This is a genomic window from Frigoribacterium sp. Leaf263 (assembly GCF_001422285.1).
Classification (GTDB): domain Bacteria; phylum Actinomycetota; class Actinomycetes; order Actinomycetales; family Microbacteriaceae; genus Frigoribacterium.
Map to the genome: position 1 here is coordinate 725,353 of NZ_LMMO01000004.1, position 55,247 is coordinate 780,599.

General features: G+C 73.1%; 59 protein-coding genes, 1 tRNA gene and 1 pseudogene (1 of these 61 running past the window's edge). 35 read left to right on the forward strand and 26 right to left on the reverse strand.

Features of this window, described 5'->3' with window-relative positions; genetic code table 11:
* Positions 1–101 precede the first annotated feature (101 nt).
* Together ASF17_RS12720 and ASF17_RS12725 are read left to right on the forward strand one after the other, a co-directional pair.
* Positions 102–596, forward strand: a complete 495-nt coding sequence (locus tag ASF17_RS12720) for an HNH endonuclease (protein ID WP_055800417.1) — start codon at positions 102–104, stop codon at positions 594–596.
* 69 nt (positions 597–665) lie between these two features.
* Positions 666–737: transfer RNA gene (locus tag ASF17_RS12725), tRNA-Arg, on the forward strand.
* Between the two features lie 177 nt (positions 738–914).
* Here the strand turns inward: ASF17_RS12725 and ASF17_RS12730 are convergent.
* On the reverse strand, positions 915–2,258 hold the full coding sequence (locus ASF17_RS12730) for an APC family permease (protein WP_055800421.1): 1,344 nt from the start codon (positions 2,256–2,258) through the stop codon (positions 915–917).
* A gap of 216 nt (positions 2,259–2,474) precedes the next feature.
* On the opposite strand from ASF17_RS12730, the gene ASF17_RS12735 reads away from it, so the two are divergent.
* Positions 2,475–2,984 (forward strand): fluoride efflux transporter FluC, encoded by a 510-nt coding sequence (locus ASF17_RS12735; RefSeq protein WP_268761077.1) that lies wholly within the window; start codon positions 2,475–2,477, stop codon positions 2,982–2,984.
* A complete protein-coding gene (locus tag ASF17_RS12740) occupies positions 2,981–3,382 on the forward strand; it encodes a fluoride efflux transporter FluC (RefSeq protein WP_055800423.1) in 402 nt (133 codons plus the stop codon). Before ASF17_RS12735 ends, ASF17_RS12740 begins: the two co-directional genes overlap by 4 nt.
* Before the next feature lie 18 nt (positions 3,383–3,400).
* On the opposite strand, the gene ASF17_RS16035 is transcribed toward ASF17_RS12740, so the two are convergent.
* From ASF17_RS16035 to ASF17_RS12770, 7 genes and pseudogenes are all read right to left on the reverse strand, one after another.
* Positions 3,401–4,636, reverse strand: a complete 1,236-nt coding sequence (locus ASF17_RS16035; protein ID WP_235476625.1) for a sulfate/molybdate ABC transporter ATP-binding protein — start codon at positions 4,634–4,636, stop codon at positions 3,401–3,403.
* Positions 4,616–5,383, reverse strand: a pseudogene (locus ASF17_RS16040) (ABC transporter permease); the annotation flags it as partial. The pseudogene ASF17_RS16040 and the gene ASF17_RS16035, both read right to left, overlap by 21 nt.
* A gap of 103 nt (positions 5,384–5,486) precedes the next feature.
* Entirely contained in the window at positions 5,487–6,365 is an 879-nt protein-coding gene (gene modA / locus ASF17_RS12750) for a molybdate ABC transporter substrate-binding protein (RefSeq protein ID WP_082475339.1), read from the reverse strand.
* Positions 6,362–6,772: a TOBE domain-containing protein gene (locus tag ASF17_RS12755; RefSeq protein WP_055800430.1), complete on the reverse strand. Its 411-nt coding sequence runs from the start codon at positions 6,770–6,772 to the stop codon at positions 6,362–6,364. The genes modA and ASF17_RS12755 overlap by 4 nt, the downstream gene beginning before the upstream one ends.
* Before the next feature lie 297 nt (positions 6,773–7,069).
* Positions 7,070–7,690, reverse strand: a complete 621-nt coding sequence (locus ASF17_RS12760) for a class F sortase (RefSeq protein WP_235476600.1) — start codon at positions 7,688–7,690, stop codon at positions 7,070–7,072.
* A gap of 86 nt (positions 7,691–7,776) precedes the next feature.
* On the reverse strand, positions 7,777–8,502 hold the full coding sequence (locus ASF17_RS12765) for a CHRD domain-containing protein (protein ID WP_055800435.1): 726 nt from the start codon (positions 8,500–8,502) through the stop codon (positions 7,777–7,779).
* Complete coding sequence (locus tag ASF17_RS12770) at positions 8,490–9,503, reverse strand: DMT family transporter (RefSeq protein ID WP_082475340.1); 1,014 nt, start codon at positions 9,501–9,503, stop codon at positions 8,490–8,492. Before ASF17_RS12770 ends, ASF17_RS12765 begins: the two co-directional genes overlap by 13 nt.
* A gap of 33 nt (positions 9,504–9,536) precedes the next feature.
* Here ASF17_RS12770 and ASF17_RS12775 point away from each other — a divergent pair, with 33 nt between their 5' ends.
* The gene (locus ASF17_RS12775) at positions 9,537–10,184 is read left to right on the forward strand and encodes a TetR/AcrR family transcriptional regulator (RefSeq protein ID WP_235476601.1); all 648 of its coding nucleotides are present in this window, start codon (positions 9,537–9,539) and stop codon (positions 10,182–10,184) included.
* Between the two features lie 101 nt (positions 10,185–10,285).
* Complete coding sequence (locus ASF17_RS12780) at positions 10,286–11,017, forward strand: alpha/beta fold hydrolase (RefSeq protein ID WP_055800438.1); 732 nt, start codon at positions 10,286–10,288, stop codon at positions 11,015–11,017.
* A gap of 70 nt (positions 11,018–11,087) precedes the next feature.
* Here ASF17_RS12780 and ASF17_RS12785 read toward each other — a convergent pair whose 3' ends face one another.
* The 4 genes from ASF17_RS12785 to ASF17_RS12800 all read right to left on the reverse strand — a co-directional run bounded on the left by ASF17_RS12785 (position 11,088) and on the right by ASF17_RS12800 (position 13,734).
* Entirely contained in the window at positions 11,088–12,173 is a 1,086-nt protein-coding gene (locus ASF17_RS12785; protein WP_055800441.1) for an NAD-dependent epimerase/dehydratase family protein, read from the reverse strand.
* Positions 12,174–12,262: 89 nt separating this feature from the next.
* A complete protein-coding gene (locus tag ASF17_RS12790) occupies positions 12,263–12,781 on the reverse strand; it encodes a hypothetical protein (RefSeq protein WP_055800445.1) in 519 nt (172 codons plus the stop codon).
* 105 nt (positions 12,782–12,886) lie between these two features.
* Entirely contained in the window at positions 12,887–13,318 is a 432-nt protein-coding gene (locus ASF17_RS12795; RefSeq protein WP_156357424.1) for a hypothetical protein, read from the reverse strand.
* A 218-nt stretch (positions 13,319–13,536) separates the two neighbouring features.
* Positions 13,537–13,734 (reverse strand): hypothetical protein, encoded by a 198-nt coding sequence (locus ASF17_RS12800; RefSeq protein WP_055800452.1) that lies wholly within the window; start codon positions 13,732–13,734, stop codon positions 13,537–13,539.
* 212 nt (positions 13,735–13,946) lie between these two features.
* Between ASF17_RS12800 and ASF17_RS12805 the strand changes: the two genes are divergently transcribed.
* On the forward strand, positions 13,947–15,332 hold the full coding sequence (locus tag ASF17_RS12805) for a hemolysin family protein (protein ID WP_082475341.1): 1,386 nt from the start codon (positions 13,947–13,949) through the stop codon (positions 15,330–15,332).
* Positions 15,333–15,336: 4 nt separating this feature from the next.
* On the opposite strand, the gene ASF17_RS12810 is transcribed toward ASF17_RS12805, so the two are convergent.
* Positions 15,337–16,731, reverse strand: a complete 1,395-nt coding sequence (locus ASF17_RS12810; RefSeq protein ID WP_082475342.1) for an MFS transporter — start codon at positions 16,729–16,731, stop codon at positions 15,337–15,339.
* Between the two features lie 10 nt (positions 16,732–16,741).
* Positions 16,742–17,326: a helix-turn-helix domain-containing protein gene (locus ASF17_RS12815; protein WP_055800455.1), complete on the reverse strand. Its 585-nt coding sequence runs from the start codon at positions 17,324–17,326 to the stop codon at positions 16,742–16,744.
* Between the two features lie 173 nt (positions 17,327–17,499).
* On the opposite strand from ASF17_RS12815, the gene ASF17_RS12820 reads away from it, so the two are divergent.
* Complete coding sequence (locus ASF17_RS12820) at positions 17,500–17,967, forward strand: hypothetical protein (protein ID WP_055800460.1); 468 nt, start codon at positions 17,500–17,502, stop codon at positions 17,965–17,967.
* Positions 17,964–19,133 (forward strand): zinc-dependent alcohol dehydrogenase, encoded by a 1,170-nt coding sequence (locus ASF17_RS12825; protein ID WP_055800463.1) that lies wholly within the window; start codon positions 17,964–17,966, stop codon positions 19,131–19,133. Before ASF17_RS12820 ends, ASF17_RS12825 begins: the two co-directional genes overlap by 4 nt.
* An 85-nt stretch (positions 19,134–19,218) precedes the next feature.
* Here the strand turns inward: ASF17_RS12825 and ASF17_RS12830 are convergent, their stop codons facing one another.
* Positions 19,219–19,698: a nucleoside deaminase gene (locus ASF17_RS12830; protein ID WP_055800466.1), complete on the reverse strand. Its 480-nt coding sequence runs from the start codon at positions 19,696–19,698 to the stop codon at positions 19,219–19,221.
* Positions 19,699–19,944: 246 nt separating this feature from the next.
* On the opposite strand from ASF17_RS12830, the gene ASF17_RS12835 reads away from it, so the two are divergent.
* Positions 19,945–20,427: an FBP domain-containing protein gene (locus tag ASF17_RS12835; RefSeq protein ID WP_055800469.1), complete on the forward strand. Its 483-nt coding sequence runs from the start codon at positions 19,945–19,947 to the stop codon at positions 20,425–20,427.
* Positions 20,428–20,432: 5 nt separating this feature from the next.
* On the opposite strand, the gene ASF17_RS12840 is transcribed toward ASF17_RS12835, so the two are convergent.
* The gene (locus ASF17_RS12840) at positions 20,433–21,086 is read right to left on the reverse strand and encodes a GNAT family N-acetyltransferase (protein ID WP_235476602.1); all 654 of its coding nucleotides are present in this window, start codon (positions 21,084–21,086) and stop codon (positions 20,433–20,435) included.
* Between the two features lie 123 nt (positions 21,087–21,209).
* On the opposite strand from ASF17_RS12840, the gene ASF17_RS12845 reads away from it, so the two are divergent.
* The 4 genes from ASF17_RS12845 to ASF17_RS12860 are packed head-to-tail and all read left to right on the forward strand — an operon-like array spanning position 21,210 to position 23,386.
* Entirely contained in the window at positions 21,210–21,824 is a 615-nt protein-coding gene (locus ASF17_RS12845) for a TetR/AcrR family transcriptional regulator (RefSeq protein WP_055800472.1), read from the forward strand.
* Positions 21,821–22,234, forward strand: a complete 414-nt coding sequence (locus ASF17_RS12850; RefSeq protein ID WP_055800476.1) for a DMT family transporter — start codon at positions 21,821–21,823, stop codon at positions 22,232–22,234. The genes ASF17_RS12845 and ASF17_RS12850 overlap by 4 nt, the downstream gene beginning before the upstream one ends.
* Positions 22,234–22,548 carry a DMT family transporter gene (locus ASF17_RS12855; protein WP_055800478.1) on the forward strand — a complete coding sequence of 105 codons (315 nt, stop codon included), beginning with the start codon at positions 22,234–22,236 and terminating at the stop codon, positions 22,546–22,548. The genes ASF17_RS12850 and ASF17_RS12855 overlap by 1 nt, the downstream gene beginning before the upstream one ends.
* A 46-nt stretch (positions 22,549–22,594) precedes the next feature.
* Complete coding sequence (locus tag ASF17_RS12860) at positions 22,595–23,386, forward strand: NAD-dependent epimerase/dehydratase family protein (RefSeq protein ID WP_055800480.1); 792 nt, start codon at positions 22,595–22,597, stop codon at positions 23,384–23,386.
* On the opposite strand, the gene ASF17_RS12865 is transcribed toward ASF17_RS12860, so the two are convergent.
* From ASF17_RS12865 to ASF17_RS12875, 3 genes are all read right to left on the reverse strand, one after another.
* Positions 23,383–23,658, reverse strand: coding sequence for a hypothetical protein (locus ASF17_RS12865; protein ID WP_055800482.1), 276 nt, complete (start codon positions 23,656–23,658; stop codon positions 23,383–23,385). The genes ASF17_RS12860 and ASF17_RS12865 overlap by 4 nt on opposite strands.
* A gap of 70 nt (positions 23,659–23,728) precedes the next feature.
* The gene (locus ASF17_RS12870) at positions 23,729–25,150 is read right to left on the reverse strand and encodes an MFS transporter (protein ID WP_055800483.1); all 1,422 of its coding nucleotides are present in this window, start codon (positions 25,148–25,150) and stop codon (positions 23,729–23,731) included.
* Positions 25,151–25,274: 124 nt separating this feature from the next.
* Positions 25,275–26,195: a PhzF family phenazine biosynthesis protein gene (locus ASF17_RS12875; protein ID WP_055800486.1), complete on the reverse strand. Its 921-nt coding sequence runs from the start codon at positions 26,193–26,195 to the stop codon at positions 25,275–25,277.
* A gap of 63 nt (positions 26,196–26,258) precedes the next feature.
* Between ASF17_RS12875 and ASF17_RS12880 the strand changes: the two genes are divergently transcribed.
* The 8 genes from ASF17_RS12880 (at position 26,259) to ASF17_RS12915 (ending at position 33,844) form a co-directional block, all read left to right on the forward strand.
* The gene (locus ASF17_RS12880; RefSeq protein ID WP_055800489.1) at positions 26,259–26,570 is read left to right on the forward strand and encodes a hypothetical protein; all 312 of its coding nucleotides are present in this window, start codon (positions 26,259–26,261) and stop codon (positions 26,568–26,570) included.
* A gap of 74 nt (positions 26,571–26,644) precedes the next feature.
* Positions 26,645–26,971: a hypothetical protein gene (locus tag ASF17_RS12885; RefSeq protein ID WP_055800492.1), complete on the forward strand. Its 327-nt coding sequence runs from the start codon at positions 26,645–26,647 to the stop codon at positions 26,969–26,971.
* Between the two features lie 21 nt (positions 26,972–26,992).
* A complete protein-coding gene (locus ASF17_RS12890) occupies positions 26,993–28,114 on the forward strand; it encodes a hypothetical protein (protein WP_055800495.1) in 1,122 nt (373 codons plus the stop codon).
* Positions 28,115–28,294: 180 nt separating this feature from the next.
* Positions 28,295–30,070: a hypothetical protein gene (locus ASF17_RS15885; RefSeq protein ID WP_055800498.1), complete on the forward strand. Its 1,776-nt coding sequence runs from the start codon at positions 28,295–28,297 to the stop codon at positions 30,068–30,070.
* Between the two features lie 210 nt (positions 30,071–30,280).
* The gene (locus ASF17_RS12900) at positions 30,281–30,841 is read left to right on the forward strand and encodes a sigma-70 family RNA polymerase sigma factor (protein WP_235476604.1); all 561 of its coding nucleotides are present in this window, start codon (positions 30,281–30,283) and stop codon (positions 30,839–30,841) included.
* Positions 30,834–31,673, forward strand: coding sequence for a hypothetical protein (locus ASF17_RS12905; RefSeq protein ID WP_055800501.1), 840 nt, complete (start codon positions 30,834–30,836; stop codon positions 31,671–31,673). Before ASF17_RS12900 ends, ASF17_RS12905 begins: the two co-directional genes overlap by 8 nt.
* 192 nt (positions 31,674–31,865) lie before the next feature.
* Complete coding sequence (locus tag ASF17_RS12910) at positions 31,866–32,465, forward strand: hypothetical protein (protein WP_055800504.1); 600 nt, start codon at positions 31,866–31,868, stop codon at positions 32,463–32,465.
* 38 nt (positions 32,466–32,503) lie between these two features.
* On the forward strand, positions 32,504–33,844 hold the full coding sequence (locus tag ASF17_RS12915; protein WP_055800508.1) for a signal peptidase I: 1,341 nt from the start codon (positions 32,504–32,506) through the stop codon (positions 33,842–33,844).
* Between the two features lie 4 nt (positions 33,845–33,848).
* On the opposite strand, the gene ctlX is transcribed toward ASF17_RS12915, so the two are convergent.
* Together ctlX and ASF17_RS12925 are read right to left on the reverse strand one after the other, a co-directional pair.
* Positions 33,849–34,898, reverse strand: coding sequence for a citrulline utilization hydrolase CtlX (gene ctlX / locus ASF17_RS12920; RefSeq protein WP_200913483.1), 1,050 nt, complete (start codon positions 34,896–34,898; stop codon positions 33,849–33,851).
* 7 nt (positions 34,899–34,905) lie between these two features.
* Positions 34,906–35,934, reverse strand: coding sequence for an ornithine cyclodeaminase (locus tag ASF17_RS12925; RefSeq protein ID WP_055800860.1), 1,029 nt, complete (start codon positions 35,932–35,934; stop codon positions 34,906–34,908).
* A gap of 180 nt (positions 35,935–36,114) precedes the next feature.
* Here ASF17_RS12925 and ASF17_RS12930 point away from each other — a divergent pair, with 180 nt between their 5' ends.
* Both ASF17_RS12930 and ASF17_RS12935 read left to right on the forward strand, forming a co-directional pair.
* Positions 36,115–36,546, forward strand: coding sequence for an Lrp/AsnC family transcriptional regulator (locus tag ASF17_RS12930; protein WP_055800511.1), 432 nt, complete (start codon positions 36,115–36,117; stop codon positions 36,544–36,546).
* A 64-nt stretch (positions 36,547–36,610) separates the two neighbouring features.
* Positions 36,611–37,177, forward strand: coding sequence for a TetR/AcrR family transcriptional regulator (locus ASF17_RS12935; protein WP_055800514.1), 567 nt, complete (start codon positions 36,611–36,613; stop codon positions 37,175–37,177).
* Positions 37,178–37,197: 20 nt separating this feature from the next.
* On the opposite strand, the gene ASF17_RS12940 is transcribed toward ASF17_RS12935, so the two are convergent.
* Complete coding sequence (locus ASF17_RS12940; RefSeq protein WP_055800517.1) at positions 37,198–38,067, reverse strand: MurR/RpiR family transcriptional regulator; 870 nt, start codon at positions 38,065–38,067, stop codon at positions 37,198–37,200.
* Between the two features lie 165 nt (positions 38,068–38,232).
* Here ASF17_RS12940 and ASF17_RS12945 point away from each other — a divergent pair, with 165 nt between their 5' ends.
* Together ASF17_RS12945 and ASF17_RS12950 are read left to right on the forward strand one after the other, a co-directional pair.
* Positions 38,233–39,255 carry an ornithine cyclodeaminase family protein gene (locus ASF17_RS12945; protein ID WP_235476607.1) on the forward strand — a complete coding sequence of 341 codons (1,023 nt, stop codon included), beginning with the start codon at positions 38,233–38,235 and terminating at the stop codon, positions 39,253–39,255.
* A gap of 1 nt (position 39,256) precedes the next feature.
* Positions 39,257–40,804 (forward strand): aromatic amino acid lyase, encoded by a 1,548-nt coding sequence (locus tag ASF17_RS12950; protein ID WP_055800519.1) that lies wholly within the window; start codon positions 39,257–39,259, stop codon positions 40,802–40,804.
* A gap of 175 nt (positions 40,805–40,979) precedes the next feature.
* Here ASF17_RS12950 and ASF17_RS12955 read toward each other — a convergent pair whose 3' ends face one another.
* The 3 genes from ASF17_RS12955 to ASF17_RS12965 all read right to left on the reverse strand — a co-directional run bounded on the left by ASF17_RS12955 (position 40,980) and on the right by ASF17_RS12965 (position 44,126).
* On the reverse strand, positions 40,980–42,176 hold the full coding sequence (locus ASF17_RS12955) for a multidrug effflux MFS transporter (RefSeq protein ID WP_235476609.1): 1,197 nt from the start codon (positions 42,174–42,176) through the stop codon (positions 40,980–40,982).
* Between the two features lie 339 nt (positions 42,177–42,515).
* Complete coding sequence (locus ASF17_RS12960; protein WP_055800522.1) at positions 42,516–42,866, reverse strand: histone-like nucleoid-structuring protein Lsr2; 351 nt, start codon at positions 42,864–42,866, stop codon at positions 42,516–42,518.
* Between the two features lie 255 nt (positions 42,867–43,121).
* Positions 43,122–44,126, reverse strand: coding sequence for a LacI family DNA-binding transcriptional regulator (locus ASF17_RS12965; RefSeq protein WP_055800525.1), 1,005 nt, complete (start codon positions 44,124–44,126; stop codon positions 43,122–43,124).
* Between the two features lie 105 nt (positions 44,127–44,231).
* Here ASF17_RS12965 and ASF17_RS12970 point away from each other — a divergent pair, with 105 nt between their 5' ends.
* Both ASF17_RS12970 and ASF17_RS12975 read left to right on the forward strand, forming a co-directional pair.
* Positions 44,232–45,254: an amidohydrolase gene (locus ASF17_RS12970; protein WP_235476611.1), complete on the forward strand. Its 1,023-nt coding sequence runs from the start codon at positions 44,232–44,234 to the stop codon at positions 45,252–45,254.
* Positions 45,251–45,880 carry a cysteine dioxygenase gene (locus ASF17_RS12975; protein ID WP_055800528.1) on the forward strand — a complete coding sequence of 210 codons (630 nt, stop codon included), beginning with the start codon at positions 45,251–45,253 and terminating at the stop codon, positions 45,878–45,880. The genes ASF17_RS12970 and ASF17_RS12975 overlap by 4 nt, the downstream gene beginning before the upstream one ends.
* 132 nt (positions 45,881–46,012) lie before the next feature.
* Here ASF17_RS12975 and ASF17_RS12980 read toward each other — a convergent pair whose 3' ends face one another.
* Positions 46,013–47,527, reverse strand: a complete 1,515-nt coding sequence (locus tag ASF17_RS12980; RefSeq protein ID WP_055800869.1) for an aromatic amino acid ammonia-lyase — start codon at positions 47,525–47,527, stop codon at positions 46,013–46,015.
* Between the two features lie 156 nt (positions 47,528–47,683).
* Here ASF17_RS12980 and ASF17_RS12985 point away from each other — a divergent pair, with 156 nt between their 5' ends.
* The 7 genes from ASF17_RS12985 to ASF17_RS13015 form a co-directional block, all read left to right on the forward strand.
* Positions 47,684–48,742, forward strand: a complete 1,059-nt coding sequence (locus ASF17_RS12985) for an ABC transporter ATP-binding protein (RefSeq protein WP_055800531.1) — start codon at positions 47,684–47,686, stop codon at positions 48,740–48,742.
* Complete coding sequence (locus ASF17_RS12990) at positions 48,739–49,392, forward strand: ABC transporter permease (protein WP_055800535.1); 654 nt, start codon at positions 48,739–48,741, stop codon at positions 49,390–49,392. The genes ASF17_RS12985 and ASF17_RS12990 overlap by 4 nt, the downstream gene beginning before the upstream one ends.
* A complete protein-coding gene (locus ASF17_RS12995) occupies positions 49,389–50,156 on the forward strand; it encodes an ABC transporter permease (RefSeq protein WP_055800538.1) in 768 nt (255 codons plus the stop codon). The genes ASF17_RS12990 and ASF17_RS12995 overlap by 4 nt, the downstream gene beginning before the upstream one ends.
* A complete protein-coding gene (locus ASF17_RS13000; protein WP_055800542.1) occupies positions 50,153–51,079 on the forward strand; it encodes an ABC transporter substrate-binding protein in 927 nt (308 codons plus the stop codon). The genes ASF17_RS12995 and ASF17_RS13000 overlap by 4 nt, the downstream gene beginning before the upstream one ends.
* 287 nt (positions 51,080–51,366) lie before the next feature.
* Positions 51,367–53,112, forward strand: a complete 1,746-nt coding sequence (gene hutU / locus ASF17_RS13005; protein WP_082475375.1) for a urocanate hydratase — start codon at positions 51,367–51,369, stop codon at positions 53,110–53,112.
* Entirely contained in the window at positions 53,096–54,451 is a 1,356-nt protein-coding gene (locus ASF17_RS13010; protein ID WP_082475347.1) for an allantoate amidohydrolase, read from the forward strand. The genes hutU and ASF17_RS13010 overlap by 17 nt, the downstream gene beginning before the upstream one ends.
* A protein-coding gene (locus tag ASF17_RS13015) for an amidohydrolase family protein (protein ID WP_082475348.1) crosses the window boundary here: on the forward strand, positions 54,448–55,247 show its 5' portion. 712 nt of this gene lie beyond the right edge of the window; the window shows 800 of its 1,512 coding nt (coding positions 1–800); its start codon is at positions 54,448–54,450; its stop codon lies beyond the right edge, outside the window. The genes ASF17_RS13010 and ASF17_RS13015 overlap by 4 nt, the downstream gene beginning before the upstream one ends.

Below are 55,247 nucleotides of genomic sequence, written 5' to 3' on the forward strand. Positions count from 1 at the left end.
TGCTTTTTTCGTGCGGCGAGTCCCTCCTCCCGGCCCGCGCCGGTGGCTGCGAGACGCATCGAATCCCTGGAAGCCGTCCAGGGTGCTTCGAAAGGGACAGCATGCGCACTCTCGTTCTCAACGCCGGCTTCGAACCGCTGGCCGTGGTGTCCGATCGGCGGGCCCTCGTGCTCGTCATGACCCAGAAGGCGACCATCGTGTCGGCCGACGCCCGGCATCCGGTGCTCGCGGCCCGCGCCTCGTACGACCGGCCGTCGGTGATCGTGCTGACCCGGTACGTGAGGATCCCGCACGGGCGGACGATCCCCGTCTCGCGCCGAGGGGTGCTGCGGCGCGACGCCCACCACTGCGCCTACTGCGGACGCGGCGCGACCACGATCGACCACGTGCAGCCGCGGTCGCGCGGCGGCGCCGACAGCTGGGAGAACCTCGTCGCCTGCTGCCTCAAGTGCAACAACCTCAAGAGCGACCGGACGCCCGCCGAGATGGGATGGTCGCTGCGGTGGACGCCCAAGGCGCCGCACGGGGTCGGCTGGGTCGTCCGCGGGGTCGAGCGGCCGCAGGCGGAATGGGACGAGTTCCTGGCCGCCGCCTAGGGTGCGGCCACGGGCACCTCGATCGCACCGGACGGGGGGAGGCGCGGGTTCGGTAGACTCGGCGGGTCAGCCTCTGTAGCTCAATGGAAGAGCAGTTCCGTCCTAAGGAAAGGGTTGGGGGTTCGAGTCCCTCCAGGGGCACCCCGACGACGCTTCGCGTCGACCTGCCCCTGAAGGGACTCGAACCCCCGCGGCCCCGCGCTTCTCGTGCCCGTCCAGGGGCACCCCGACGACGCTTCGCGTCGACCTGCCCCTGAAGGGACCCGAACCCCCGCGGCCACGCGCTTCGCGCGCTCGACTCGGGCGTGGGGCGGCGGGTCAGCCGGCGGCGGGTGCCTTCGAGCGGAGGCGCGCCACGAAGAACAGCACGGCGCCCGCGGCGAGCAGGATGCCTCCGAAGAGCCAGACCTGGCCGCTCTGCTGCGTCAACAGCAGCACGCACGAGGCCACACCGAGCACCGGCACGGCCGTCCACACCCGGAAGTGCTCGTGCTCCACCTTGTCGCGACGCAGCACGAGCACCGCCACGTTCGTGCTGATGAACACGAAGAGCAGCAGCAGCACGACGGTCTCGGCGAGCGTGCCGATGTCGCCGATCAACGTCAGCCCCATCGCGACGGCCGTCGTCACGAGGATCGCCGCCCACGGAGTCTTGCGGCGAGGCAGCACGGCCCCGAGCGCGCGGGGCAGCAGCCCCTGCTCGGCCATGCCGAACGTGACGCGGCTCGCCATGATCATCGTCAGCAGGGCGCCGTTCGCGACCGCGACCAGGGCGATCAGGCTGAAGACCCACTCGGGGATCCCGACACCCGAGGCCGAGACGACGGCGAGCAGCGGTCCGGTCGAGTCGGACAGCTCCGACGCGGGGAGGGCGATCGAGCTCGCGAGCCCCACGAGCACGTAGACGACACCGGCCGTGATCAGCGAGGCGAAGAGGGCGCGAGGGTAGACGCGCGACGGATCACGCACCTCCTCGGCGATGTTGGCGCTCGTCTCGAAGCCGACGAACGAGTAGTACGCGATGATCGCTGCACCCAGCGTCGCGATCGCGGGGTTCACGTCGACGGGGAACTCGCCGATCCGGCTGACGTCGCCGCCCCCGCCGCCGAGCATCATCGCCACGACGGCGATCACGACGACGAGGCCCGAGACCTCGATCACCGTCATGACGACGTTGCCCTTGAGCGACTCGCTGATGCCCCGCGCGTTCAGGCAGGCCACCAGGGCGAGGAACGCGATCGCCGTCGGCACCGGCGGCAGGTCGATGAACGTGCCGAGGTAGTCGCCCGCGAAGGCCAGCGAGAGACCGGCTGCGCTCGTCACCCCGGCGGCGAGCATGCTGAACCCGACCAGGAACGAGATGATCGGCTGACGGAAGGCGCGCTCGGCGAAGATCGCCGCGCCTCCTGCCTTCGGGTACTTCGTGACCAGCTCGGCGTACGAACCGGCCGTCAGCAGCGCCAGCAGCAGCGCGAGCAGCAACGGCGCCCAGAGCGCCCCGCCGACCTCGGCCGACAGCGTGCCCATCAGCGCGTAGATCCCCGCACCGAGCACGTCGCCGAGGATGAACAGGTACAGCAGCGGCCCGGTGATCGCCTGCTTCAGCTTCGACGGCGAGCGGTCGGACGGCGCGGGGGCGCTGGTGGGGGCGGGCGTGCTCATGGGTCTCCTCGAGGTCTGGTGCATCGGTCAGTCAATGCGGAAACGGCCGCGGAGGCGCGGGTCCGCTCCCTGAGGCCGCAAGGGGTTGACAACGGGGGTGCGCTTCTGGTGAGGGGTCGGCACGGTTTCGGAGCCGGAGGCGGAGCCCGGGCCGGACGCGGGTACCCTCGGCGAGGCGCGTATCGGCGCGCGATCGACGGAGGACGAGGAGGCGCGGTGACCGACGACCCGGCATCCCACCCTCGCGAAGGCCACCGCTCACGGCCCTCCGCCACCCGGCCCCTGCACCTGCGATGGAGCTCGCTCGGGCTCGTCGCGCTCGGCGGCATGGTGGGGACCGCGCTGCGCGAGGGGCTGGCGCTGACGTTCGCCGCGCCTCCCGGGGGGTTCCCCGTCGCGATCCTGGTCATCAACCTCGTCGGGTCGTTCGCGTTGGGTCTGCTGCTCGAGTCGCTGGTGCGCCGGGGCTCGGACGAGGGGCGGCGGCGGATGGCGCGGCTGCTCGTCGGCACGGGGCTGATCGGCGGTTTCACCACGTACAGCGCCTTCGCGGTCGACGTGGGGCTGCTCGGATCGGGCGGCGGCCTCGTGATCGCATTCGCCTACGCCGTGTCGTCGGTGGTGCTCGGGACCCTCGCCGCCGGGGCCGGCATCGCCCTGGCCGGACGCATGCGCCGACGCGTCGACCGCCGCCCGCCTCGACACGGGCGGGGAGGCGCGGCATGACCGGCCCGCTCGTCTTCGTCGCCATCGCGCTCGCGGGCGGGGTGGGCGCGGCGCTGCGCCTCGTCGTCGACGGGATGGTGCGGTCGGCGATCGCGGCGCGGACGCGGGCCGACTCGACGGCGCGACGCCTGCCGGTCGGCACCGCGCTCATCAACGTGACGGGGTCGTTCGCCCTCGGGCTGCTGGCCGGGCTGGCGTCGACGAGCGGGGTCTCGCACGAGGTGCTGCTCGTCGCGGGCGGAGGACTGATCGGCGGGTACACGACGTTCAGCACGGCGAGCGTCGAGACCGCCCGACTGCTGGCGGAGGGGCGCCGCGGCGCCGGCGTGCTGAACGTCGTCGGCGTGCTGGTGCTGTCGGTCGGGGCCGCCGTGCTCGGGGTGGCGCTCGGCGGCTGAGCCCGTGGGGGCGGGCGCTCAGCGGCGCTCGGCGGGGTAGACCTCGGCGGCGGCGCGGTCGAACGAGAACCAGACGGGGCGCCCGACGTGGTCGTCGAGCTCCGCGGCCCGCCTCGGACCGAGGTCGGCCGACAGCAGCGCGCCCCGCACCCGGACGACGTCGCCGCGCGGTTCGAGGTCGAGCAGCTCGCCGCGGACGCATTCTCGCGAGGGGTCGTCGGGCCGATCGAACGACACGGTGACCAGCGCAGGAGGCACGGCGAACGACACGGCGCCTCCTTCCGTCATGAGGAGGTCGGCTCCTGGGCCGGTGCCGACGCCGAGGCGGGTGTCGGCGTCGACGCGCACCGCGCCCCGGTCGACGACCCCGGTGACGAGGTTGACGCCGGCGAGACGCGCGGCGAAGCGCGTGCGCGGACGGTCGAAGACCTCGGTCGGCGTCCCCTCGTCGACGACGCGACCGCCTTCGACGAGGACGACGCGATCCGCGAGCGTGTACGCGTCGAGCGCGTCGTGCGTGACGATCATCACGGTGCGGTCGGCGAGCACGCGCCGCAGGGTCCGCCGCAGAGCGGGCGTCACGACCACGTCGAGCGCCGCCAGGGGCTCGTCGAGCAGCAGGACCCCCGGCTCCGACGCGAGCGCCCGCGCGACGGCGACCCGCTGAGCCTGGCCGCCCGAGAGCTCGCCCGGGTGCCTGCCCGCGAGATCGAGGACCCCCACCTCGTCGAGCCGGCGCCGGGCCGTCCGGCGCGCCTCGTCGGCGGGGCGGCCTGCGCTGCGGGGGCCGAACGCCACGTTCTCGAGCACGGTCAGGTGCGGGAAGAGCAGCGGCTCCTGCGCCAGGAGCGAGACGCCGCGGAGGTGCGGTGCGAGCCACGACGACGCGTCGCCCCGGTCGCGACCCGCCTCGGAGAGCACGGTGCCGTCGAGGGCGATCCGACCCGCGTCGGGTCGGACGAGCCCGGCGACGGCGCCGAGCAGCGTCGACTTGCCCGCGCCGTTCGGGCCGAGCACGGCCACCGTCTCGCCCGGCTCGACGACGAGGCGGAGGTCGACGTCGCGCTCGTCGACCCGGAGGGTCACCTCGAGACGACGCGCAGGCGCGGCGGGCGGGGCGGTGCCCGCCGGAGCGTCATCCGCTCGCGGGCCGTCGTCGGCGCGGCCGGGCGCCTCCGCCGACGGGCGGTCCGTGGGCGCCGCCCCGCGGGTGGGCGCGAACCCGCCGACCCGATGCGCGACCGCGACGATCACGACGGCGACGACGACCAGCACGAGCGAGAGGGCCACGGCGGTGTCGGGGTCGGTCTCGCGCTGCAGGTAGATCTCGAGGGGGAGCGTGCGGGTCGTGCCCTGCAGGCTGCCGGCGAAGGTCAGCGTCGCTCCGAACTCGCCGAGGGCCCGGGCGAACGACAGCACGGCGCCCGAGATGACCGCGGGCAGCACGAGGGGCAGCGTGACGCGGCGCAGCGCGGTCGTCGGTCGAGCGCCGAGGGTCGCGGCCACGACCTCGTACCGCGTGCCGACGGTGCGCAGGGCGCCCTCGAGGCTGAGCACGAGGAACGGCAGGGCGACGAAGGTCTGCGCCAGGACGACCGCCGTCGTCGAGAACGCGATCTCGACGCCGAGCACGTCGAGCACCCCGCCGAGCAGACCCCGCCGGCCGAACGTGTAGAGCAGTGCGATGCCCCCGACGACGGGTGGGAGGACGAGCGGCAGCAGGACGAGTGCCCGCAGCAGCTGCTGCCCGCGGAATCGCGCTCGTGCCAGCACGACGGCCATCGGGACGCCGAAGACGACGCAGAGGACGGTCGCGGCGACGGAGGTGCGGAGGCTGAGGAGGAGGGCCGAGAGCGACGACTCCGACGTGACGAGGGGGATGAAGCGGTGCCAGTCCACCCGCAGCACCATCGCGGCCAGGGGCAGCACCACGAACGCGGCGCCCACGGCGGCCACGATCAGCACACCCGCCGGGATCCCGGTGGCGGGTACGCGGCTCATGGGCGCGCGGCGGACACGACCACGGCTCACCGGGTCGGCTCCCACCCAGCGGCGGCAGGAGACCGGGGGAGGCGACGAGCGGCTGTCGCCGCCTGACGCCTCGTCACGGCGACCCGAAGCCGGCGGCCGAGAGCACCGCCTGGCCGTCGGGACCGGCCACGTAGTCGACGAACGCCTGTGCCGCATCCGAGTCTCGGGAGTCGGTGAGCGCCGCGATCGGGTACGTGTTGACGGCCTCGGCGGACTCGTCGAACGGGACGCCCTCGACGGCGTCACCGGCGGCGGCGATGTCGGTCACGTAGACGAGCCCCGCATCGGCCTGGCCCGAGGTGACCTTGCCGAGCACGTCGGTGACGGAGGACTCCTCGCTGACCGGGGTCAGCGTGACCCCCGCCGCCTTCGTGACGGCGACCGTCGCGGCGCCGCAGGGCACGGCGGGGGCGCAGACGACGATGTTCAGATCGTGGTCGGCGAGATCGGCGAGGTCGCGCACGCCGGCGGGATCGCCCGGAGGCACGGCGATCTCGAGCACGTTCGTCGCGAAGTCGACCGGGTCGCCGTCCGTGAGGCCCGCGTCGACCACCGTGCTCATGTTCTTCGCGTCGGCCGACGCGAAGACGTCGGCGGGCGCACCCTCGACGATCTGCGTGGCGAGATCGGACGAGCCCGCGAGGTTGAGGTCGACCGACACCCCCGGATGCGCCGCCTCGAAGTCGGCGGCCAGGTCGGTGAACGAGCCGGTGAGTGACGCGGCGGCGAAGACCGTGATGCTGCCCGACAGGTCGTCACCGCCCGGTGAGCCCGACGCCGAGGTGGCGCCGTCGTCGGATGCCCCGCACCCGGTCAGCGCGACGACCGTCAGCCCGACGATGCCGAGCACTGCGGCGCGGCGGGTGCGGAGGGAGCGGTGGGTGCGGCGGGTGCGGCGGGGGCGCCCCGAGGGAGCGATATCGCCGCTCGCGTGGGCCGCGGGGAGTCTCATGCGCCCACCGGTCGCTGAGGCGTCTCGACGATCACGGTCGTGGCCTTCACCACGGCCACCGCGACGGAGCCGAGCTCGAGCCCGAGCTCGCGGACGGCCTCGCTGCTCATCAGCGACACGACGCGATGCGGCCCGCACTGGATCTCGACCTGCGCCATGACGGTGTCCATCACGATGTCGGTGACGAGCCCGACGAACCGGTTGCGAGCCGAACGGCCGATGCCCGACGGGTCGTCGGGCAGCACGGCGTTCTCGCGAGCCAGTCGAGCCAGGGCGAGCCCGTCGACGACGGTGCGCGACGAGGCGTCGCGCTCGCCGACGAGGGTGCCGTCGGCGACCCACCGGCGGACGGTGTCGTCGCTGACGCCGAGGAAGGACGCTGCGTCGCGGATCCGTATCTGAGCCATGGAAGCCAGTATAAGTCCGCATCTGCGCTGTGAAGGAGCTCGCCGACCCGCGGAAGGGCGCCGGAGGCGCCTCGAGTCGGTGGTCGGAAGAGGCCCTCGTGGGCGGCGCGAAGGGCGGGAAGCGACCACCGTGCCCCGCAACGCGGTTCGGCCAGGAGTCGAGTGGTCGGAAGATGTCGTCCGTGAGCGGGGGGGGGAAGAGCATCTTCTGACCACTCGAGCGGCGGCGGCGGCAGCGGGGGAGTTGGGCGAAGTGGGGAGGCGGAGGCGCCCGGCCCGACTCCGCCCGGCCCCGGCCTACCGGACGCGCTCGGCGAAGACGACGCGGTTGTCGTCGTAGTGCCCGACGCTCCGGTCGAAGAACCCGCCGCAGGTGATGAGGCGCAGCGAGTCGTCGGCCGTCGCGCCGAAGACCCTGGCCGTGGGGAAGTCCGCCTTGGCGAAGTCCTCGACCTCGGTCACGGCGTAGCGGGCGGGCGCGCCGTCGGCGTCGAGCACCTCGACCTCGTCGCCCACCGCGACCTCCGAGAGTCGCGCGAACACGGCCGGCCCCGTGGTCGAGTCGACGTGCGCCGCGATGACGGTCGGTCCCCTCCCACCGGGGCGACCGCCTCCGGTGAACCAGCCCACGTCGTCGAAGTCCGTCGGGACCTCCATGCGTCCGTCGGCGGCGATGCCGAGGTCGATGAGGGGCTCGTCGAGCTCGATCGACGGAACCGACACCCTGATCGGGGCGACCCCGTCGGCGATCGCCGGCGACGCCACCGGGGTCGGTGCCGCCGACGGTGCGGTGGACCCGGCAGGAGGCGCGCTCGGCTCCGCCGTCGGACCCGACCCCGTCGGGGCGGCGACCTCCGTCGGTGCGGCGGGTGCGCCTCCTGAGTCCGGCGCGCAGCCGGTCAGCACGAGGGCGACCACCGCGGCGGCCGAGACGATCAGGGGCGCGGCCGCCCGGCGGGTGCGACGCTCACGCGACGCACCCGCCTCGGGGCGACCGCCGGAGATCAGGACTCCTGGCGGCGGTGGCGACGGGCGACGAGCACGCCGGCCGCGCCGAGCAGTCCGAGGGCGCCGATCGCGCCGGCGCCGATCAGGCTCTGGTCACCGGACGAGGCGTTCGCCGCGCCTCCGGCACCGGTGTCGACCCCGCCGACCGGCACCTGCGTCAGCTGGCCGCGCACCACGCCGGCGGCGAAGTCGGCGGTGTGCGAGTCGCCGGTGAAGCCCTCGGGGTTCGCCTCGATCTGCGCGAGCGTGAAGCCCTCGCCGGTGTCGGCGCCCGCGTCGCTCATGACGCCCGTGGTGAAGGGCCCCTGGAGGCAGCCGCTGCTGGTGCGCTCGCCCGTGCCGTCGTCGACGGGGTTGGGGAACGCGATGCGCGGCGGGCCCGACTTGCCGGCCGCCGCCTCGTGGATGTGCGTGGCCGTCTTGGCCGGGCTCTTGTAGTCGCCCGAGACGCCCGAGAGGGTGATGTCGTAGCAGATGATGTTCTGGTCGCTGTTGATGCGGAAGTCGAAGGTGCCGGTGGCGCCCTCCTGGCCCGGGGTGACGGCGCCTTCGGTGTTGATGACCTGGTCGGGCGTCGCCATGACGGTGAAGGCGCTCGTGAAGCTCGAGGGCTCGGGGACCTCGGTCTCGGCGCTCGCCGGAGCGGCGGCGAACAGGGTGAGGGCGGCTGCGGCGGCGCCTCCGATGGTCAGGGTGCGGACGGAACGGTTCATCTTCGACATGCTTCCTCTGCCTCTCGCGGGGCGTGATCCGGTCGGACGACGCTTGTGGAGGGGCTTACGACGGCGCTGCGCGGAACGTTCAACACGACAGGATCTTTTCTTCCCTCGAGGATCAGGACCAGCGCGACCCCGGAGGCGCACAGCACGAACCCGGCGACGGTCACGACGGTCAGCGGCTCGTCGAACAGGGCGGCTCCCGCGAGGGCGGTCGTCGGCGCCACGAGGAAGAGCAGGGCGTTGAGGGCCGTGATGCCGACCCGCCGCAGCAGCCACCAGTAGAGGCCGTAGGCGATCAGGGTCGGCAGCGCCGCCGACAGCAGGGCGGCCAGCCAGAAGGCCGCATCGGCGGGCGGCGCCAGCGTGCCGGTGGCGAGTGCGAGCACGATGAGCGCGGCGGCGGTCACGACGATGTGGATCGTGAGGGTCGTGACGACGGGGAGGCGCGCCTCCGATCGCCGCTCGACGAACGTCCCGACGATGAGGCAGGCCATGGCCGCCGCGGGCAGCAGGTAGGCCGTCGCCGACGCGTCGGAGCCGCCGAGCTGCGATCCGACGACCAGCGCCACCCCGACGGCGCCGAGGGTGAGGCCCACCCACTGGCCGCCGCGGACGCGCAGCCCCAGCAGCGGCCCGACGAGGGTGGCGACGACGAGCGGCTGCACGGCGTCGATCAGCGCGGTCGTGCCGGTCGCGATGCCCGCCCCGACCGCGGCGTAGACGAAGAAGCAGTAGCCGAACTGGGCCGAGAGCCCGATCGCGACCTGCCGTCGGAGGTCGGCCCGCGGCACCGTGCGGAGCGCCGCGAGCCCGCCCGGCCGGGCGAGCAGCACGACGAGCAGCACGACCGCGAGCGGGGCGAAGCGCCAGCCCAGCAGGGTCGTGGCCGGCACGTCGACCGTGGCGATCTTGGCGATGACGAAGCCGGAGCTCCACGACGTGACGAAGGCGGCCGAGGCCACGACGGTGACGACGGCACCGAGTACACCGATCTGTTTACTCATGCGACCGACTATACAGATCGGTAGACTCTCGGGGTGACCGAATCCGAGACGACCTCGCGCCTCCCCGACTCCTCGACCGACCCGCTGCCGGCGTCGTTGCCGCCTCTGCCTCCGCTCACGCCCGGCGCCCGTCGCGTGCTCGACGCGGCGTCGCGGCTGTTCTACGAGCAGGGCATCCACGCCGTCGGCGTCGACACCATCGCGGCCGAAGCCGGGGTCACGAAGAAGACCCTCTACGACCGGTTCGGATCGAAGGAGGCGCTGGTCGTCTCGTACCTGCAGCACCGCGACCAGAGATGGCGCGAGCACATCGCCGCCCACCTCGCTCTCGTGCCCGAGCCGGGCCCCGACCGGGTGCTGGCCGTCTTCGACGCCACGATCCTCTGGGTGCCCGACAACGATCGGAAGGGCTGCAGCGCGATCAACGCCCGGGCCGAGATGGGCGACGGGAGCGACGGCAACCCCGCTCTGCCCGAGGTCGTCCGCCAGAAGGCCTGGATGTTCGAGCTGTTCGGCGCCCTGTGCCGCGAGGCGGGCGTGGACGACCCCGACGGCACGGCGCGACTGCTGATGCTGCTGCACGAGGGGGGACTCGTCACCCTCGGCATGCGGACGTTCGCCGAGCCGTTCGTCGTCGCCCGGGCGGCGGCGGCCGAGGTGCTGCGTGCGCGGGGCCTCTGAGGCGGAGCGGGGCGGGGTGCCGAGGCCGTAGGAGGCGCGGGTCGGCCCGGCAGGACGCCCGCTCCCGGCGCGGTCGGAGGTGCGCACGCGATGCTGACGGCATGCAGCTGAACACGACCACCACCGGCCGAGGCGCGCGTCATGTCGGGCTGGTCCACGGCCTCGGCGCGGACGGCGGCACCTGGCAGCCCCTCGTCGACCGACTGATCGCGTCGGGGGAGCACACGGTGACGACCATCGACCTCCGCGGTCATGGGGCCAGCGACCGCGCGTCGTCGTACCGTCTCGACGAGTTCGCCGACGACGTCGTCGACGCCCTGCCGCATGGTCTCGACGCCGTGGTCGGGCATTCGCTCGGCGGCTCGGTGCTCGTGCGCGCCGTGGGGCGTCTGCAGCCCGCGCGGGCCGTCTATCTCGACCCCGGCTTCGGGTTGACCCTGCCCACGACGGGCATCGCCGGTCGGCTGTTCTGGGCGGTGCCCCTGGTGACGATGGGCGTCGCCGGGGCGCTGCAGGCGCGACGCGGAGCCCGGACGCGTGCCGGCTACACCGCCGAGATCCGGGCCTCGCTCGATCGGGCGAACGGGCTGTTCGACCGGCGGATGGCCGTCGGGGTGTTCCGCGACGTCGCGTTCCACCCGGTCGTCGTGGCTCCGCCCGAGGTCCCCTCGACGATCGTGCTGTCGGACGACTCCCCGTCGGTGCTGCCCGACGCCCTCGCGACGAGGCTCGAGTCAGTGGGGTGGGAGGTGCGCCGACTGCCCGGCGTGCACCATGACATGCACCTCGAGGCACCCGACCGGACGTACGAGACGGTGCGCGACCTGCTCTGAGCGAGCCGCGCCTCCTCGGCTGTCGCGTGCCCGCCGCCGTGCCCGCGGCAGGCACGGCGGCGGGGGATGCTCAGTCGGGCGAGCCTTCCCCCGCGCCGGCACCGGCGAGCAGCTCGGCGAGCAGGGCGGCGTGGTCGTCGTCGTCGAGTCCGCTCGGGCGCGTGCCGGGGTCGCTCCGGCGCTCGCGGTCGTCGAGGGCGTCGCGCAGCGTGTCGACGAGGAGGCGGTGCGTGAGTCCCGCGGACCGCGCTCGGTCGCCCGTGCGCGCGTTCATTCCATACCAGTCGGCGTCGGCGATCCAGAGCGGGAGTGAGCGCGGGCCCGCCCACTGACCCACCTCGCGGGCGAGCAGCCAGTCGGCCGACGCCGTCGCGGTCACCGTCGTGGGTGCCGCCTCTGCGGCCTCTCGCGCGGCCTCGAGGTGGGCGGGGAAGAGCGCCGACGGGCCGACGGCGTCCATCACGCCGCTCGTGCTCTGCTCAGCGCAGCGGACGAGCCACTCGGCGAGGTCGCGCACGTCGATCACCGACGTCGGGAGGTCGGGGGCGTCGGGGACGAGGACGAATCGACCGTCAGTGCTGGTGCTGGTGCTGGTGCTGGTGCTGGTGTCGGTGTCGGCCGAGGAGGCGCGGGTGGGGTGGGCGAACCGCCACGGCCAGTAGTCGGTGCGGCCGGTCGGGTCGCCGGGGCCGCCGATGAGCCCCGCCCGCGCGATGAGAGCCCGGTCCTCTCCGAAGGCGTCGAGCACCGCGTCCTCGCAGGCGGCCTTCGCGGGGCCGTAGTCGTCGGGGCCGGGCACGCGGTCGGCGGCGAGGGGCGGTACGCGCTCGGCGGACTCGTCGGCTCCGACGGGTCCGGGCGCGGCGTAGACGCTCGTCGTCGAGATGAAGAGGTAGCGGTCGGCGACGGGTTCGAGGTCGCGGACGGCCCGCCGCACGTGACCGGGTTCGCGGGCGACGTCGATGACCGCGTCCCAGCGATGCCCGATGACGGGGGCGAGCGCATCGTCGTGATCGCGATCGGCCCGGACGAGCGTCACCCCGTCGGGGACGGCGATGCCGCGGGCTAGGCAGGTGACGTCATGCCCAGCGGCGACGGCCGTCGATGCGATGCGATGGCCGAGCCAGGCCGTGCCGCCGAGGACGAGTGTCTTCATGACGCCATCCTGCCAGCCCCGGTCGTCGGGAGGCGCCGTGTCCCTCCATAAGCGGCGCTGGCGGGGGTGCGCCCCGGGGCGGAGCGGAGTCAGTGCGAGCGGGAGGCCGACTGCGCCGGCGCCGTCGCCGCGGCCGCCTCGGCCTCGACCAGGGCGCGCCTCCGCTCGGTGACGACCCGCTCGAGCACGAGCGAGCTGACGCCGACGGTCAGGCTGAGCGCAGCGATGATCCACCGTGGTCGGTCGACGCCGAGGCGTTCGATCGACCGGTGCAGACGCTCGTCGAGGGCCTCGGTGGTGCGCGCGAAGCCGATGACGACCCCGGCGGCCCCCGCCGCGCCTCCTGCCGTGACCTTCGGATCGGTGAAGGGCTCGCGCGTGAGTCCGCTGGCCGTGCCTGCCGCCGCCAGTCCGGCGAGGGTCACGTGATACGCGACCCGCGCGACGGGAGCCAGGGAGGCTGGGCGCACGAACGAGAGACCGACGTACCCGAGCACGACGCCGAGCTGCACGACCCGGTCGCGGCGTTCGGCGCGGGAGAAGAGATCGTCGACCGCGTCGTCGTCGACGGGCGAGCGATTGAGGTCGTCGTGAGCACGATCGGTCATCGCCTCACTCTGCCAGGTCGATCGCAGCTCGGGAAGGCCGGATGAGAAGGACCCGCCGAGCCGCCGCCGGAGCGGGGTCGACGGGTCCGGGAGACCGCGAGCGGATTACGCGCAGTCGGACTTCGAGAAGGCCAGCTCGAGCTGGTCGCCCGTTCCCTCGACGTCGTACGAGTACTTCATCCCGATGTCGCGGTCGAGGATGTCGCGCGTCGCCGCCGTGCTGCACAGCTGCGGGAGCACCGACGCCGCGAGCAGCTCCTCGGTGACGCTCTCGACGCCTTCGCCCGACAGCGTGTAGCGGTAGTGGATCGCGTCGGACTCGGCCGTGATGTCCTCGAGGACGGTGACCTCGTCGATCTGCTGCGGCAGGTCGTACTGCTCCTTCGCCTGCTCGACGTTCTCGGCGATGGCGTCCTCCTTCGAGTCGCCCCCGAACGCCTGGAACGCCGCCCGCACCCCGAACGAGACGAGCACGGCGACGACGATCGCCACCACCGCCCCGATGATCCGATTCCGTGTCGTCGCCTGTGTCGCCATGTCTTCCCCCTGATCACGCCGCTGCGCGACGTCTTCGCCGTGGCCCGTGTCGTCGGACCGATCGGCGCCGGACCGTCCGGCTGCACGAGCCCCCGACGCGTCGCCGGTAGAACCCCCTGTCTGCACAGTATCGACGGACCGTCGCCGCGGCGCGGTCGAGGAGGCGCGGGCGGCACCCCCAGGTCAGGGGTCAGCGGTCAGGGGTGCCACCCTGCGGGTCAGTCCTCGGTGTCGCCGCCGTTCTCGGGCTCGGTCCTCGTCTCGTCCATGCGGTCTCGGAGGTGGTCGGCCATCGCGCCGGCTCCCTCGTCGCCGTGGTCGTGCTCGACCTGCTCGATCAGCCCGCTGAGCTTCTCGTCGTTGGTCGCCTCGGTCGCGCCGTCCATGATCGGTTCGGTCTGCTTCTCGTCAGTCATGCTCTGACGCTACGCCGCGATCGTGGGAGGGCCGAGGTGCTGAGCCGCAGGCGGCTGTCCGGCCGACGACGAGGCCGGTGTCTCTCACCCTTCTACCGGTACTCTCCACCCATGAAGCGCACAGCAGACTCATCGTCCTCGTCGTCCGACTGCCATAGTCCGGGCGCCCGGAAGACCCCGGGCACCACCCGGCCCATCGCCACCACGACCCGATGAACGGCGATCTCGTCCTCAACATCGTCCTGGTCGTCGTCTTCGTCCTCGTCGGGGGTGTGTTCGCGGCCACCGAGATGGCCCTGGTCACCCTGCGCGAGAGCCAGGTCAACGCCATCGCGGCCCGGGGCAAGCGGGGTGAGAAGGTCGCCGGTCTCGCCCGCGACCCCAACATGTTCCTCGCCGCCGTGCAGATCGGCGTCACCGTCGCCGGATTCGCGTCGGCCGCCTACGGTGCGTCGTCGATCGCCCCGTCGGTCTCGCCCCTCCTCGTCTCGTGGGGACTCGGCGAGCAGGCCGCGGGCACGGTCGCGACCATCGCCCTGACCCTGATCATCGCCTACCTCTCGCTCGTGCTCGGCGAGCTCGCGCCCAAGCGGCTGGCCATTCAGCGGAACGCCTCGTTCGCCTACGCCGTCGCACCCGTCCTGGCCGTCTTCGCGGTGCTCATGCGGCCCGTCATCTGGCTGCTGTCGATCTCGACGAACCTCGTCGTCCGGATGCTCGGCGGCGACCCGCACAAGACGGGCGAGGAGATGACCGAGGAGGAGCTCCGCGACATCGTCTCGAGCCACGAGGGTCTGCCCGACGACGAGCGCCGCATCCTCGACGACGTGCTCTCGTTGCGTCATCGGCAGCTCAGCCAGGTCATGCGCCCTCGCCCCGAGGTCACGGCCGTCGACGGCACCGGCACCGTGAGCGACGCCGCGAGCGAGGTGCAGGACCGCCCGTACTCGCGGTACCCGGTCATCGACCGGTCCATCGACGACATCATCGGCTTCGTGCACGTCCGCGACCTGTTCGAGGCCATCTCGAAGGACCCGGCGACCCCCGTCCGCGACATCGTCCGCACCATCTCGTATCTGCCCGCCACGGCCCGCGTGCTGCCGACGCTCACGTCCATGCGCGCCGGCGGGCACCACATCGCGGTCATCATCGACGAGTACGGCGGGACCGACGGCATCGTCACGCTCGAGGACCTCGTGGAGGAGGTCGTGGGCGAGATCTTCGACGAGTACGACACCGAGTCGGCCGCCGAGGACCTCGGCGCCGGGGGCGGGACGGTCGACGGCCGCCTGAACTTCCAGGACTTCGAGGAGGCGACGGGCATCCACCTGCCCGACAGCGCGTCCGACACGGTCGCCGGCTTCGTGATCGAGAGCCTCGGCCGACTGGCCCGGGTGGGCGACATCGTCGAGATCGACGGGGCGCGTCTGCAGGTGACGGTCATGGACCGCCGCCGCATCTCGGAGCTGCTGGTCATCCCCGACGAGACCGAGAGCGACGCCGACGTCGAGCACGTCGAGCTCCCGGGCGGCTCGAGCTCGGCCACGGCGAAGGCTTCGTCCGCCGACGACGGGGCGGACCGGGGCCGGGAGGTCTGACCCGTCACGCTCCTCGCCCCTCCTGACGATCATCGATCGGAACGGCCCCGCCCTCGGCGGGGCCGTTCCGCTGCGCGGGCGGGCGGTCGCCGGTGGTCGCCGACCGGCCGAGCGCGATCCGCTCTCGCTCCATCAACCGCCACGAGCCGCCGAGCAGGGGGGTCAGCGTGGCGATCGTGTAGGCGACGGCGACGACCCCGAAGGCCACGGCGAGGCCGATCGTGTCGGCGGCGATGCCTCCGAGCAGGGCGCCGAACGGCACTCCGGCCCAGGCCCCCGCGTTCGTGAGTCCGAAGACGCGACCGCGCATGCGCTCGGGCACCCGTTCGAGCTGGACGGCGCCGAGGATCGGGTTGATCGACCCCGCTGCGAGGCCGGCGACGGCGGTCGCCGCGATGAGCACGGGCAGCGGGGCGCCCAGGGCGAACGCGGCGCTCGAGGGGCCGCCGGCCAGGGTGAAGCACACGGCGAGCGTCACGCGGCGGGAGAGCCGATGGGCGACGAAGCCGAACGCGATGTTGCCCACGAGTGCGCAACCGCCCATGGTCGCGACGAGCAGGCCCAACGCGGCCGCTCCGCCCAGTCGGTCGTCTGCATAGAGGGGCAGCAGGGTCGACCCGCGGGCGGCGTCGAGCAGGTTCGTGACGAGGACGAGCGCGACGACCAGCCGCAGGAGGGGATCCCGGACGACGAAGCGCAGCCCGTCGCCGAGATCGGACCAGTACGAGGTGCGGGCCGTCGTGACGCTGCCGTCGCCGCCGGTCACCGGGGGCTCCCGGGTGGCCGCGGGGACGAACGCCACCGTGAGCCCCGCCGACACGGCGAACGTCGCGGCGGTGACGAAGAGGGCGGGGAGCGGCCCGAGCGCGGCGACGAGCAGGCCCGCGACCGACGCGCCGACGAGCTTCGCGAAGCGCTCCGAGCCGTCGAGGAGGCCCACGCTCTGCTCGAGGGGGACGCCGGCCCGTTCGGTGAGGCGCGGCAGCATGACGCGGCGGGCCGTCTGCCCCGGGGTGTCGAGCAGGCCGCCGGCGAAGACCAGCGCCAGCAGGGCCCATAAGGGCAGCCCCACGGTCAACGCCAGGGTGGGGATCGCCAGCACCGCCGCCCCGCTGACGAGATCGGCCACGACGGAGGCGCGACGGTGGCCGACGCGGTCGACGACGACTCCGCCGAACGCGCCGCCGACGACGACGGGGACGGTCGCGAAGAACGCGGCGACCCCGACCTCGACTCCCGAGCCGCCGAGCCCGAGGACGTAGAAGGGCACGGCGAAGGCCGTCACGACGTTGCCCGTCTGCGAGACGGCGTGAGCCGCCAGCAGGGCGGTCAGCGAGCCGACGGCTCGACGGTCACGCGGGGTGGTCGTCACCGACCCCCCGGCTGATGCGCGGCGCATCGGGCGCGCCTCACGGCCGCCGGTAGGCCTGGTAGACGAGCGCGACCGATTCCGCGCCGTCGTCGTCGCGGTCACGGCTCGCGCTCGCCGCGACCCAGCGCTCGACGAGCGCCTCGAGCTCGCCCCGCAGGGTGGCCAGCTCGTCGACCGTGAGGCGCAGGCTGCGATCGCCGCTCGCCGCGGCCGCGACCCACTCGCGGGGCAGGGCCGGTGCCGCGTCGATGTAGTCCGTGTACCGGTTCGCGTAGGCGTGCGCGATCGACTTCTGCAGGGCCGACGAGGCGGCGAGGTCGTCGGGGTCGTCGAGCAGCTCGGCGGGCTCCCACGAGGTGAGCATCGTGGTCGCCTGCCACCAGCGCTCGCGCTGATCCGTGCTCTGCGCCGTCGCGGGTTCGATGAGATCGATCGACGCCAGCCGACCGAGGTGGTAGCTGATCGTCCCCGGCGCCTCGTCGACCAGGTCGCCGAGGAGGGCGGCGGTCTGCGGGCCGCGTTCGCGGAGCAGGCCGAGGAGGCGCAGCCTCGTCGGATGCGCCATCACGCGCATCGAGGCGGCCGAGGTGAGCGTCGTCCGAGAGGTCTCGCGGGGGGTCATGGAGACGACGATAGACTCCGCAAGGGATGTTGCGCAAGAGTCGTTGTGCATCCATCACGCTCCCGAGACGAGGCCTCAGGCCGTTGTCAAGGGGGGCGCCCCGATCCGGTCGTCGAGGCGGACCGGCTCGTACCGTCGGGCCGACAGAGCAGCCCCTCGCGGATCGGAGTCCCATGCGCCTCGCCCCAGCACTCGTCCTCCCCGCCGTCACGGCCGCAGCCGTCGTCGTCGTCCGTCGCCGACGATCCGGCCGACGGGCCTCGGCGGACCGCTGGCACGTCGTCACCGTCGACCGGCCTCGCGACGAGGTCGCCGCGGCTGCGGCCACGGGCCCGCTCGGCGACCTGGGCGACTCGGTCGAGGTGCGCACGAAGGAGGCGCCGGGGGGTCGCGGGACCGAGCTGTCAGCGCGTCCCCTCGCCGCGCCTCCTGCGACCGCCGTCGGATCGCTGGCCCGACGGGCCACCGGCGCCGACCCGCGACAGGACGTCCGCCGCGCGCTGCGCGAGACGAAGCAGCTGCTCGAGGTCGGCGAGATCACGAGGCAGGAGCCGCAGCCCGAAGGTCATCGGCGGTCGACGCCGGCCGGTCGGCTGACGGATCTCGTCGCTCACCGCTCCGGTGGGGAGGGAGTGCTGTGAAGGCTCTCGTCTGGACAGGGATCAACGAGCTCGCCGTCGAGACGGTGGACGACCCGCGGATCCTCAACGCGCACGACGCGATCGTCAAGGTCACCACGACGGTGACCTGCGGTTCGGATCTGCACCTGCTGGGCGGTTACGTCCCCGGGATGCGGGCGGGCGACATCCTCGGCCACGAGTTCATGGGCGAGATCGTCGAGGTCGGCTCTGCCGTGACGAAGCGCAAGGTCGGCGACCGGGTCGTCGTCTGCTCGTTCATGAGCTGCGGGCAGTGCGTCTACTGCAAGGCGGGCAAGACCTCGCTCTGCGACAACTCGAACCCGCACCAGGGCATGGGCGAGGGGCTGTGGGGCGCGGCCACGGGCGGCTGCTTCGGCTACAGCCAGATCACGGGCGGCTTCGCCGGGAGTCACGCCGACTACGTCCGCGTGCCGTTCGTCGACACGGGCGCCTTCCCCGTGCCCGACGGCGTCACCGACGAGCAGGCGGTCTTCGCATCGGACGCCGTCCCCACCGGATGGATGGGCGCCGACCTCGGGGGAGTGCAGCCGGGCGACACGGTCGCCGTCTGGGGTGCCGGAGGCGTCGGGCAGATGGCCGCGCGCGCGAGCATGCTGCTCGGCGCCGAGAAGGTCATCGTCATCGACCGCCTGCCCGAGCGGCTCGACCAGGTGACCCGGCGCATCGGGGCGGAGACCCTCGACTACTCGAGCACCGAGGTCATGGCGGAGCTGCGTGAGCGCACCGGCGGACGCGGCCCGGACGTCGCGATCGAGGCGGTCGGCATGGAGGCGCACAGCCACCGCGCCGACGGCGTCTACGACAAGGTGAAGTCGCTGCTCAAGCTCGAGACGGACCGGCCGACGGCGCTGCGCGAGGCGGTCCTCTCGGCGCGCAAGGGCGGCAGCGTCTTCTCGCTCGGCGTGTTCGGCGGCTACGTCGACAAGTTCCCGCTCGGCGCCTTCATGAACAAGGCGCTGACGTTGCGTTCGGGGCAGCAGTTCGGTCACCGGTACATCCCGATGCTGCTCGAGCGCATCGCCGCGGGCGAGATCTCGACCGACCACCTCGCCACCCACGTCATGCCGCTGAGCGATGCACCGCAGGGCTACGACATGTTCAAGAAGAAGACCGACGGCTGCGTCCGGGCGGTGTTCCACCCCTGAGCGCACGACCGGGTGCCGAGGAGGTGCGGTGCCGTCGAGGCCGGACGGTGGCGGTCCGTCGTCGGCCCGCGCCTCCTCGGGCGGATCACGACGGGTGCCGTGAGGACCACTCGACGAAGGGGGCGGTGGCGTCGTCGGCGTGGCCCTTCTCGGCGCGGAGGGCGCGCTCGTCGAGGGGCTTGGCGTACTCGTCGTAGAAGGTGTCGAGGGTCATCAGGCGGTTGCCGTCCTCGTAGTGCTCGCCCTCCTCCTCCCGGCTCACCGCGTAGATCACGCGGTCGGGCTGCGCGTAGTACAGCGCCCCGAGGCACATCGGGCAGGGGTAGGCCGTGACGTAGGCTTCGATGCCGCGCAGGTCGGTGAGCCCCTGCTCTGCCGCCAGCCGGATGGCGCGGATCTCGGCGTGCGCCGTCGGGTCGCCGGTCTGCGCGACGTGATTGGCGGCCTCGACGACGACCTCGCCGTCGCGCACCAGCAGGCAGGCGAACGGCTTGCCGCCCTCCGCGACGTTCTCGCGGGCGCGCTGCACGCTGAGGGCGGTGAAGGTGTCGTCTCGATCGCTCATGAGATCGAGAGTGCTCCCGGGTGCTGCGGTGGCGCTCAGACTGCTGCGATGTCGACCTCGATGGTCTGCGGGTGGCTAGTCTGACGACGTGAGTGATCGTTCTCAGGAGGTCGTCGGCGTCTTCGCCGGCTCCAGGGCCTGACGCCCCCGGTCGTGTCATCGACACGGCCGGACTCGTCGAACCCACCTCCCGCCCGTCCCGTCGCACGTCGTGCGTCCGGACGACCACATCTCGATCGGCACGTCATGCTCCCCCTCTCTGAGAAGGCCCTCCGCGCCTCCTTCGTCAACGCCTCCCGCAAGGAGGTCTCCGACCTCACCCCGCCTCCCGGTCTCGACCTGCTCGATTGGGCCGACCTCGACTTCCTCGGCTGGCGGGACCCGAAGATGGGGCGACGTGCCTACGCCGTCGTGCCGACCGTCGACGGCGAGTCGGTCGGCATCCTGTTCCGCCGTGCGGACGCCATGCCGCGCTCGCGGCCGCAGTGCTCGTGGTGTCAGGACGTCAGGCTGCCGAACGACGTCGTGTTCTACAGCGCGAAGCGATCCGGGCAGGCCGGTCGCAACGGCGACACGATCGGCAGTCTCGTCTGCGAGGACTTCCAGTGCTCGCGCAACGCGCGCACCGCGCCGCCGCCGGCCTACGAGGGATTCGACGTCGAGGCGGCCCGCTTGAGGCGCATCGGCGACCTGCGACTCCGGGTGGAGGCCTTCGCGAGCGGTCTCTGACGCCGTCAGATCGGCGTCGGCGCCGAGGCCCGCGGTCTCCACATGGCCATGGGTTCGCCCGACGGCAGCCCCGTGATGACCCCGAGCTCGACGAAGCCATGGCGACGGTAGAGGGCGCGATTGCGATCGGTCGACGATTCGAGATACGCCGCGCCTCGTGCTCCGTCGATCCGCCGGAGACGATGCTCGAGCAGTGCGGTGCCGACGCCGAGACCGCGGGCCCTGGCGGCGACGCCGATCTCGGCCAGGTACCAGTGCGGCAGTCGGGGTCGCGGCCGGTGCAGCACGGCTCGGTGGCGTGCAGCAGCGAGGGCGCCCCGGAGTCCGAGAGCGCGGAGGAACGCGGGCAGCTGCGCGAGGAACGGTCCCGGGGTCTCGGGCCCTGTTCTCGGCGACTCCCAGACAGCCGTCCCGACGACGTGGCCACGCTGATCGACCGCGACGTCGACCGTCCCCGACGCGAGGGGTCCGGACTGCAGGAGGGCCGTGAACAGGGTGTCCAGTCGCGCGAGGCGCCCCGGGCCGGAGGGGACGAACGTCGCCATCACCGGATCCTCTTCGAAGGCCTCGGCGAGTGGCGCCGAAACGCCTGTGTCGGTTCCCTGCGCCTGGCGGATGGTGATGGGTGCGCTGATCGGAGTGTCTCGAGTCGTCATCATGCGGAGACCCTAGACGGAACAAATGGCCACTTGGCCAAATCGGAGAGAACCCTGGATCACTCCCAGCAGAGCCTCGGCGAACCCCCAGTTGGCCAGTTGGCCAATTCGTCGTACGCTCGAGCTATGAGCCCACCCCGAGAGCACCGACCGCAAGACGAGCGGCGTCGGCAGCTGATCGAGGCGGCCGTCACCGTCATGGCCGACCGGGGGGTCTCGGGGGTCACGACCCGCGCGGTGACCGCACGAGCGGGGCTGCCGCACGGGTCTTTCCATTACTGCTTCGATTCGAAGGCCGACCTGTTCGCGGCCGTGCTCGGGCGCGAACTCCGGGCCGCGCTCGGTGCCGCATTCGCCCGGCCGGTCGTCCCCCTGGCTCCCGTAGAGCGCATCGAGCACGGTCTCCGAGCGCGACTCGACCTCGTCATGGACCGCCCGGGGCATGCGCTGGCGCTCGCGGAGCTCATCGCCTTCTCTCGCCGCGACCCCGAGCTCGTCGACCTCGCGCGGTGGGAGCAGGCCGAGTACCGACGTCATGTCACGCGCGACGTCGACGAATGGTCCGCCGCCGACGGTCTCCGCTGGTCGGTCCCGACCGCCCAGGTCGCGGCGCTGCTCATCGCCGTCGCCGACGGCATCGGCACGGCGTGGCTCGCCGATCGCGACGGCGAGAGCGCTCGCGGTTCCGTCGCCCTCGCGGCCCGGGCCGTCGCGTCTCTTCTGGAAGGAACCACAGCATGACCTGGCTCTGGCTCGGCGGCGCGATCGCGGTCGAGGTCACCGCGTCGCTGGCGCTGCAGGCCGCCGTGACCGCACCCGGCTGGTACGCCCTCGTCGTCGTCGGCTACCTCTCGGCCTTCCTCTGCCTGACCCGCGTGCTGAAGGGCGGCATGGCCATCGGCGTCGCCTACGGCATCTGGGGTGCGTCGGGCGTCGCGCTGACCGCGGTCATGGCGGCCGTGCTGTTCGGCCAGGCGCTGACCGGGGTGATGATCGTCGGCCTCGCGCTGATCGTCGTCGGGGTGCTGCTCGTCGAGCTCGGCTCGCAGCGGGCGCACTCCGCCCGGGCCCGTGCGGCGTCGGAAATCTCAGGAGGCGCGGGTCACCCGGGCGACGCCCCGCCCGCCCCGCAGACGGACGGAGGTCCCTGATGGCGTGGGTGCTCCTCTCGATCGCCATCGTGTGCGAGGTGGCCGCGACCATCAGCCTGAAGCTCGCCACCGACGGGCGACGGCGCTGGTACGTCGCCGTCGGAATCGGATACGTCGTCGCCTTCTCGCTGCTCGGCGCCGCGCTCTCGCTCGGTCTCCCGATCGGCGTCGCCTACGGCGTCTGGGCCGCGACCGGCGTCGCGTTGACCGCCGTGCTGGGCCGCGTGCTCTTCGGCGACCCGCTCACCTGGCTGATGGGCGCCGGCATCGTCTGCATCATCGCGGGGGTGTTCCTCATCGAGCTCGGTCACTGAGCGGCGGACCCGCCCCGGTGTCGGAGGCTCGTCGTACGATCCGTCCATGACGACGATCACAGGCCGCCGCTGGGTCATCACCGGCGCGGCCGGCACCATCGGAACCGCCCTCCGAGCAGCACTCCTCGAGCGGGGCGTCGAGCTCGTCTCGACCGACATCAGACCGGTCGTCCCCGCCGACCAGGGCGAGACCTCCGCGACGACCGACCTGGCCGACCTCGAGGGGCTGACCGAGCTGTTCGCGGGGGCTCACGGGGTCGTCCATCTCGGGGGCATCCCCGACGAAGCGGACTTCCACGATCTGGCCGAGGTGAACATCGTCGGCACGTACCACGTGCTCGAGGCCGCCCGGCGAGCCGGCGTGCCCCGGGTCGTCTTCGCCAGCAGCAACCGTCTGACGGGTTCGTACACGGCTGGCGATCGCGTGACACCCGAGATGCCCGTCCGCCCGGACGGCTTCTACGGCGTCTCGAAGGCGGCCGCCGAGGCGCTCTGCCGGCTCTACGCCGACAAGTTCGACCTCAGCACGATCTCCGTCCGCATCGGCACCTACGCCGACGCGCCCGAGTCCGCCCGCGCGCAACGGACCTGGCTCAGCCCCGCCGACGCCGTCCGTGCCTTCGTGGCGGCGATGACGACGACCGAGAAGACGGCCGTGTTCTACGCGGTGTCGGCGAACACCACCCGCTGGTGGGATCTCGACTCCGGCGCCGCCCTCGGCTACGTGCCCGAAGACGACTCCGCAGAACGAGGCGAGGTCGAGCCGATCGACCAGCGCACCCCGCAGGGCGGGGACTTCGCCACGGCGCGATTCTCGACGGATCGGATGCGCCGCTAGTCGTCGGCCTCCGACGCCCTGGTGGTCGGCGTGCTCGCGGGATCGCCGCCCGGGCGCAGGCTCCGACGGACGGCCCTGCCGCCGAAGAACAGGCCGAGCACCAGCATGGGCAGCCCCGCCCAGGGCGTGTCGAGGGTCAGCACCAGGGTCACGCCGACGACGCCGAACACGATCGCCATCGCGACGTCGTTCGAGTCCGACTCCTCCGCGTCGTCGGCGGCGCCGGCGCCGCTCTCGGGGTCGGGCACGGGGCGTTCCGTGGACTCGTCCATGAGGGGACGCTACGTCGCCGACCGGCCCCGCGCCTCCCTCGAGCGACGGATGGGCCGGCCGGCGATGCGGTCAGCTCGACGCCCGGCGGGCCTCGTCACGTGTCTCGTGGCGGGCCTTGAGCGCCTTCTCGTCGCGTCCGACGATGGCGAGGAGCACGATCGCGAGGACGACGCAGACGAGGATCAGGACGAAGGTGGTGTCCCAGCCGAAGGCGTGGACCGACAGGCCGATGCCCGTCGAGGCGAGAGTCGCCCCGAGCACGTAGCCGAACAGTCCGGTGAAGCCGGCGGCCGTGCCGGCGACGCTGCGCGGGCTGAGATCGAGGGCCTGCAGCCCGATCAGCATGACCGGTCCGTAGATCAGGCCGCCGATGGCGACGAGCATCGCCAGCGAGACCCAGAGCGGGCCGTCGACGGGCGAGAGCCAGTACACGGCCACGGCGACGCCGACGGCAGCCATGAAGAGGATGCCCGTGGGCGAGCGGCGGCCCGTGAACACCCGGTCGCTGATGTAGCCGCAGAGCAGGGTGCCCGGGATCCCGGCGAGCTCGAACAGCGAGAACCCGGCGATCCCCTCACCGAGGCTCGCCCCGCGCACCTCGGCGAGGTACACCGGCGCCCAGACCAGCACTCCGTACCGGAGGGTGTAGACGAACACGTTCGCCAGCGCCAGGTTCACCATCGTGCGGTTCGTCAGGACGTAGCGGCGGATCGTCGTCCACGTGGACGCACCCTCGTCCGAGGCGTCGGTCTCGACCGGAGCCGGGTCGTCGCGGTACTCCTCGATGGGCGGCAGACCCTCGGACTCGGGGGTGTCACGCAGCAGGACCAGGGCGACGACGGCGATGACGAGACAGACGATCGCGGGGAACCAGAACACGCTCTGCCACCCGCCGAACCAGGCGAGGGCGAGACCGGCGAGACCACCGGCACCCGCGCCTCCGACGTTGTGGGCGACGTTCCAGATGGCGGTCTTGCCGCCTCGCTCGGAGGTCGAGAACCAGTGGACGAGCGTGCGCCCGCTCGGCGGCCAGCCCATCCCCTGGAAGAACCCGTTGAATATCATCACGACCGCGAAGAAGGCGACGCTCGCCCCGACGGCGGGGACGAATGCGATGAACAGGTTCGCCGATGCGGACAGCGCCAGTCCGATGGGCAGGAAGAACCTCGCGCTGCTGCGATCGCTGACGATCGCGCTGAGGAACTTGCTGAACCCGTAGGCGAGCAGCACGCCGTTCGTGATGACTCCGAGGCCGACGGTGCTGAAGCCGTTCTCGTCCTTGAGGATCGTCGACACCAGCGGCACGTTGTTGCGGATCAGGTAGTACGCGGCGTAGCCGATGAAGATGCCGACGAACACCTGCAGCCGGAGGCGCGGGTACCGGCGCGCGACGGTCGCTTCGTCGAGGCGGGGCGCGGGTGGCGGGGCCGCGAGGAACGCGGTCAGCCCGCGTCGTGCGGGCGCGTCGGCGGGTGAGGTCTTGCTCGTCACGGATTCTCTCTTTCACAACGCTGTGGGAACTCATAGACGACCACAAGGTTGCAGTTCATGCAAATTCCACTCGATGTTCATCCCCGGGGGCTTGACAAGCAGGGCGGAGCCTCGGAGTCGACGGTCAGCTGATCGCGACCGCCGTGCCGGTGACGGTGATGCCGCCGTGCGACGGGACGTCGACGAGCAGCACCCCCGGGCGGCCGATGTGCCGACCCTGGTGGACCACGAACCGGGCAGGAGGCGCGATCAGATCGAGCGCGCGGAGATACGCCCCGAGGGCGGCGGCCGCCGACCCCGTGGCCGGATCCTCGGTGAGGTCGCCGACGGGGAACAGGTTGCGCGCCTCGACGACGAGCGGCTCGTCGGCGCCGCTCCGGCGGTGGACGACGGTCACCGTTCCGGCCCAGCCCTGCTCGTCCATCAGCCCGCGGACCGCGACCGGATCGAAGCCGAACCCGTCGAAGACGGCCCGATCGCGCACCGCGACGACCGGGTGCCGGTTGCCGGCGTAGGCCTCCCGTGCCGGCCAGCGCTCGTCGAGGTCGTCGGGGGAGAGTCCGAGCAGTGCGAGCAGACGCGCGGCGACGTCGGCGTCGAGACTCCGCACGCGGGGTTCGACGCTGGTGAAGGAGGCGGTGATCGCGGTCTCGGGGGCGTTCGCCGCGCCTCCTCGGGCGGTGTCGATCACGACGGGACCGACGGCGGTGTCGATCGTGAACGGGCCGACGCCGCGTCGCTCGGCGAGCGCCACGGCCGTCGCGATGGTCGCGTGGCCGCAGAAGGGGACCTCGGCACCGGGCGAGAAGTAGCGGATGCGGACTCGTCGGGAGCGGGAGTCCGTGCCCGGGTCGACGACGAACGCGGTCTCGGCGTAGCCGACCTCGGCTGCGATGCGCTGCATGTCGTCGTCACCGAGAGGCGAGGCGTCGAGCACGACACCGGCCGGGTTGCCACCCGCGGGGTCGGACGAGAACGCTGTGAGGCGCAGGACCTCGACGTCGCGGTCGGGAGCCGGGTGGGGTGGGGGAGTCGCATCGGTCACCAGGACACTGTGCCGCAGGCGCCGCCGGTGCGGTGGATCGCGTGTCACCGATAGCCTCAGCGCATGCTCGCACCGCTCAGTCTCGCCGGCCCCGAAGGAGCCGCGGTCGTCTTCCCGGCGTCGTACGACCTCGGCTGGACGGTGATCGTCGTGGCGTTGGTCGCCGCGGCCACGTGGTTCGTCGTGAGCGTCGTCCGATCCTCACTCAGCGACGCGGCCAAGGCCCTGTGGATCGTCCTGCTCGTGGTCATCGCCCCGGTGACGATCGTCGCGTGGACCGTCCTCGGGCGCGACGCCCGGGCATCCGGCCCGGCTCGGGTTGCGCGCCGTTCCCGGGCCGGCGCCGACGCGCCCGCTCGACCATCTCGTCGATGACCGACACCGCACCTCCTGCTACGCGGGGTCCTCGCACCGGGTCGACCTGTGCGGCGGGAGAGGCGGTGACGCGGATGCTCGGCCTCCTGGCGGTCGTCGTCGCCGTGCCCACGGCCCTCGCCACGCTGTTCGTCGGATGGACGCTGCCGCTCCAGACCTCATCCTGGGATGCGCTGTCCGAGCAGGAGCGCACCCTCGTCGATCTCAGCGTGCAAGCCCTGGCGTTCCTGCTGATGGCGGTCGCCGTCATCGTCGTCGTCGCGACCGCGGCCGGCGTGCGGGGCGGGCGAGGGCGGCACCTCGGCATGATGGCGGGGATGGTCGCCGCGTTCACCTTCCCCACCGTCCTCGCCCTCGGTCTCATCCACACGCTCGTCTCGACCGTGATCGCGTGGGCCTAGGTCGTCCCTAGGCTGAGCGCCGTGCGCCTCGATCCCGACTCCCTGCTCGCCGGACCGCGCGGGCGCCGGTTCTGTCTCGAGCTCGTGAAGCAGGCGGAGCCGATCACCGAGGCGGGGCTGCGTTTCGGGCATCTGCTGTTCGCCGCGTCGTACCGGGCGGCGAAGGCGAGCGGGGCGGGCACCTCCATCGTCCTGTTCGGTCCGGGCGCCGACGAGCCCCTGCCCGATCCGACACCCGCCGAACTCGGCGCAGCACTCGACGAGGTCGAGCTGCCGCACCTCGACGACGACACGCTGATGGCCGCCCTCGAGGCGACCGTCGACGCCGCCGCCTACTGGCAGGAGCCCGACGGAGACGACCTGCTGCTCGTCGAGCCCGCCGTCACGGCCTCCCTCCGCCGCATCGCCGAGCACGTCGTCTCGACCCCGGCCACAGCCTGGTGGGGCGACGGCCTCGCAGCCCGACAGCATCTGGTCGCGTTCGACACCCCTTGGGCCGAGAGCCGCGAACCGCCGAGCTGGAGCATCATCGGCACGCGGGCGGCCCTGCAGCAGTGGCGCGACGGGGTCGTCGCCGACGAGATCCGATCACGGCCACCACGGGGGCGACGGTCGGGGCACCCCGCTCGCGCCACGAGCGGCGAGTGGTGGTCGACGCCGAACCGGGTCGGGCCGGTCTCGACGCACGCCGGCCCCGACGGCGTCCCCCTCGGGCTGCGCCTCGTCGAAGACGGATTCGGCGAGGACGGCGCGCGGGTCGTGCCGCTCGTCGTCCCGCCCGACGCCCGCGTCATCGAGGTCGCCGGCCCCGACGACTGGGCTCGACTCTGCCGCGAGCACCCTCTCGAGGTGAGCGGCGTCCACCGAGGCGACTGGTATCGCACCACGGGCCGTGACGGCGACTGGGTGTCGCCCGACTGGGCATCCGTCGCCGAGGTCGTCGACGCCGTGCACGTCTCCGTCGCGGGCTATCTGCTCACCGCCGGCCGCGCCATCGCCGTCGACGATCGCACCGCCTCGGTCATGGCGGGATGGAGTCCCGACCAGACCTACTGGCTCACCGACATGCCCGGGTCCGACGCCGCTCCGACCGCCTGGGCGAAGGACGACGACACCCTCAGGTGGACGCCCTCACCCGCATAGATGAGGGCTCGTCATCCTGCAGGACGATGTTGCATCACGGAAGCATCTCGCCGCGGTCACGGCGCCCTGCGGCCTCCTAGATTGAGCGATGTCGGCAGGGAGATCACCACGCCGGACGTCCGGCGCTCGGGGTGGGTCAGAGCGGACCGGCGTGTTCGACCCACGCAGAGAGGCACCACCGTGCACGCGCACACGAACACCACCTGGAAGAAGGCGGCGGCGATCCCGACGACGCTCGCACTGGCCGTCGGAGGGGTGCTGCTGGTCGTCCCGACCGCCACCGCCGCCACGCCCGCCGAGTCGACCGTCACCGAGGAGGCGCTGGTCGCCGACCCGACGTCCGCCGCGGTCGTCGAGACACCCGCCGCCGACACCCCGGCCACCCCGGCCCCTCCGGTCGAGGCGCCGGCCGCTGAGACCCCGGCCGCTGAGACCCCGGCCGTCGAGGCCCCGGTCGACGAGACGCCCGCCGCCGTGCCTGCGGCCGAGGCCCCCGTCGCCGAGACGCCCGCGCTCGACGAGCCCGTGGCCGCCGAGCCTGCCGCCGCCGAGCCCGTGCCCGACGCCGCCGCCGAGCCCGTGGCCGACGAGACCGCCGCCGACGCCGCTGCCGACGAGACCGCCGCCGACGCCGCTGCCGAGGCCGCCCCCATCACCACGGCGCCGATCCTCACGAGCCCCACCGCGGGCTCGGTCGTCCGCTCCGCCGCTCGAGGCGAGAGCGACACCGCGGCCCCCGTCACCTTCACGGGCACCGGGCAGCCCGGCGCCGTCGTCACGGTCCGCGCCGACCCGATCCGCGGCTGGTACAGCCCCACGAAGTACGCCCTCGCGCCCGTCGGCTCCGACGGTCGGTGGACGGCGACGCTCGAGCTGGGCTCGATCGAGTGGATCACCACCGTCCGTCAGTCCGCCCCCGGCGCCGACGGGCGGCCGAGCGGCACCCCCTCGCCCGAGTCGCGCATCCGCTTCCAGCACGTCGTGGCCTACCTGGCGGCGCCGGGCCCCGTGTCCGTCGTCTCGCCGACGGTCGGCGCCCTGTACGAGCCGACCCGCGCCTCCGGGGCCACCCGTCTCGGCGGCCCCGTGACGATCGTCGTCCGCGCCACCCCCGGTGCTAAGGTCGAGATGTCGTGGCGGGACGCCTCGAGTTCGCAGCGCGGGCCGTCGGGCGACATCACCGTCCCGGCGTCGGGCGTGCTGACCCACGTCGCGACGATCCCCACGGGCGAGTGGCGCTTCAGCGCACGGCAGTACCTCGTCGACGACACCGGCCGCCGCATCAGTTCGCGCTCCGCGGTCTCGGGCGGGCGCGACTTCACGGTGCGCCCGGTGACGCTCCCCGCCCCCGCGATCACCTCCGTCGCCGACGGCGGCGTGCTCGTCGCCGCGGGCCAGTACCCGCAGGACGCCGTCTTCGGACCCCGCCCCGCGGTCACCGAGGAGCTCGTCGGCACGGGCACCCCCGGCGCCACCGTGTTGATCAAGGTGACGAGCGACGACGTGGACTTCCGCGGCGAGCTGATCGCCGTGGTCGCCGCCGACGGCACGTGGCGGGACGTACCCTTCCTGGAGCCCGGCGAGTACGTCCTGTCGTCGCGTCAGATCGATGTGCCGACCACCAGCCCCGACGGCGTCCGCGGTGTGAACGCGGGCTCCGCCTCGGTGATCACCCGCGTGTCGGTCGTCCTTCCCGGCGAGCGTCCCGGCACCGCTCCGGCGGGCGTCGACGGGACGGCTCCGCGTCCGGGGTCCACCGTCGGAGGGTCGGGCGGCACGACGCTCCCGGCCGCAGCCCCGGCCGCCGCAGCCCCCGTCGCCGACGACTCGCTCGCCTTCACCGGCGCCGAGGGAACCGCGACCGCCGGGCTGCTCGCGGCCCTGCTCGTCGCCCTGGGTCTCGGGTCGCTGGTCGTCTCGCGTCGTCGTCGCGCCTCGCGCGGTCCGGCGGCCTGACCCGTCGACCCGTCACCCCGCCGACGCCCCGCCCGGATCCGCTCCGGGCGGGGCGTCCGTCGTCCGCAGAGGGCTCCCACCGTCCCCGTCGGCCGCGGGGCAGGACCGCCGCGACCCCGCCGAGGAGGCGCGGGTCGTCGATGAACGGAACCGCGCCTCCCGACGTATCCCCTGGAGACCGCAGTCCCGCCTAGTCTGAGAGGAACGCCCGTGACGGCCCTCCTGACGCCGCACCGCACCCCGACCGCCGAGCGGAGCCCGATGACCGCACCCCCGTCGCGCTTCGACGTCGACGCGGCCTTCGCCGAGCACGGCTCCGCGCTGCTCGGCTTCGCCGTCAACGCTCTGGGCGACCGCGGTCAGGCGGAGGACTGCGTGCAGGAGACGTTCCTGCGGGCCTGGCGGGCCCGCGACCGCTTCGACCCGGCCCGCGCCTCGACCCGCACCTGGCTGTTCGCGATCGAGCGCCGGGTCGTCATCGACGTGCTCCGCGCCCGGCAGCGCACCCCGCACCTCGTCACCCCCGACGACGCGCCCGACGCCGCCAGCCACGACCCCGATCCCCTCGACCGCCTCGGCCTCGTCGAGGGGCTCGCGCGGCTCAGCGACGAGCACCGCGCCGCCGTGGTCGCCGTGCATCTGCGCGGCCGGACCTACCGCGACGTCAGCGAGACCACCGGGGTGCCCGTCGCCACCCTCCGCACCCGCGTGCACTACGCCCTGCGCGCCCTCAGAACCCACCTCGACGAAGGCGGCACCACCGATGACTGATCCGACGCCCTCGCGCCGCGACGAGCTGATCGCGGCGGCGCTCGCCGACGACCTCTCGTCGGCGGAGCAGGCGGAGCTCGACGCCCTCCGCGCCGCCGACCCGACGGTCGACGTCGAGCTGGCGGAGCTCGCCGCCCTCACGACCCGCCTCGGCGACCTCGGCGACCCGTCCCACGGCCGAGGAGGCGCGGGCTGGGTCGATCTCGAACCGAGCGACGACCTGCGCCACCGCATCGCGGGCATCGCCGCGTCCGAGCCCGAGTCCGTCCGGGGCACCGAGTCCGAGTCCGTCCGGGGCGCCGCGCCCGGGCCGCCCCGCGCCTCCTCGTCTCCCGCCGTCGCCCCCGTCACGCCCCTGTCGGCGAGCCCCGGCCGCGCTGCTCGGGGACGCCGCGGCCCGGGTCGGCGCGCCCTCGTCACCGCCCTGGGCGCCGCCGCCTGCCTCGCGGTCGGCGCCGGTGCCGGTGCGCTCGTCGCCGCGCCCCGCGACCCGCACGTCGACGGCCCGCCCGGCACCCTCGGCGCCGTCGAGCCGGTGGCCTTCGCCGGGGCGCCCTCGGGCGTCGCGGTCGACGGCGACGTCGTGGCCCACACCTGGGGCACCGAGACGCTGCTGACGGTCACGGGTCTGCCCGCCGGCGACGCGTTCACGGTCGTCGTCGTGGGCGACGACGGGCGCGAGTACGAGTCGGGGACGTTCCTCGGAACGGACGTCGAGATCGACTGCAGCCTGAACGCCGCCGTGCTGCGCGAGGACGTCGCGGCCGTCGAGATCCGCGGGGCGGACGGCGCCGACATCGCCGTGGCCGAGGTGCCCGGCGTGGGGGCGTAGGCCACCCGTCAACGGGGGCCACCGGACCGTCTTGTGCGGTCGCCGAGTCTGACGTATCTTCATGTTCGTACCAACGGAGCGTCATCGGATCCTCACCAGCTCCGAACGACCCGGCCCCGCGACCTCACCACTCGCGCCGCCGCCCTCGTCGATCGTGGCGCTCCGTCTCTCGTTCGGATCAGGAGTCCCGTCATGTCCATCGCCGCCACCCGCGCCGCTCGCATCGCCGCCTTCGTCGGAGTCCCCCTCGCCCTCGTCGCCTCGGGGATCGTCGTCTCGACGGCCTCCTACTCGGCCTTCACGGCGACGACGTCGAACCCGACGAACAACTGGACGGCCGGCAACGTCGCCCTGTCCGACGACGACGCGAACACGGCGATGTTCACCGCCACGGGGCTGAAGCCGGGCTCGACCGGCACGAAGTGCATCGTCGTCACGTCGACCGGTTCGCTGGCGTCGTCCGTCAAGCTGTACGGCACCGCCCCGGCCACGACGAACGCGCTCGCGGGCAGCCTCAACCTCCAGGTCGAGCAGGGCACCGGCGGCACGTTCTCCGACTGCACCGGCTTCGTGGCGCAGGGCACGGGCGGCCAGCTCTACAACGGCACCGTGGCCGCCTTCGGGTCGACGTACTCGACGTTCGCCAACGGCCTCGCGACCTGGTCGCCCACCGGCACGGCCTCCGAGTCGAAGGTCTTCCGCTTCACCTACACGCTGCCCTCCAACGCCCCCACCACCGTCCAGGGCGGCACCGCGGCCCTCGGCTTCACCTGGGAGGCCCAGAACAGCTGAGCCGGGCCTCCGGGCGCTCCGAGCGAGAGGCCGTCGTCGTGAACACGTCGCATGCCACCGTCGCCGCGGCACCCCGGGCGTCGAGCGTCGACGCCGCCACCGTGGCCGACTGGTCGCGCATCGTGGCCGCGACGCTCGCCCGCGGGCTGGTCGCGCTGCTGCTGGGCCTCGCCTTCTGGGCGGCGGCCCCGGCCGTCGTCGGGTGGCAGCCCACGACCGTGATGACCGGTTCGATGATGCCGCGCGTCGCCGTCGGCGACATCGTGATCGCGCGTCCCATCGAGCAGGAGCGGCTGGCCCCCGGGCAGGTGCTGCTCTTCGACGACCCCGACCGCGAGGGCGCGCTGCGACTGCACCGGGTCGACTCGACCGCCCCGGACGGCATGCTCGTCACGAAGGGCGACGCGAACGCCTCGGCCGACTCGTCCGAGGTCCCGCCCGACGACGTCCACGGCATCGGCGTGCTGCGCGTGCCCTACATCGGGATGCCGATCGTCTGGCTGCACGACGGCGACACGGCGCACCTCGTGCTCGCGGGGCTCGCGTTCCTGGTGCTGCTGTCGATCACGCTCCTCGACGGTCCGCTGCGACGCCGTCCCGACCCCGATCCCGCCGACCGGACCGACCGCCGTCACGGCCGTCACGGCGGCGGCGGCTCGACGGGAGCGGATCGGGACCGCGTCCGAACGCCCCGCGCGGGTCTGCACCGCGCCGGGGTCGCCGTCGGCCGGATGCTGCGGGTCGTCGCTCCGGCCGCCCACGTCGAGGAGGCGCGCGGCGGGCTCTCCCGCACCGCACCTCCTCGGATCCCCGGTCGCGACGGCGTCGGCGCCCGCCGGCTCGTGCTGGTCGAGCGTCGCGCGGTGCGCCGGCGCCGACGCCTGCTCTGGGGCTCGGGTCTCAGCGCGCTCGTCATCGCGACCGCGGGCATCGGGTTCGTGCTGCCCGCGACGGCGATCGCGGCGCCGTTCCTCGCGACGACCGTCAACCCGAAGTCGTCGTGGACGGCCGGCATGGTCGGTCAGCCGGCGGCCGTGCCGAGCACGACGACCCTCGGATGCGTCAACGCGGGGAGCAACGGCGTCACCATCACGTTCGCCTACCCGGCGGGCGCCGACGCGGACTCCTTCGAGCTCCAGGGGCCCGGCCTGCTCGGCGGCACGGTGATGTACGCCAGCACCGCCGCGTCGTCGGCGACGTCGGGCCCGAACTCGACGAGGTCGGTCACGTTCACGCCGACCGCCGGCCTCAGCCTGAATCTCGCGTCGACGGTCAAGGTCAAGGCCGTGCTCGGGGCGACGGGCACCCTCTGGACCTCGACGTCGGACGCGACGACGGGCGTCACCGTGTCGATCCTCAACGGGCTCCGCTGCCGCTGACGGCTCAGCCGCCGGCGACGGCGCCGCGCCCCGGCAGATGCACGCCGGCGAGCATGCAACGCACCGATCCGCCGGCCAGCTCGATCGTCGGCACATCGAGCGGCAGCGGCCGCGCATGCCGCTCGACGGCGGCGCGCTGACGGCGGGTGAGAGCGGCCCAGCCGCGCGACGACACCGCCAGCACGGGCCCGTCGGCGCCACGCAGCTCGAGGGCGTTCCCGGCGAACTCGGCGAGCTGGGCCCGGTCGAGGGCGACCACCTCGCGCCCGGAGGCGGCGAGGCGCTCGGCCACGCGCCTCCTCTCGCTCCGAGATGCGACGGCCTCGAGACCGACCAGCGCGAGTCGAGACGCCACGCTCATCATGACGTTCGTGTGATAGATCGGCACGCCGTCGGCGTCGGTCGCGGTGAACGCCTCGACGTCGTAGCCGAGTCCGCGGCAGACGAGCTCGACGGCCGCCCGGTCGGCGCGCTGCGAGAGGGCGACGTAGGCGACCCGGTCGACGTGGTCGAACACCAGCGCGCCCGTGCCCTCGACGTGCAGACCGTGCGACTCGAGCCCCGAGCGGTCGATCACCGACGAGACCCCGTAGGAGGCGCGGAGCAGCTCGACCACGTCGCCCCGCCGCTCGGCCCGCCGGCTGGGGGAGTGCATCGGGTAGAGCAGCAGACGACCGTCGGCGTGGGTCGAGAACCAGTTGTTCGGGAACACCGCGTCGGGGCGGTCGGCGCGCTCGTCCTCGACGAGGTGCACCCGCACGCCCGCGCCCGCCAGCGCCGCCGCGACGCCCTCGACCTCGGCCCGTGCCCGGGCGGCGATCTCGGCGCGCGACGCGTCGACCTCGGCCGGGTCGGTCTGGAACGCGTTGTCGGCGGCCGTCTCGGGGTTGGGCGCGAAGAACCGCGGGCGGACCATCACGACCGCGGCCGGCGACTGGAGGGCGAGCCGCGCCTCCTCGGGGTCGCCGTCCCGTCGTCGGATCGCGACGGGCGATGCGGCGTCCGCCGGGTCCCCGGACGAGGAGGCGCGGCGCGACGGGGCGACGCTCGTCACGTCGTCCTCAGACCCCGACGGGCTGACGGGCGACGAGGCCGAACAGATCCTTCGGGTCGTCCGGGTCGGCGACGAGGTCGATCCCGACCGCGTAGTCGGTGCCGACAACGTCGTCCCGGAGGTACTTGAGGGCGCAGACGTCCTCGATGGCGAAGCCGACGGAGTCGAAGATCGTGATCTGCTCGTCGCTCGTGCGGCCGGGCAGCCGGCCGGCGACGACCTCCCACAGCTCGGTCACGGCGAAGTCCTCCGCCTGATGCTGGATCTCGCCCTCGACCCGCGTCTGCTCGGGGTACTCGACGAACACGTCGGCGCGGCGGAGCGTCGCGGGGTCGAGCTCGGTCTTGCCGGGGCAGTCCCCGCCGATCGCGTTGACGTGCACGCCGGGTCGCACGGCCTCGTCGGGCAGCACGATCGCGTTCTGCTTGTCGGCGGTGCACGTGGTGATGACGTCGGCGCCGTCGGCCGCCTCGAGCGGGCTCGCGCAGACGGTGATGTCGAAGCCGAGGGGGCCCAGGTTGCGGACGAGCTTCCCGGTCGCCCGAGGGTCGACGTCGTAGACGCGCAGGGTGCCGATCCCCAGGGAGGCGCGCATCGCCAGGGCCTGGAACTCCGCCTGCGAGCCCGACCCGATCAGGGCGAGCACGCGGGCGTCGCTCCGCGCGAGGCGCTTCGCGGCCATCGCGCTGGTGGCGGCCGTGCGCAGCGCCGTCAGGATCGTCATCTCGGCGAGGAAGGTCGGATACCCGGTGTCGACGTCGGAGAGCACGCCGAACGCGGTCACCGTCTGGAACCCGCGACCCGGGTTGGACGGGTGGCCGTTGACGTACTTGAAGCCGTAGGTCTCGCTGTCGCTCGCGGGCATGAGCTCGATCACGCCGATGGGCGAGTGCGAGGCCACGCGCGGCGACTTGTCGAACGCGGGCCAGCGCGCGAAGTCCCGTTCGAGGGCGGCCACCATGCCGGTGGTGATCGGGCCGACTCCGCGGTCGGTCACCCAGCGGATCATGTTCCGGACGTCCACGAAGCGCACCACGGGCGCCTCCCCTCTGCTCGTTCCGCGGCCGGATCGGCCGCCGTCGTCGTCGTCGCGGGCGACGAGCGCCCGTGACGACTCCACGCTAGGACTGGGCGATGTGCACCGGCAATCATCAGCCAGCGTGAATCCGCACGGCCGAGTGCGCTGATCGCATGCTCGTGCTGTACATTCCGATGCATGGCCGATCTCGACGAACTCGACCGGCGCCTCCTCGCCGCCCTCCGGGTCGACGCCCGCGAGTCCGCCGCCGCTCTGGCCCGTCGACTCGGGGTGACACGGGCCACCGTCACGTCCCGCCTCGATCGGCTCGAGGCGTCGGGCACCGTGCTCGGCTACACCGTGCGGGTGCGCGAGGATCACGATCCCGACCTGATCCGCGCGATCGGCTTCATCGAGATCGAGGGGCGGTCGACCGACCACGTCATCCGGCAGCTGCGCGGGTTCCCCGAGGTGGTCTCGCTGCACACGACGAACGGCGGATGGGATCTGGTCGCCGAGTACCGCACCGCATCGCTCGGCGAGTTCGACCGCGTGCTCGCGCGCATCCGCAGCGTCGAGGGCGTCATCAACTCCGAGACGAGTCTGCTGCTCAGCTCGGTGCTGCGCTGAGATCGGGCGCCCGTCGCCGGGCGCCCAGCGTACGTCCGTACGCACGCTGACTAGGGTGGTCGCCATGACAGCCCGGCGCAGCGACCCCGGACGACGCGACCGTCTGATCGACGTCGCCCTCGACCTCATCGCCGAGAACGGCGTCGCCGGGATCTCCCACCGCAGGATCGCCACGCGCGCCGACGTGCCCCTCGGCTCGATGACCTATCACTTCGACGGCATGGACGACCTGCTGCACGAGGCGTTCACGCGCTTCGCGGGCACGATCGTGGAGCGGTTCGAGCGGAGCCTCGGCGCCGCGACGACGCCCGACGAGGCGCGGGCCGCGGTCGTCTCGCTCATCCACGACGATCTCGCCTCCGAGGGGAGCCTCCGCGACCAGGTGCTGTCGTACGAGCTGTACACGCTCGCCGCACGCCAGCCGCGGTACCGCGCCATCACCCGCGAGTGGATGCGCCGCAGCCGCGTCGAGCTCGAACGGCACTTCGACCCCGACACCGCCCGCCGCGTCGACGCGCTCATCGAGGGGCTGTCGATCCACCGGGTGCTCGATCCGGAGCCGCCCTCGCGGGCCTTCACGGAGGAGGCCGTCGCCCGCATCACCGCGTCGGGCCCGGCCCCGGCGAGCTGACCCGCGCCTCCTCGTCCGCGTCAGGGGGTGCGGTGCTCCCACTCGCCCACGCGCTCCTCGTGGGCCTCGAGGCGCGTCCGGGTGCGGCGGGCGTCCTGCGCGGCGACCCCCTCGAGCAGCGCGATCGACAGCGTGACCGCGGCGGCGTGCGAGTCGAAGACGAGGTCCTGCCCGACCGGGGCGACGAGTCGGACGTCGATGAGGTCGGCGAAGGGCACGAGGGGCGTGTCGACGACCCCGATGGTCGTCATGCCGAGCTCGCGGGCGCGGACGAGCGCCCGCACGGTCGCGGCCGGATAGCGGGGCATCGCGAAGACGAGCAGCGTCGTGGCCCCGTCGAGATGCAGCTGGGTGAGGCCGTCGTCGAGGGCCGAGGCGTCGTCGAGCACGTGGACGTCGGGCATGATCCGCTGCGCCAGATAGCCCAGGTAGTTCGCCAGCGCCGCCGACACCCGCAGCCCGACGACGCCGAGCGGCCTGCTGTCGGCGAGGAGGCCGACCGCGCGCCGCATCGCGTCCGACGAGATCGTCGCCTCGAGGGTGCGGAGGTTCTGCCGCTCGTGCGCCAGCGCGGCGCCCGGAGTGGTCGCCGAGGTGCTGCCCGCGCCCGCCGCCGCCGGGGGAGTCGCCGACAGCACCGCGTCGCGGGCCGCGTTGCGGAACTCCGCGTAGCCCGTGAAGCCCAGTGCGGTCGCGATGCGGGTGACCGTCGGCTGGCTCACACCGGCCGCCTCGGCCATGTCGATCGTCGACGCGAAGGCGACCTGCGGCATCGAGTCGAGCATGTGCTGCACGACCCGGCGCTGCGTGGGCGAGAGCCGGTGCTCGTGGACCCGGTCGATGAGCCAGCCGCGCACGCCCTCGAGCTGATCGTCGTCGAGGTGGGGCATGCTCACGGTCGGGCCTCTCGGTGGTGTGCTGCTCACGGTAGCGGCCGACGAGACCGGCACCGCGCCTCCTGAACATCATTAAACACGACCGTCACACGCCGCATGGTTCAATTCACGGCAGGACGTCCGACAGGGCGATGCCACGCCGGCGACCCGAGGAGAACCGTGACCACCACCGAACGACCCATCTGGCTGCGCTTCCTCTCGGGCCCCGACATCGACTCGCTCGAGATCCCCTCCGGCGCCATCGTCGACGCGATCGACTCCGTCGTCGCCGCCCACGGCCGTGGCGAGACCGTCTTCGAGCCCCGCATGCACCTCGTGCCCGACAACGGGGGCGTCGGGCACTTCAACGTCCTGCGCGGGCACGTCTCGACCCTCGGCGAGCGCGGGGTCAGCGGGATCAAGGTCGTCGGCGACTTCGTGCCCAACTACCTCGAGGGTCTGCCGAGCGAGATGGCGATGGCGACCCTCTTCGACCCGTACAACGGCACGCCCCTCGCCGTCATGGACGCCACGTTCGTCACCGAGGCCCGCACCGGCGCGATGACCGCCGTCGGCGCGCGTCACCTCGCCCGCCCCGACTCGAAGGTGCTGGCCCACGCCGGCGCGCGCGGCACGGCGTTCTCGAACGTGACGATGCTCGACGCGATGCTCGACCTCGACGAGATCCGGGTCACGAGCCGCCGGGTCGAGTCGCGGGAGGCGTTCGGCGAGCGGCTGCGGGCCGTGACGGACACCCCGGTGGTGGTCGTCGACACCGCCGACGAGGCCTTCGACGGGGCCGACGTCATCGTCGAGGCGACGCGGCTGACGGAGCCGACGCCGCTCCTCCGACGCGAGCACATCCGGCCCGGCGCCTTCGTCGTGCCCTACGGCACCGTGAGCGCCGTCGAGCCCGAGCTGCTCGACGTGATCGACAAGGTCGTAGTAGACGACTGGGCGGAGTCGCGATCGGGTCGGTTCGGCGCCCTGCGGCACCACGTCGACACCGGTCTGCTCAGCCCCGAGACGCTCTGGGCGCAGCTCGGCGAGATCGCCAGCGGGGCGAAGGCGGGTCGTGAGAACGCCGACGAGCGCATCCTGTTCTGGCACCGCGGGCTGTCGATCCTCGACGTGGCCCTCGCCCACCTCGTGCTGACGACGGCCGAGGAGGCCGAGGTCGGCACGATGCTCCGGTACCGCTGAGATGGCCGGTCTGCACGCCGCCCCGCCCGGCGCCTCCTCCGGTCGCCCGTCGCGCGCTCGTCCACCGCTCGTCGTCGACCGCGCGGCCGATCTCGACGCCGACTCGTGCCTCGAGATCGCCGACGGTCGCGGGCTGCGGCTCACCGACCGCCTGATCGCCGAGCTCGACGCCGCCCGGGTCGAGACCCTCGCCGCCCTCGACTCGGGCGACCCGGTCTACGGCGTCACGACCGGCATGGGCGCCGCCAGCACGATCGTGCTCGACGAGGAGGCGCGGGCCGGCCACCAGGCGCGCCTCCTGATCGCGCGCGCCACCGGATCCGAGCCGTGGCTGGGTCGACGCGAGGTGCGGGCGGCGCTCGCGGTGCGCCTCCGGACCTTCCTCTCGGGCGACGCCGGCGTCTCGTCGGCCCTCTGCCTCCGGCTGGTCGACCTGCTGCGCCTCGACCTCGTGCCGGCCGTGCCGACCACCCGACTGGGCACGGCGGGCGAGATCGTGCCGCTGGCCCACCTCGGCGCCGCGGCGACCGGAGCCGCCTCGGGGGAGCTGCTGACGCCCGACGGCGCGGTGGTGCCCGCCCAGGAGGCGCTGGCCGCGTCGGGACTCGACCCGCACCTCCTCGCCGCGAAGGAGGGCGTGGCCCTCATCGAGGGCGTGCCCGTCACGACGGCTCGGGCGATCGTGCTGGCCGACCACGCCCGCCGCGTGGCACGGCAGGCGCTCGCGACCCTGGCCGCCGAGCTCGAGCTGGTGGGGGCGAACCGCGACCCGTTCCGACCGGTGGTCGCTCGTGCCGACGAGTCCTTCGCCGGGGTGCTCGAGCGGCTCGACGGGCTGCTCGGCGCCGAACGGAGGTCGGCGGCGCTGCAGTCGCCCGTGTCGTTCCGGGTCAGCGGGCCGGCGCTCGCGCATCTCGAGCGCGTGCTCGGAGCCCTCGACGCCGCCGTGGCGCGGGCGCTCGACGGCGTCACCGATTCGCCCGCCCGACTCGAGGGGGCCTTCGTCGGCACGGCCGGGTTCGACGGCTTCGACCTGGCGGCGTCGCTCGACGCGGTCCGCTTCGCCGCGCTGCATCTGGCCGAGCTCGGCACCGCGCGGCTGCACCGGCTGCTCGACGGCGCGATCACGGGGCTGCCGCGTCAGCTCTCGTCGTCGCCCGGAGCCGAGGCCGGCATGGTGACGGTGCACAAGCGCGCGGTGGGGACCGTGCACGGCCTGCTGACGTCCGCCCGGCCGGCGTCGCTCGGCCTCATCGAGACCTCGCTCGGGCAGGAGGACGCCCAGTCGTTCTCGCTCGAGGCGGCCGAACTGCTCGCCCGCGCCCTCGACGGGCTGACCGACGTCGTCGCCTGCGAGCTGCTCGCCGTGCTGCACGCCCGGCGGCTGCGCGTCGTGCTCGGCGGGGCGGGAGCGCCGACGCCGCTCGACGACGAGCTCGCGACGCTGGACGCGGTCGTGCCCGACGGCGTCGTCGACCGGCCGTTCGGTCGCGACGTGGCGGCACTCGTGCGGGCGCTCGACGCCGGGGCGCTCGCGGAGCCGCGCTGAGCCCTGAGCGCTGAGTGCTGAGTGCTCAGCGCTGAGTGCTGAGTGCTGAGCGCTGAGTGCTGAGTGCTGAGTGCTCAGCGCTTCGGGCGGTGTGCGCGGCGCACGGTGGGCGGAAGCGGCCCTTCGTGGGGTCGTGAGGGGCGTCTTCCGACCACCGTGGGCGGGCTGAACCTCGCTACGCGCCGCCCGTGCCCGTGCCCGTGCCGCCGCCCGTGCCCGTGCGCGCACCCGCTCCGGCCCCGCGTCGCGACGACGCGAGCAGCTGCACCACGAGGCCCGCCGCGATGAAGCCGAGCATCAGCCCGCCCATCACCGTGGCCGTTCCGCCGAGCGCCCCGGCGAGAGGGGTGGCGGCTCCGCCGAGCCCGAACTGCAGCCCGCCCGCGAGGGCGGCGGCGGTGCCGGGGGACCGGTGCCCGAGCGCCTGCGTCAGCGTGATCGATCCGGGGATCACCCAGCCCCATCCCGCCGTGACGAGAGCGAGCGCGGGCCAGATCAGTGCGGGTCCGATCCCGCTCACGGCCCCGACGAGCACCAGGGCCGAGCCCGTCGTGCACGTGACGAGCCCGATCGTGAAGAGCCGGTTCTCGGCGATGCGCCCCACGAGCCGGCGGAACACGAGGGTCGAAGCGATCATGCACGACGCGTTCGAGGCGAAGACGAGCGTGTAGAGCCCTTCGCCGAACCCGTACTGCTCTTGGAACACGAACGACGACGTCGCGATGTACGAGAAGAAGCCGATCGTCGCCGCGCACCCCGTGACGAGGTACCAGCGGAACCGCGGCATGGCGAGCAGCGCGCCCATCCGCCGGAGCGAGGCCGACAGCGAGCCGGTTCCCGGCTCGGGGTCGACGAGGGTCTCGGGGAGGCGCGCCGCGGCCGCCGCGGTCAGTGCGACTCCCAGCACGGCCAGGACCACGAACGTCGCCCGCCAGCTCGACACCGACAGCACGACGCCGCCGACGAGCGGGGCGACGACCGGGCCGACGGCGTTGATGGCGGCGAGCGTCGCGAACAGCCGGCTGCGGACGACCCCGGTCGTGGTGTCGCCGACCATGGCGCGGGCCGCCACGGAGCCGGCCGCGCCGCCGAGTCCCTGCGCGACGCGGGCGACGACGAGCGTGGTCGCGTCGGGGGCGATGGCGCAGGCGAGGGAGGCGAGGGCGAAGACGGCCGTCCCGCCCAGGAGGATGCGCCTCCGGCCGGTCCCGTCGCTGATCGGTCCGATGACGATCTGACCGACGGCGAACGAGACGAGGAACGCGGTGAGGCTGAGCTGCACCTGCGCGGTCGAGGCTCCGAGGTCGCGGGCGATCGCCGGCAGGGCCGGGATGTACATGTCCGTGGCGAAGGGCGAGATGCCGACGATCAACGCGACCGTCAGGATGGTGCCGCGCCGGACGACCAGGAGGGGCGGCTCGGGTCCGCCGGGACGTCATCGTCTCTCATCGGGTCGAGCCTAGGCCCGGTGCGTCGAACCGGTGTGAAACCGCGTTCCGTCGCCTCCGCGGATTCTTTTGCGGTTCGATCCGCTCAATGCGGTTCCGCCGCCCGCGACGGATTCCTGTTGGGCGGCACCCGTCGATCATCTCGGCATCTGCGGGCGATGGAGGAGAATGCGCGGGAATCACCTCGGGATGCTTATCCGCGCATTCTCCTCAGGCCCGCGAACGCGAACCCGGCAGAGGGATCGGAGCCGGCAGGGCCCGTCTCAGTGAGCCGCGTCGTACGCCTCGCGGATCGCGCCCGAGACGCGACCGCGGTCGGACACGTCGTGCCCGTTCTCGCGCGCCCACTCGCGGATCCGCTGCAGCTCGGCGGGGTCGGACTTCGGGCGGGGCGAGCCGGCGCGTGCGGCCGGAGCGCTCGTCCTGCGGCCGGTGCGGCGGCCACCCGAGGTGAAGGGCTCGAGGGCGTAGACGAGTTCGGCGACGTGCGCGTCGGTGAGGTCGATCTCGTACGACGCCCCGTCGATCGCGAAGGTGACCGTGCGGCCCTCGCCGTCGGCGATGGGGGTTCCGTCGATGTCGTCGACGAGTTGGATGAATGTCTTCTGGGCCATGATGACGTGATCCGTTCGGTGCTGGTCGGTGCGGTGGATTGCTATCCGCACTCACTATGTCGGAATCCGCCCGAGAATACATCCGGAGGCATGCTCAATTACCTTCCCGGTATAGGCGACGAGTGAAATCCGCCGACCGATTGCGCAGGGGTATCCGCGAGATTCCCCGGTGATAGAGCGCCGGCCCGATAATCGCCACGGGTGCATTTCCGTCGGCTATTCCCGACGTGATGCGCCGTCGCGTCGCGGGGCCCGTCAGCGCCCGGGAGCCGCCGTCGATGCGCGGCTGACGAACCCGGGTCGGAAGATGCGCCGGCGCGAGGCGTCGTCGAGCTCGTCGGCGGGGGTGTGCAGGGCGTCGACCGCGGCGGCGACGATGGCGGCCTCGTCCCAGGCGAACGTGCTCAGCTGCGGCTCGACGAGCGGCGCCATCGCGCTGTCGTCGTAGCCGAGCACCGAGAGCTCCCGCGGCACCTCGAGGCCGACCCGGCGGGCGGCCGCGTAGGCGCCGAAGGCGATGGAGTCGCTGAGGCAGAGCAGCGCCGTCGGGCGCGCCGGCGAGCGCAGCAGCTGCTCGGTGGCCTCAGCCGCCTCCTCGACGGCGGCGGGGGTCGCCGTCACCGTGACGTCGAGTCCGAGCTCGGCCCCGAGCGAGGTGGCCAGCATCTCGGCGGGGCGGCCGGGCGTGGCGGGCATCGCGGGGGCGAGGACGCCGACCGACCGGTGTCCGAGGTCGGCGAGGTGCCGCAGCCCCGTGCCGACTCCGGTGGTGTTGTCGAAGAGCACGACCGGCGACTCGGGCCGGTGCGTCAGCGCGTCGCCGATCGAGACGACGCGGATCTCGTCGGGGACGTCGGCCCAGTACGCCGCCGACGGGTCGACGGGCAGGGCGACCACGGCCTCGACCTGTCGGCTGTTGAGGCCCGCGAGCACCGCCTCCTCGCGGGAGGGCGACGCGTCGACGTCGGCGATCGACGCGTTGAGCGACAGGCCTCCGAGCGCGCGGCTGAGCATCACGGCGAGGTCCTGCTGCCAGAGGTCCCGGAGCGTGCCGACGATCACGACGTTGCTGCTCCGCCCGCCGGCCAGGGCACGGGCGACGGGGTCGACGGTGTACCCGAGCTCGGCGGCCACGCGGGCGACGCGCGCCTGCGTCTCGGACGAGCCCCGCAGACCCCGGAGGGCGTACGACGTCGCCGCCTTCGACAGGCCGGCCGCGTCGGCGACGTCCTGGAGCGTGCGACGGCGGGGCTCCTTCACGCGCTCAGCATACGTCGCGGTGCGCGGCGGTCGGCATGATGCAGCGCGCAGCGGCCAGAGGTCCACCCCCTTGACACCGCGGGTGTGAACCGGTTCACTGGTCCCATGAGTGAACCGGTTCACAGTGACACGATCGCCGAGGAGGCGCGGGTCGACGACTCCGCGCCCGTCCCGGCGTCCGCCGCCCCGGCCGCCACCCCGCGCGTCGCCGCCGCCCGTCGCATCGCCGCCGGCCGCATCGACACCCATCAGCACGTCTGGCCCCCCGCGTTCGTCGCCGCGCTCCGCGACCGCGTCGCCCCGCCCCGCCTCGTCGACGACTGGACCCTGCTCACCGCGGGCGAGGCCCCGTACGCGGTCGATCCGGCCGCCCACGACGTCGAGCGCCGTCGCGCCCGCGAGATCGCCGAGGGCAAGGACTCCGTGCTCGTCTCGCTGTCGAGCCCGCTCGGCATCGAGCACCTGCCGGGGGCCGAGGCCCGCGAGCTGATCGACGTGTGGCACCGCTCCGCGCTCGAGCTGGGCGACCCGTTCCGCGTCTGGGCGGCCACCCCCGTGGTCGAGCACGACCTCGCGGGGCTCTCGGAGATCCTGCGCGACGACCGGGTGGTCGGGCTGCAGCTGCCGGCCACGTGCCTCCTCGATCCGGCCGCCGTGCAGCGGATGGCCCCCGTGCTCGACGTCGTCTCGGTCTCGGGCAAGCCCGTGATGGTGCACCCCGGGCCGGCGCCCGCGGTGGCCGACACGCCCCCGTGGTGGCCGGCCGTCGTGCCCTACGTCAACCAGCTCCAGTCGGCCTGGTTCGCCTGGCATCAGGTCGGCCGCGACGCGCACCCGGCCCTCCGCATCGTCTTCGTCGCCCTCGCCGGGCTCGCCCCGCTGCACCACGAGCGGCTGGTCGCCCGTGGCGGGACGTTCGGCGCGGTCGACCCGAACGTCTTCTACGAGACGTCGTCGTACGACACGAGGGCGATCGACGCGATCGTCCGCGTCGTCGGCGTCGACCCCGTCGTCCACGGCTCCGACCGCCCGTACGCGCAGCCGCGCGATCCCGGTCTCGGTCACGCCTTCACCCACGCCCACGTCTCCGCGAACCCCCGCGCCCTGCTGACAGGAGAACCCCGATGACCCTCACCGCCCCCGGATCGACGACCGGCGCCTCCTCGGCCCCGCTGACCGCCGCCGACGTGCCCGCGCTGCCCGGCCGCGACCTCACGCGCTCCGAGCTGAAGGCCTGGGTCGACGAGATGGCGACCCGCCCCGAGCTCTGGCGCCACCTCGTCAAGCACGGCGGCGGGCAGCGCCACTTCGCGTCGCTGTACCGCGACAGCGACATCGACGTCTGGCTGCTCTGCTGGGACACCACCGACGACACGGGCTGGCACGACCACGACATCTCGTCGGGCGCGGTCGCCGTCGTCGCGGGCGCCGTGAACGAGGCCAACCCGCGGATGGGCGGCGAGGCGGTCAGCCGCGTCGTCGAGGCCGGCCGGTCGTTCCACTTCGGGCCCGACCACATCCACCGCATGGGCGGACACGTCGACGGCTCGGTGTCGATCCACGCCTACTCGCCGCCGTTGTGGCGGATGGGGCAGTACTCGATCGGCTCGAACGGCGTCATGCGCCGGCAGTCGGTCAGCTACGCGGACGAGCTCCGCCCGATGGACGACGTCAGCGTCATCGAGCAGTACCGCGACGAGCAGGCCGCCGCCGACGCGCTGGCCGCCCGCGACTCGTCCGACATCGACTCCTGAGGCGTCGGGCCCCGTGATCGGGCCCGAGCACTCAGGCGCGAGCGGCATCCGAGCGCCCTCCGTCGCGCGGGAGGACGATGTCGGACCGTTCGCCGGTCGGGGGCCCGGCATGCACGCCGGGCCCCCGACCCCCTAGGCGGGGCAGTCCCGCAGCGCGGCGCCGAGCATCGGCAGCTCGGCTTCCATCCGGGCGATGTCCGCTCCGAGCGGCCGGTCGTCGGTCGACGGGTCGATCAGCTCGACCAGGCGCTCGAACACCGGCAGGAGGCGCGTCCCGGCCACGCGGTCGGGCGCCATCTGCAGCGCACGGACGGCCGCGAACAGCTCGACCGCGAGCACCGCGCCCGACGATCGCACCAGGCTCGTCAGCAGCCGCGTGCTCTGGATGGCGAAGCTCGCGTGCTCCTCGAGCCCGAGCGAGACGCTGATGCTGGCGCTGGTCACCGGCGTGGCGTCGATGCGCATGTGGGCGAGGGCGTCCTGCGCGACGTACTCGACGATCATCAGCCCCGAGCTCGTCGCGTTCCGCCGGGCGTCGGCCAGGAACGGCGGCAGTCCGGTCATGTCGGCCCGCATCAGCAGCCCGAGGCGACTCGTCGACAGGCTGAACACGGGCAGCAGGCCGGTGCGCGCCGCGTCGAGCGACCAGGCCAGCGTCGCCAGGTGGAACTGCCCGTGGTGCCGGACGCCGTCGACCACCACCAGGGGGTTCTCGGCCGGACCGCCGAGCTCGCGGTCGAGCGCGTCGAGCAGCACGCCGAGGGCGGTGCGGGCGGGCGCGTGCACCTGGGGTGAGGCCCTCAATCCGAACGGGTCCTGGAGGCGCGCCACCGGAAGAGGATCGCCCGTGACCGACTCGGTCAGCCACCGCAGCCGCGCCGCCTCGCGGACCTGGCCGGGATGCGGTCGAGCGGCGTGCACCTGGGCGTCGAAGGCCTCGGACGATCCTCGGAGGGCCCGGAAGCTGAGCGCCGCGACGACCGTCGCCGCGTCGAGCTGCCGCGCGGCGACGTCGGCCGCGAGCGCCGTCGTGGCGAGCGTCACGGCGCTCGAGCTCATGAAGGGCAGCGAGTCGGTCTCGGCGAAGTCGACCGGGGCGACGCCTCCGCTGCGCCACGGGAACTCGCCGATCAGGGTCAGGGCGACCTCGGCCAGCGCGGTCAGGTCGCCCGTACCGATGGATCCCGTCCGGTGCAGCGTGGGCAGCGAGTCGCTCCGCACCGCGGCCAGCAGGCCGTGCACGACGCCCGGGCTGATGCCGGACCCTCCGGCGAGCAGCTGGTTCAGGCGGACGACCAGCGCGGCCCTCGTGACGCGGTCGTCCTCGATCTCGCCGATGCCCGAGGCGTGGCTGCGCAGCAGACGTCGACCGTGGGCCGCCTGCTCGCGGTGCTCCTCCTCGGGGGTGAGCTCGACCGCGTCGTCGACGACCGAGATGCCGCGGTTGGCGCCGACGCCGGTGTTGGCCCCGTAGACGATGCCGGAGTCGCGCGCGGCCAGCAGCGTGCGGTGCGAGCGCTCGACCGTCTCGAGCGCGTGAGAGGGCACCGACACGCGGGCGCGCCGGTCGGCCAGGGCCACCAGATCGGCCACTCGCAGGGGAGTGCCGTCTAGGGTGACCGGGGGAAGGTCGTCGCTGGCGTGCATGTCGGTCACTGTGCCTCCCTCGTGTTTCGGTCTCGTAAACAGGCTGAGACGCGTATTGACGAAGTATTCATCGCTTCCGCATGATGAATCAACTTATTCACGAATCGCCGGGAGCGCCCTCCTCCGAGACCCGGCATCGCGACAGGAGAACGCCCCATGATCACCTTCGACGGCGTCAGCAAGGTCTACCCCGACGGGACGGTGGCCGTCGACGGTCTCGATCTCGAACTGCCCACCGGCGAGCTGACCGTGTTCGTGGGTCCATCGGGCTGCGGCAAGACCACCTCGCTGCGGATGATCAACCGCATGGTGGAGCCCACGAAGGGGCGGGTCCTCATAGACGGGAAGGACGTCGCGACCGGCGACGCGGCGTCGCTCCGCCGCGGGATCGGCTACGTCATCCAGGCCGCCGGCCTGTTCCCGCACCGCACCATCGTCGAGAACATCATGACCGTGCCCGGCCTCGTCGGCACGAGCAAGAAGAAGGCGCGCTCCACGGCCGTGGAGCTCATGGAGCGCGTCGGACTCTCCGAGTCGATGGCCGACCGCTACCCCGTCCAGCTCTCCGGCGGTCAGCAGCAGCGCGTCGGCGTCGCCCGGGCGCTCGCCGCCGATCCGCCCGTCATGATCATGGACGAGCCGTTCAGCGCCGTCGACCCCATCGTCCGCGAGGGGCTGCAGGCCGAGTTCCTCCGCCTGCAGCGTGATCTCGGCAAGACCATCGCGATGGTCACGCACGACATCGACGAGGCCATCAAGATGGGCGACCGCGTCGCCGTGTTCCGCGAGGGCGGTCACCTCGCCCAGTTCGCCACTCCGCGCGAACTGCTCTCGAACCCCGCCGACGACTTCGTGGCCGGCTTCGTCGGCCGCGACCGCGGTTTCCGCAGCCTGTCGTTCGACTCCGCCGCCGGTCTCGAGGTCGAGCCGGTCGCCGTGGCCCAGGCCGGGCCCGAGCACCTGGTCCTCGACGACGCCGGTCGCCCCCTCGGCTGGTCGGGCCCCGGTCTCGGCTCGGACGCCGCGCCGACGCACCCCGGCGGCTGGTACACGACGAGCGACTCGCTCCGTCTCGTCACGGACCTCGCGATCACGTCGCCCGTCGGCATCGTCATCCGGGTCGACGCCGACGGCGTGGCCGACGGCGTCATCCGGCACACCAGCCTGATGAAGCAGCTGGAGGCGCGCCGCCGTCGCGAGGTGGACGTCGCGTGATCCAGTACCTCGAGAACAACGGGCCGGTCATCCAGGCCGCCCTGTCGCAGCACGTGTACCTCGCGCTGGTGCCCGTGCTGCTCGGCATCGTCGTGTCGCTGCCGATCGGCTACCTCGCCGTCCGGTTCAACTTCCTGTACCACCCGCTGCTCAACCTCAGCGGGATCCTCTACGCGGTCCCGTCGCTGGCGCTCATCGTGCTGGTGCCGTCGGTGCTCGGGATCCGCATCCTCGATCCGCTGAACATCATCGTCGCGCTGACCGTCTACACGGTCGCCCTGCTCGTGAGGGTCGTCGCCGACGGTCTCAAGTCGGTCGACCCGCTGGTCGCCGAGGCGGCCTCGGCGATGGGGTACCGGCGCCTGCGTCGTCTCGTCAGCGTCGAGCTCCCGATCGCTCTGCCGGTCATGCTGGCGGGCCTCCGGGTCGCGACCGTAGCCAACGTCAGCCTCGTCAGCGTCGGCGCCCTGATCGGCGTCGGCGGTCTCGGCACGCTCTTCACCCGCGGGCAGCAGCTCAACTACGCTCCGCCGATCATCGTCGGCATCGTGCTCTCGGTCGTGCTCGCCGCGATCCTCGACGGCATCATCGTGCTGATCCAGCGTCGGACGACGCCCTGGGTCCGCGCGGCGGGGAGGATCGCCTCGTGAACGACGGTCTCCTCTCGTACCTGCTCGACGGGTCCAACTGGCAGTTCGGCGCGACCGGCTCCATCCCGTCGCTGATCCTCACGCACCTCTGGTACACGATCCAGGCGGTCGTCGTGGCCGCCGCCATCGCCCTTCCGCTCGGTCTCTACATCGGTCACACGGGCAAGCTCTCGTTCATCGCGATCAACGCGGCGAACGCCGGCCGCTCGCTGCCGACCCTGGGTCTGATCATCCTGCTGGTCGTGCTGATGGGGCGCGGGTTCCTGCCCGTGCTGATCGCCCTGGTCATCCTGGCCATCCCGCCCATCCTCACGACGACCTACGCCGGCATCCGCGCCGTCGACCCGGCCGCGATCGACGCGGCCAAGGGCATGGGCATGCGCCCGATGCAGGTGCTCTTCAAGCTCGAGGTGCCGATGGCGCTGCCGCTCATCTCGAGCGGTCTGCGCAACGCGCTCCTCCAGGTCATCGCCACGTCGACCGTCGCCGCCTACGTCGGCATCGGCGGCCTCGGCCGTCTGCTCGTCGACGGCATCGCCCTGAACGCCTACGAGCGCGTCGTCGCCGGCGCCGTCGTCGTGGCCGCGCTCGCCATCCTCGTCGACCTGATCGCCGCGGTCGTCCAGCGCTCCGTCATCTCGCCCGGCCTCACCGGCCGACGCGTCACCCGCCGTCCCACCAAGACAGTCCCCGCACCCTCCACCTCACCCGCCCCGACCGGACAGCCCGGTCCCGGCACCCGAACGAAAGCCCCCACATCATGAAGAAGAAGAACCTCCTCGGCGCCGTCGGCGTCATCGGCGTCGGCATGCTCGTGCTCGCCGGCTGCTCCGACCCCACCGAGTCGACCGGCGGCTCGGCCTCCGGCGGCGACAGCGAGACGATCACCGTCGGCTCGGCGAACTTCCCCGAGAGCGAGCTGCTCGCCGAGATGTACGCGCAGGTGCTCGAGGCCAACGGCGTCGACGTGAAGCGCAGCTTCAACATCGGCGCCCGCGAGGTCTACCTCCAGGCTCTCGAAGACGGCTCGATCGACCTCCTGCCCGAGTACAACGGAGCGCTGCTCGCCGCGCTGTCCGACGACGGGGCGCCCGAGGGCGTCACCTCGCCCGACGACGTCTACGACGCGCTGCAGGACGTCCTCCCCGAGGGCATCGTCTCGCTGCCGCAGTCCGAGGCGGAGGACAAGGACACCCTGAGCGTCACCAGCGAGACCGCCGACGAGTACGACCTCGAGACCATCGAGGACCTCGAGCCGGTCGCCGACCAGCTCCGCATCGCCGCCGGTCCCGAGTTCGCCGAGCGCATCCAGGGCATCAAGGGCCTCGAGTCCGAGTACGGCCTCACCTTCAAGGAGTTCGTGCCCCTCGACGCCGGCGGCCCCCTCACCCTCGCCGCCCTGACCGACGGCGACGTCGAGGTCGCGAACATCTTCTCGACCGACTCGGCCATCGAGACGAACGACCTCGTCACCCTCGAGGATACCAAGCAGCTGTTCCTCTCGGAGAACATCCTCCCCATCGTCCGCGAGGACAAGAGCGACGGCACCGTCGAGGACGCCCTCAACTCGGTCTCCGAGGCGCTCACGACCGAGAACCTCACCGAGTACCTCGCCAAGGTCCAGGTCGACAAGCAGGACTCGGCGAGCGTCGCCAAGGAGTTCCTGACCGAGTACGACCTGCTCTAGGTCGTCCCGCCGGCGACCGGGCCTCCCGCCCGGTCGCCGGCACCACCGCACCACCGCGAGACCCACAACCGAACAGCCCGACCGGTGCCCCTCAGCGGGCACGCGGCGCCTCGTCGCGCCCCGACGACCCCGTCGCCTCCTCCTGAACCGCAGATCGACCCCGAACGGAAGCACCACTCGTGACCATCGACACCGCATCCACCGGCACCACCGCCTCCTCGACCCCGGCCTCCGGGGGGTCCGCGGGCGCGACCGACGCGACCCGCGCCTCCTCGGGTCCGCGCCCCGTGCGGGCTCCGCGCGGCACCGAGCTCAGCTGCCTCGGCTGGCAGCAGGAGGCGGCCCTGCGCATGTTGATGAACAACCTCGACCCCGAGGTCGCCGAGCATCCCGACGACCTCGTCGTCTACGGCGGCACCGGCAAGGCCGCCCGCAGCTGGGAGGCGTTCGACGCGATGGTCGCGACGCTCAAGACGCTGAAGGACGACGAGACGATGCTCGTCCAGTCGGGCAAGCCGGTCGGCGTGTTCCGCACCAACGAGTGGTCGCCGCGCGTGCTGATCGCCAACTCGAACCTGGTCGGCGACTGGGCCAACTGGGAGGACTTCCGCAAGCTCGACGCTATGGGCCTCATGATGTACGGCCAGATGACGGCCGGCTCGTGGATCTACATCGGCACGCAGGGGATCCTGCAGGGCACCTACGAGACCTTCTCGGCCGTCGCGGACGCCAGCTTCGGCGGCACCCTCGCCGGGACGATCACGCTCACCGCCGGAGTGGGGGGCATGGGAGGCGCGCAGCCGCTGGCCGTGACCATGAACGACGGCGTCGCCCTCTGCATCGACGTCGACCGCACCCGCATCGACCGCCGCGTCGAGCACCGCTACCTCGACGTCGCCGCGTCGAGCCTCGACGAGGCCCTCGAGCTGGCCATCGCCGCCCGCGACGAGAAGCGGCCCCTCTCGATCGGCGTCGTCGGCAACGCCGCCGAGATGGTGCCCGAGCTGCTGGCCCGCAAGGCGCCCATCGACATCGTCACCGACCAGACGTCGGCGCACGACCCGCTCTCGTACCTGCCGATCGGCACCCGCTTCGAGGACATGGCCGCCGAGGCCGCCGCCGACCCCGCCGACTTCACCCTCCGCTCGCAGGCCGCCATGCGGGCCCACGTCGAGGCGATGGTCGGGTTCCAGGACGCCGGCGCCGTCGTCTTCGACTACGGCAACAGCATCCGCGGCGAGGCGCAGACCGCCGGCTACGATCGCGCCTTTGCGTTCCCCGGCTTCGTGCCGGCCTACATCCGCCCGCTCTTCGCCGAGGGCAAGGGACCGTTCCGCTGGGCGGCGCTCTCGGGCGACCCGGCCGACATCGCGGCGACCGACAAGGCGATCCTCGAGCTGTTCCCCGAGAACGAGTCCCTCCGGAAGTGGATCACGATGGCGGGGGAGCGCGTGGCGTTCCAGGGTCTGCCCGCCCGCATCTGCTGGCTCGGCTACGGCGAACGCCACCTGGCCGGTCTCAAGTTCAACGAGATGGTCGCCTCGGGCGAGCTGTCGGCGCCGATCGTGATCGGTCGCGACCACCTCGACTCGGGCTCGGTCGCGTCGCCCTACCGCGAGACCGAGGCCATGCTCGACGGCTCCGACGCGATCGCCGACTGGCCGCTGCTGAACGCCATGGTGAACGTCGCATCGGGCGCCACCTGGGTGTCGATCCACCAGGGCGGCGGCGTCGGCATGGGCCGCTCGATCCACGCCGGTCAGGTCATCGTCGCCGACGGCACCGACCTCGCCGCCGAGAAGCTCGGGCGCGTGCTCGTCGCCGACCCGGGCATGGGCGTCATCCGCCACGCCGACGCCGGGTACGAGCGGGCCGTCGACGTCGCGGCCGAGCGCGGCGTGCGCATCCCGATGCGCGAGCAGGCCCGAGGAGGCGCGGGCGCCGTCTCCGAGACCGCTGCGACCGAGAGCGCTGCGACCGAGAGCTTCGCGGCCGACGCGACCGAGGGCACCGTCGATGGCCCTCGCCCGTAGCGGGGCGACCGTCGAGCGGACCCGGCTGCGCACCTCCTTCGACGGCGTCTGGGGCGACCTCGAAGGCGTGGGTCGCGATCCGCGTTCGGGCGGCTACGACCGGTTCTCGTGGACCGGCGTCGACCTCGGGCTCCGCGAGTGGTTCGCCGCCGAGGCGACCCGGCGGGGGCTCGAGGTCGAGGTCGACCGCAACGGCAACCAGTGGGCCTGGTGGGGCGCGCCGGCCGACGGCGCCGTCGTCACCGGCAGCCACCTCGACAGCGTGCCCGGCGGCGGGGCGTTCGACGGGCCGCTCGGCGTCGTCAGCGCCCTGCTCGCCGTCGACGCGCTGCGGGCTGCGGGCGTCGTGCCCGAGCGCCCGCTCGCCGTCGTCAACTTCGTCGAGGAGGAGGGCGCCCGATTCGGCCTCGCCTGCCTCGGCTCGCGGTTGATGACCGGCGCGGTCGACGCCGGGCACGCGCTCTCGCTGACCGACGACGACGGCACCACCCTCGCCGACGCGATGTCGGCGGCCGGGCACGCCCCCGAGCACGTCGGTCTCGACGAGGCGGCGCTCGCCCGCATCGGGGTCTTCGTCGAGCTGCACGTCGAGCAGGGCCGCCACCTGGCGCTCGGCGACGAGTCGGTCGGGGTGGCCAGCTCGATCCTGCCGCACGGCCGGTGGCACTTCTGCTTCGAGGGCGAGGGCAACCACGCCGGCACCACGCGACTCGTCGACCGTCACGACCCGATGCTGCCGTTCGCCGAGGTCGTCGGCGCCGCCCGCCGCCTCGCGGCCGAGGCCCAGGCGGTCACGACCTTCGGCCGGGTCCGCGTCGACCCGAACGGCACGAACGCGATCCCGTCGCGGGTCGACGCCTGGCTCGACGCCCGCGGGCCCGAGCAGAGCGGCGTGACCCGTCTCGTCGACGACCTGCAGAGGTTCGCCGAGGAGGCGTCGGCCGGCCACGGCGTCCGCCTCACCGTCGAGAACGACAGCTTCACCCCCGTGGTCGACTTCGACCCCTCGCTGAGCGACCGGCTGCGGGCGTCGCTCGGCGCCGCGTCGATCGGGGCGCCCACCCTGCCGACGGCGGCCGGGCACGACGCCGGGATCCTCGCGTCGCGCGTGCCCACGGCGATGCTCTTCGTCCGGAACCCCACCGGCATCAGTCACAGCCCGGTCGAGCACGCCGAGGCGGAGGACTGCGTCGACGGCGTCGAGGCCCTCACGATCGTGCTGCGCGACCTGCTCGTCGCCCCCCTCGAGGTCGTGCCGGCCGGGGCGACCGGGACGACGCCGCACCACGGCGGCGCGGACGCGGGCGCGGGCACGGGAGCGGGCGGGTCCGGGTCATGAGCGCGGCGGGCACGGCGACGTTCTGGGCGGAGCACCTGTGGACCGGGGTCGGCGACGTGCGGCACGGCGTCGTCATCGAGGTCGCCGCCGACCGCATCGTCGCGGTGGGCGTCGACGGGGTCGCGCCTCCGGCGGGCTCGATCGAGCTGCGCGGCGTGACGCTCCCGGGTCTCGTCAACGCCCATTCGCACGCGTTCCACCGGGCGCTGCGGGGACGGACCCAGGTCGGCAGCGGCAGCTTCTGGACCTGGCGCGACGTGATGTACTCGGTCGCCGGGCGCCTGACCCCCGCGAACTACGAGACCCTCGCGACCGCCGCCTTCACCGAGATGGTCCTCGCCGGGGTGACGACCGTGGGCGAGTTCCACTACGTCCACCACACCGCCGACGGCACCCCCCACGACGACCCGATCGCCATGTCGCGGGCCCTCGCCCGGGCGGCGGCGACCGCGGGGATCCGCCTGACGCTGCTCGACACGTGCTACCTCGTCGGCGGGTTCGCGCCGGCGACCGGGTCCGCTGCCGAGGTCGATGCCGAGGCGTCCGCCGACGCCTCCGCCGAGCCTGCTGCCGATCCCTCCGCCGAGCCGGCGCACGTGCCGCTCTCGCCGGCGCAGATCCGCTTCGGCGACGGCACCGGCGCGGCCTGGGCCGAGCGGGCGACCGCCGTCCGCGCGGCGCTCAGCGGTCCGGCCGTCGTGGTCGGCGCGGCGGTGCACTCCGTGCGGGCGGTGCCGGAACGCGACCTGGCCACGGTCGCCGCGTGGGCCCATGCGCACGACGCCCCGCTGCACGT

Coding starts and splice junctions, on each gene's coding strand:
- ASF17_RS12720 (WP_055800417.1), top strand. CDS start 102: ATGCGCACTCTCGTTCTCAACGCCGGCTTCGAACCGCTGGCCGTGGTG.
- ASF17_RS12730 (WP_055800421.1), bottom strand. CDS start 2,258: ATGAGCACGCCCGCCCCCACCAGCGCCCCCGCGCCGTCCGACCGCTCG.
- ASF17_RS12740 (WP_055800423.1), top strand. CDS start 2,981: ATGACCGGCCCGCTCGTCTTCGTCGCCATCGCGCTCGCGGGCGGGGTG.
- modA (WP_082475339.1), bottom strand. CDS start 6,365: ATGAGACTCCCCGCGGCCCACGCGAGCGGCGATATCGCTCCCTCGGGG.
- ASF17_RS12755 (WP_055800430.1), bottom strand. CDS start 6,772: ATGGCTCAGATACGGATCCGCGACGCAGCGTCCTTCCTCGGCGTCAGC.
- ASF17_RS12765 (WP_055800435.1), bottom strand. CDS start 8,502: ATGTCGAAGATGAACCGTTCCGTCCGCACCCTGACCATCGGAGGCGCC.
- ASF17_RS12770 (WP_082475340.1), bottom strand. CDS start 9,503: ATGAGTAAACAGATCGGTGTACTCGGTGCCGTCGTCACCGTCGTGGCC.
- ASF17_RS12780 (WP_055800438.1), top strand. CDS start 10,286: ATGCAGCTGAACACGACCACCACCGGCCGAGGCGCGCGTCATGTCGGG.
- ASF17_RS12785 (WP_055800441.1), bottom strand. CDS start 12,173: ATGAAGACACTCGTCCTCGGCGGCACGGCCTGGCTCGGCCATCGCATC.
- ASF17_RS12790 (WP_055800445.1), bottom strand. CDS start 12,781: ATGACCGATCGTGCTCACGACGACCTCAATCGCTCGCCCGTCGACGAC.
- ASF17_RS12795 (WP_156357424.1), bottom strand. CDS start 13,318: ATGGCGACACAGGCGACGACACGGAATCGGATCATCGGGGCGGTGGTG.
- ASF17_RS12800 (WP_055800452.1), bottom strand. CDS start 13,734: ATGACTGACGAGAAGCAGACCGAACCGATCATGGACGGCGCGACCGAG.
- ASF17_RS12805 (WP_082475341.1), top strand. CDS start 13,947: ATGAACGGCGATCTCGTCCTCAACATCGTCCTGGTCGTCGTCTTCGTC.
- ASF17_RS12810 (WP_082475342.1), bottom strand. CDS start 16,731: ATGCGCCGCGCATCAGCCGGGGGGTCGGTGACGACCACCCCGCGTGAC.
- ASF17_RS12815 (WP_055800455.1), bottom strand. CDS start 17,326: ATGACCCCCCGCGAGACCTCTCGGACGACGCTCACCTCGGCCGCCTCG.
- ASF17_RS12820 (WP_055800460.1), top strand. CDS start 17,500: ATGCGCCTCGCCCCAGCACTCGTCCTCCCCGCCGTCACGGCCGCAGCC.
- ASF17_RS12830 (WP_055800466.1), bottom strand. CDS start 19,698: ATGAGCGATCGAGACGACACCTTCACCGCCCTCAGCGTGCAGCGCGCC.
- ASF17_RS12835 (WP_055800469.1), top strand. CDS start 19,945: ATGCTCCCCCTCTCTGAGAAGGCCCTCCGCGCCTCCTTCGTCAACGCC.
- ASF17_RS12840 (WP_235476602.1), bottom strand. CDS start 21,086: ATGATGACGACTCGAGACACTCCGATCAGCGCACCCATCACCATCCGC.
- ASF17_RS12845 (WP_055800472.1), top strand. CDS start 21,210: ATGAGCCCACCCCGAGAGCACCGACCGCAAGACGAGCGGCGTCGGCAG.
- ASF17_RS12850 (WP_055800476.1), top strand. CDS start 21,821: ATGACCTGGCTCTGGCTCGGCGGCGCGATCGCGGTCGAGGTCACCGCG.
- ASF17_RS12855 (WP_055800478.1), top strand. CDS start 22,234: ATGGCGTGGGTGCTCCTCTCGATCGCCATCGTGTGCGAGGTGGCCGCG.
- ASF17_RS12860 (WP_055800480.1), top strand. CDS start 22,595: ATGACGACGATCACAGGCCGCCGCTGGGTCATCACCGGCGCGGCCGGC.
- ASF17_RS12865 (WP_055800482.1), bottom strand. CDS start 23,658: ATGGACGAGTCCACGGAACGCCCCGTGCCCGACCCCGAGAGCGGCGCC.
- ASF17_RS12880 (WP_055800489.1), top strand. CDS start 26,259: ATGCTCGCACCGCTCAGTCTCGCCGGCCCCGAAGGAGCCGCGGTCGTC.
- ASF17_RS12885 (WP_055800492.1), top strand. CDS start 26,645: ATGCTCGGCCTCCTGGCGGTCGTCGTCGCCGTGCCCACGGCCCTCGCC.
- ASF17_RS12905 (WP_055800501.1), top strand. CDS start 30,834: ATGACTGATCCGACGCCCTCGCGCCGCGACGAGCTGATCGCGGCGGCG.
- ASF17_RS12910 (WP_055800504.1), top strand. CDS start 31,866: ATGTCCATCGCCGCCACCCGCGCCGCTCGCATCGCCGCCTTCGTCGGA.
- ASF17_RS12930 (WP_055800511.1), top strand. CDS start 36,115: ATGGCCGATCTCGACGAACTCGACCGGCGCCTCCTCGCCGCCCTCCGG.
- ASF17_RS12935 (WP_055800514.1), top strand. CDS start 36,611: ATGACAGCCCGGCGCAGCGACCCCGGACGACGCGACCGTCTGATCGAC.
- ASF17_RS12940 (WP_055800517.1), bottom strand. CDS start 38,067: ATGCCCCACCTCGACGACGATCAGCTCGAGGGCGTGCGCGGCTGGCTC.
- ASF17_RS12950 (WP_055800519.1), top strand. CDS start 39,257: ATGGCCGGTCTGCACGCCGCCCCGCCCGGCGCCTCCTCCGGTCGCCCG.
- ASF17_RS12960 (WP_055800522.1), bottom strand. CDS start 42,866: ATGGCCCAGAAGACATTCATCCAACTCGTCGACGACATCGACGGAACC.
- ASF17_RS12970 (WP_235476611.1), top strand. CDS start 44,232: ATGAGTGAACCGGTTCACAGTGACACGATCGCCGAGGAGGCGCGGGTC.
- ASF17_RS12975 (WP_055800528.1), top strand. CDS start 45,251: ATGACCCTCACCGCCCCCGGATCGACGACCGGCGCCTCCTCGGCCCCG.
- ASF17_RS12980 (WP_055800869.1), bottom strand. CDS start 47,527: ATGCACGCCAGCGACGACCTTCCCCCGGTCACCCTAGACGGCACTCCC.
- ASF17_RS12985 (WP_055800531.1), top strand. CDS start 47,684: ATGATCACCTTCGACGGCGTCAGCAAGGTCTACCCCGACGGGACGGTG.
- ASF17_RS13000 (WP_055800542.1), top strand. CDS start 50,153: ATGAAGAAGAAGAACCTCCTCGGCGCCGTCGGCGTCATCGGCGTCGGC.
- ASF17_RS13010 (WP_082475347.1), top strand. CDS start 53,096: ATGGCCCTCGCCCGTAGCGGGGCGACCGTCGAGCGGACCCGGCTGCGC.